We start from the raw sequence: 41964 nt of genomic DNA, 5'->3' as shown, positions 1-41964 counted from the left end.
GTATTAATCATGGGCGTTGATGAAAGCGATGTACGTGGCAAAGAATACGGTGCTGCTATAAGAACAGATGCAATGTTACTTGCAACTTTTAATAAAGATAGTAAAACTGTAAAACTTTTAAGTATTCCACGAGACACATATACTTATATCCCAATAGAAAAGAAAATGGATAAAATTACGCATGCACATGCATTTGGTTCGGCTAAAAATGGAAAAGCTGGTGGCCCGCAAGCTAGTATTGATGCGGTAGAAGATTTACTCCACGTTCCTGTTGATTACTTTGTAAAATTCAACTTTAAATCATTTATAAAAATTGTGGATGATTTAGGTGGTATTGAAGTAGACGTTCCTGTTGAATTTACTGAACAAGATAGTAACGATAATGCAGGTGCAATCCACTTGAAAAAAGGCGTTCAAAAATTAAACGGTGAAGAAGCTCTTGCTCTTGCTAGAACACGCCATATTGATAGTGATGCAATGCGTGGTCAACGTCAACAACTTGTTATCGAAGCCATTCTGAAAAAACTAACAAACATTGATTCTGTAACAAAAGTAGGAAATATTATTGATCACATTAATGGACAATTCGTTACAAACTTAACATTTGATGATATGTTATCATTCTATAAATACGGTTCAGATTCTTCACTTGAAAAATTACAAATTAATGGTGAAGATTGTTATATGGAAGCCGGTGATGATACATGCGGTCGTCCTAACGGCAAACGTACTTATTACTATATGCCAGTAGAAAAAGATTTAGAAGATTTAACAAAACAACTTCGTACTCATCTTGGACTACCTGAGTATAAGAAAGTTGATTCTGATGATAAAGAGAACAAGAAAAAAACAAGCTCTGAGAAAACAAAAGATACGAAACAAGATAACGATAATCGTCAAAATTCTACTAACCAAAAAAGTAACAATAACGATGAAAACGTARAGACCAAAACAACATCGAATGAGAAAACAAAAGATACAAATCACGATAACGATAATCGTCAAAATTCTACTAACAAAAAAAATAACAATAACGATGAAGACACAGAGACAACATCGAATAAAAATTAATAAAAAACCCAGCTCTATAGAGATAGAGCTGGGTTTTTTATACATCCTAATATAATTTTGAAAACAACAAAAATTCTAACTTTTTTAACTATCAATTTCAATATCTTTAAATTATAATAAAAGGTAGAGTTATATTCTAATTAACAGGAGGCACAAACATATGAAAGCCGCAGTAAAGCATAATGTTTCAGACTTTAAAGATTATCTACAATCCAATGAAATACATATGGAAGAAAACATAGATGAGAATGATGGCTCTGTATTTTTTTCAGTGAACTTAGACACAGAGAGTGGTGCAAAAGTTCGTCTTATCGCTGCCTTTCATAACGAGCATCCTACTGTCGATATATATTGCTTCAATGTCGCTCAAGTTCCTGATTCAGCTAAGAAAAGCGAAATATTGCATGTAATCAACGAACTAAATACAGCATATAGATTCGCAAAATTCACAATTAGTAACAGCGACTCCATTGATATTTCAACTTCCCTTGTATTTACAGAACCATACTTTAATCCTGCCCTTGTATTTGAGCATACTAGACTATTATATAAAGCTGCAAATGATGAATATGAAAGATTAATGAAACTTATTTGGGCTTAATAACTTGAACGCCACTGGAGAATCAGTGGCGTTCATACTTTCTATACTAGCCTTCTTCTTAAAGTATCTATATACTACTCTGTAATATCAGATAACAACCTTCCAACGAATCATATTACAATGCGATATCCATCCAAATTTTAATAGATGTTGAAACAATCAAAATCGCTAATATCCACTGCAATACTTTTTGATTTAATCTCTTCCCTACACTTGCCCCAAGTGGTGAAGCGATTAAACTTGCAATAGCAATCATTATAGACGGCAGTACCACTACTTGTCCTGTAGTTACTTTTCCGGCCGTAATACCGATAGATGAAATAAAGGTAATTGCTAATGAAGTTGCAATTGTCATATGTGTAGGAAGTTTGAGAATGACAAGCATAATGGGCACAAGAATAAATGCCCCTCCTGCTCCAACAATACCAGAAGAAGCACCGACAATAAATGCTAACATACTAGCTAATCCTTTATTATACGTCAGTTCTTCTAAAGGAAGCTCGCTGCGATTTTTTTTCGGAATAAACATCATAATAGCTGCTATCGTAGCTAAAATAGCATATACAATATTAACTTGCCCTGCATCTAATACTCTTGAACCTAGACTCCCGACAAAACTTCCCACTAAAATACTCGTTCCCATATATAATACCAATGTTTTATTTATATAACCGCTTTTCCGATAAACCCATATACCTGCAAATGTTGCGAAAAACACTTGAATAGCTGTAATACCACTTACTTCATGTGCCGTATAACCAGTAAACCCTAATAGCACCGGAATATATAAAATCATCGGATAATTAATAATGGCACCGCCAATACCAACCATCCCTGAAATAAATGAACCAACAAAGCCAATAAGAAAGATTACAATCATAAAACTGAAGCTCATCTTTATTTTTCCCCCTTCTAAAAAGAAGGCATTCTTTAATTACCTTTAAATAAATAGATTCACATTTCCATCAGAAGCATCTGCTAAATAAGCTGCCACACCAGCGAATTCAACATCTTTCATAATCTCTTCTTCTTTTAGCCCTAATAAATCAACTGTCATTTGACAAGCTACAAGCTTAACACCTTGCTCTTTTGCCATATCAATTAAATCTGGAAGTGGCATAGCATTGTGCTTTTTCATAACATGCTTAATCATTTGAGGGCCCATACCGGCAAAATTCATTTTAGATAAGCCCATCTTATTTGCACCGCTAGGCATCATCTTTCCAAACATTTTCTCTAAGAAGTTTTTCTTTACTTTTACATATTCATCTTTTCGAAGTGCATTTAACCCCCAAAACGTATGGAAAATAGTCACCTCTTGATCATACGCCGCTGCACCATTGGCAATAATATAAGCTGCCATCACCTTATCGTAATCTCCACTAAACAAAACAATCGTTGTTTTTTTCTTTTTCTCCATGTTAACTCCCTACCTCGATATACCCATACGGGTATTTTGTGAAATATACAAAATCCTTTATTTATAAAAGAACTCTGCGTCGTACTCCATATTATTCTATTTTACCTTCCCAATCTAACATACCACCAGTCATATTTATAACCCCAAAACCATAGCTTTCTAAAAACTGAACAGCTCGTGAACTTCTCCCACCAGAGCGACACACCATAATATATTCTTTGTTTTTATCTAATTCATGCATGCGAAATTCCAACAGACCAAGTGGAATATGAATAGCTCCCGGAATTTTTCCTTCCATCACCTCTTCCACTTCACGAACATCAATAACGTGTAATACTTCATGATTCATCAATTTATTTTCTAATTCTTTTGCTGTCATTTCTTTCATTTTTCATTTCCTCCTTAATTCCAAGCATTCATACCACCTGAGACATTCGTAATATGTTGAAAGTCTAATTTTTTTAACATTTTTGTTGCTTGTTTACTTCTCATTCCACTTTGACAAATTACAATTACTTCTTTGTTTTTATCTAAATGACTCGCTTTTTGTGCTAACTCATTTAATGGGATATTCTGAAACCCTTGAATATGATTCCCTCTAAATTCACCGGGTGTACGAACATCAATAAATTGTTTGTTTTTTTTATTCATCTCCGTCTTTAGTTCTTTCCCGTTTATATTTTTAACTCCCTTAACCGGTAAAAAGCGAGAAATGATAAACCAAGCAACAAGTATAGTTAAAACAATATTGAATACTACATTTGCACTCATACACCATCTCCTCCAATCTTTCTCTATACAATTCGTATCCGTAGAGCAGACCTTTTTGTTTTACGCCTTTTTAATCCAGAACTTCAGCACACCATTTTCCTCCATATTTTGCAATACTTCGTGTCCACCTGTTTTTGACCACGCTGGAATATCCTTTATCGCGCCTTTATCTGTTAAGTGAACCTCTAGCACTTCTCCAGATTGTAAAGCTTCCATAGCTTTTTTCGTTCTTACGATTGGCATTGGACATGCTAATCCTTTTACATCTAATACTTGTTTTACGTTCATATTCTATACCTCCAAAATATTTTTTAATTTATACTTAATCATGTACCGCACAGCGATTTGGACCAATTTCCATTTCGCGCTCTTCTTCTACACTTGGATTGATTTTCCCCATATTCGTTTGACGAATATCTTGATATGCATTCGGCTGGGGCGGTAGATTTTCTGTAACTGTTTTTCGAAACTCCAACTCATCTTCAATATTTAATCCTGCATTTCGTTTAAATAGATCTTTCAGTTTTGCACGAACCCGCCCTTGCTCATTCATCTCACTTACTTTCGAATAATGTGCTGGTAAAACAATTAAATCTTGAGATAATGTTTTATAACGTGTATATAAAGTGTTACGTAAATCACTTACCCAGTCTTCCGCCTTACCTGCAAGGTCTGGGCGTCCAATGGAATCTACGAATAAAATATCACCTGATAGAAGGTAAGCATCGTCTACAATGAATGATGTACTTCCAATTGTATGTCCTGGTGAATAGATTGCCTCAATATCAATTTTCGTCTCTCCTACTGTAATTACTGTTCCTTCTACAAGGGATTCATAAGAAAAGACAACTTCCTCAGCATCTTTTGGTGGCAACCAATACGTACCTTTCACCTTTTCTGCTAACTTACGACCACCAGAAATATGATCGGCATGTAAATGTGTATCCATAACGTTTGTAATCATAGCACCTTGTTCTTTTGCAAACTCCTCATATGCTTCAATTGTTCGCATAGAATCAATGACTACAGCTTCCCCATTTGAAATAACCATATAGGACAAACATCCTTTTCCAAGACGGTTAAATTGATACACGCTGCCACCATCTTTTAAATCCCCTACTTTAATCGGCTTCACATATTCACTCCAAGCTTTCATACCACCAGCTAAATAATAAACATTTTTCAAACCAGCCTCTATAAGTTGCTCAGCAACAAACTTGGAAGATCCTTCTTTCGCACATACAACAAGAATATCTTTTTCCTTTGGCAACTCTTCCAAGATGCTTTCTACGCCTTCTAACAAATCAAAGTATGGTTTATTAATGGAAAAAACTTGTTTCCCTTCCATTCTCCAATCCATATAATCCGCTTCATTACGAACATCTAAAATAAATAATTCTTCAAATAAAACTTTCTCAGCAACATCTTTCGCTTGYAATCCTATAGCATCCACTACCTTACCCCCTATGGTATAAATTTTGTTAAAAAAATTAAAAGTTAACTGCCCTACTCAAATTTTTTCTTATTCTTTTTCTGTATTAGCTTACTATTGTAGCGCTCAATATACATATACCTGTACGGGTATATTAAAATGTTTTTTAAAATCTGTCAACACATTCGTTTGACAGATTATCTGCTTTTTACAAGCAGTTGTACAGCCTCTTTAATTAAATCTTCATTTGATGTATCGCCTTTTTCAAATTGTTCTCGCAAACAGTTTTCCAAGTTCGTTCCTACAATTAATCCAATTGTGCGATCCATAGCAGAGCGTGATGCTGTTAATTGTGTAATAACCTCTTTACAATCTTTTTCTTCTTCAATCATTCGAAGTACACCGCGAATTTGTCCTTCAATTCGCTTTAACCTATTTTTAATATCTTGATTATATTCCAACGTACTATCACCTCAATACTTTAATAAACATGCTTTATCTAAAAAAATGTCTACTGCACCAGATTGTAATAAAATTCTTATTTGAATTTACAACCTCATCATATACCCTTTAGGGTATTTTGTAAAGCCCTATTTTCATTTCGCCTTATCATAATCAATAGGGCTTTACTTTAAACCTATTTATATACAATCCGGTCTGGCAAAGCAGTTGCATACAATTTAAAACCACCATCTACATTCTTCACCTTATATCCTTTTTCCATTAACATACGTGCAGCAACATAGCCTCTCATACCTAGCTGGCATGTAATATATATTTCTTCATTTACTGGAATTTCATCCAATCTTTCACGTAATTCATCTAATGGAATATTAACTGATCCCTTAATCATCCCTTGTTTCAATTCATTCGGTTCACGAACATCCATTAAATATCCACCTTTTGGGGCAATATGATTAATTTCATGCCACTGCACTGTATCTACAAGCCCTTCAATCATATTACTTGCAGCATACCCCACCATGTTTACTGGGTCTTTTGCAGAAGAATACGGCGGTGCGTATGCTAATTCTAAATCTGGTAAATCCATTACCTTTAGCTTAGCTTTCATTGCCGTCGCAATTACATCAATTCGTTTATCTACACCGTCACGCCCAACAGCTTGTGCACCATAGATTTCTCCTGATTCTTTATTAAAAAGCAATTTTAATAAAATTGGATATGCATTTGGGTAATAACCCGCATGAGAATTCGCCTGTACATGCACTACCTCATAGGGTATATTTAAACGCTGCAATACCTTTTCATTTACTCCTGTTGAAGCAACCGTTAATTCAAATACTTTTGCAATTGATGTTCCCATCGTCCCTTTGTATACAGACTCTGTATGCCCATGAATGATATCCGCTAATAGACGACCTTGTCGATTTGCTGGCCATGCTAACGGAATCATTGTCTCTGTTTCTGTTACAAAATCTTTTACTTCAATCGCATCACCAATGGCATAAATAGATGAATCAGACGTTTGTAGTTTTTCATTTACTTTAATTGTCCCGCGTACTCCAAGTTCTAGTCCTGCTTCTTTTGCCAAGCTACTCTCTGGCTGGACACCGATAGACAGAATTACCATATCAGTATTGATTTTCGAACCACTTTTTAAGCGTACGACTGCTCCGCCTTCTTCAAAAACATCTACTCCATCTTCCAAAATGAGCTGAACACCATGCTTTTTCATATGTTCGTGTACATATGCTGCCATTTCATAATCAATTGGCGGCATTACTTGATTTGCCATCTCAACAAGCGTCACATCAATTCCTTTTTCTCTCAAGTTTTCTGCCATTTCAACACCAATAAATCCTCCCCCGATGACAGTAGCATGACGTGGTTTCTGCTCATCAATATACCCTTTAATACGATCTGTATCTGGTACATTTCGTAATGTAAACAACGCTTTTGCTGTTTCAATTCCTGGAATAGGCGGTACAATTGGCTTAGATCCTGGTGAAAGAATTAAAATATCATAAGACTCTTCGTATGTTTCATTTGTCATTACATTTTTCACAATAATTGTTTTTTCTTCTTTATTAATTTTTATCACTTCACTTAAAACACGAATATCTAAATGAAATCGCTTTGACATCTTTTCAACAGTTTGCACTAACAACTTCTGTCTCTCTTGAATCACACCACCAATGTAATATGGTAACCCACAGTTTGCAAACGAAATATATTCGCCTCGCTCAAACATAATAATTTCATCCTCTTCACTTAAACGACGAAGACGTGCTGCCACTGATGCTCCTCCCGCAACTCCACCAACTACAACAATTTTTTTGCTCATCTTTTCATAACCTCCACGATTATTTTTACTTTTCTTCTTTTTACTTACTACATATAAATATACCGGATGGTAAATTACATATACCCGTATAGGTATATAATAAACACAAAAAAATATAATGACAATATATAAAGCTCAAACTTTATGCTTGTTCACAAAATTGAAACAAACTTGGTATGAAAAAAGCCACTGGTTTCAGCGGCTTCACACATACTTCCGATGTACCATCTTCCCATCATATGAGAAGACAACACCTTTATTCTCAACATTAGATTCCATATGCACCGTTCTTCCCCATAACTGATGAATGTATGGCAATACTTTTTCTAAGTATTTTAAATCTAGCTCGATTCCTTCGTAACTATGTTTAATATACAGTTCCCCATTCTTTAAGTAGTCACCATCTTCTACTACTAAATACGGGAAACCTCCATTTGTTCTCATATTAACAAGCTGATCACGAACATGTTCCCACTCTTTATCAATTACCTTATACTCTTTTCCTTGGCGCTGGAATAAGTACATATCTTCTCTCATAACCAATTCTTTATTTAAGTAATTCCTTAAGAAGGATACGTCCCATTCAATTTCCCGTACTTCAAAGATTTTGTCACGGCCTGATCCAGGTTTTACACCACGACGTTTCATTTCTTCAGTTGGATTATTATAACGTTCTTCAATATCTTCGAACATTTTAATGCCAAGGTAGTATGGATTAATACTTGTTTTTGATGGTTGAACTACACCCGCGTTAAGCTTCGCAAATTCGATTGCTTCAGAAGATGTTAAGTCCATTTCCCGGAGTATACGTTGATGCCAGTACGAAGCCCAGCCTTCGTTCATGATTTTTGTTTCTAGTTGCGGCCAGAAATATAACATTTCTTCTCGCATCATCGTTAAAATATCACGTTGCCATTCATCTAGTTCCCTACTATATTCTTCAATAAAGAGCAGCAAATCTTTCTCTGGCTGCGGCGGGATTTTCTTTTTCTTCCGCATATTTGGTCGTTCTCGTTTTTTATTTCTATCATCTAAATTCCACAAATCATCATACTGTGAAACTCGTTTCTTTTCTACTTCTTCCTCTTCTAAGTCATCTATGCTCCAAGCTAGCTTCGGCCGCATAAGCGATGGATCAATATGTTCTTGAATGGCCAAAACAGCATCTAAAAACGTTTCTACCTCTTCTTTTCCATATTTATGTTCATATGCTTTAATTCGTTCTGCCGTCGCTGCCATACTTTCAACCATATCGCGCTTTGTATTTGAGAAGCGGATATTATTTTTAAAGAAATCGCAGTGTGCTAATACGTGTGCTACAATCAACTTATTTTGAATCAATGCATTTGTATCGAGTAAAAATGCATAACATGGGTCAGAGTTGATGACAAGCTCATATATTTTACTAAGTCCCAAATCATAATGTAGCTTCATTTTGAAGAATTGTTTCCCAAAACTCCAATGTGAAAACCGCGTCGGCATGCCATACGCACCAAATGTATAAATAATTTCCGCTGGGCACACTTCATAGCGCATCGGATAAAAATCAAGTCCAAACCCTGTTGCAATTTCAGTAATTTCAGCGATTGCATATTGTAGTGCTTTATCATCACTAGTTCTCATTATTTTCCCTCCTTACACTTTCCCTTAAGAAAGTGTATGAGGGGAAACGAGCTTTCATGAGAAATGATGAAAAATAGATACTCTACCCTTTACTTTAACCAGTAGTCCTCTTCATAATCATATGACAGATACTGCTCTTCATAACAGCGTTGGCACATATTATAAGGGTAATCCCCTGGCATATATTTTTGACAATACTTGTACCTTTTACGATGGTTTAGCAAGTGTTTGCTTACATACTCATCAATTACTGCAATATAAAAAAGTACTAGAAAAGCACAAAAAAGCCGGATACAAATTTCACATCATTTGCATCCAGCTTTCCACCTTTATCTATTACCCCTCAATAACTTCAAGCCTCTCCATAATCGGCGTGCGCTCTTTTCCTTCTGGCTTCTTATCGAAATAACCAATATGAAGGATTCCAACAATGCGTTGTCCTTTTGTTAATCCAATTCCATCTATAAATAAAGGATTATAATTCAATCCGCCTGATTTCCAAACACATCCTAGTCCGCGCTCCCAAGCGAGTAACTGAAAGTTTTGTATAAATGCACATACTGCTGCGTAGTCTTCGTCGCGCTGGATTTGACGTGGATCTTCATCCATATACACAACGATTTGAGCTGGTGTACTTAGAAAACGATCGGATAAAACTTTACCTCGTTTTGCTCTGTCTTCTTCTGTAAAAGAATTTAATACAGCATCTACTAATTTTTGACGGCCTTCTCCAATAAATAATTTACATTTCCATGGCTCACGATGCTGATGGTTTGGTGCCCACGTTGCATCATTTAATAGTTCAATTAATAATTCTTTTTCTACTGTTTTATCTGTAAATGTACGAATGGAGCGTCTTTCTTTAATGATATTTGCAATGGAAGTATATGTAGTCATATGTTTCTCTCCCTTATCCTCATCTATATGTATAAGTTTATTACTGATATTGATATTGATTTTCAATTTCGATTATAACTCAGTTTTCTACCATTAATCAATGTTTTATGTTGTAAAACTAAGAAAATAATTTCTCGTGAATTATGGAAAAAAACTTGTAATGTTCACAAGTTCTTCACAACTTCTCCACAACTTTGGGAAACTCTATAGATAAAGTTTCCCATTTTATTCAATTAGGAGGAATATATGTATGTACAAAAAAGTAATAGCAAGCATTTTAGCAACAGGACTTTTATGCGGAATAGTAGTCTTCCCTGCTTCTGCTGCCTCTCAAAAAGAATTCACAGCGCATCATCACAAACCAATCTCAGATGAACAACTACAATCTTTAGAAAAACAAGGTTATAAAAAACATGAAATTTGGAAAGCAGCACACATTGCAAAGATTAGCAAAAAAGATATTAAAGATGTTTTATCGTACTATAAACAAAATAAATCTTGGAAAGAAACAGCAAAGCATTTTGGCGTGGATCCAAAGAAACTGCATAAACATCATATGAGTAAAGAAATGAAGCAAGCATTGCTGCAAAAAGTAGCCGAAATGCAAAACTCCACACCAGAACAAATGAAGAAAATAATGAAAGATAATAATATTCGTTTGCATCACCTTACAGTTTTAACCATCATTGCACAAAAAAGCAATACACCATTCAATGACGTATTAAAAATGAAAAAAGATGGCATGCATATTAAACAAATCGCAGAAAAATTAAATGTGAAAAAAGAAGATATAAGAGCTGAAATGATGAAATTAATACAGTCTGTGAAAGAAAAAAAGACAAATTAAACATAAAAAGGAAGAAGTATTTATCACTCTTCCTTTTATATACAAATATTAAAAAAAGCTGTTCAAAAGACAAACATTGTCTAACTTTTGAACAGCTTTTTTGTGTTTCCTGTATAAAATTTGTTCTTCCCAAAAAAACTAACGAGAGCATTCCATATCTTAGCACTCATTTCTTTCATGTACTTTAGTGAAGGACTTTTGCAGCGTACAATTTGGGCAACCTTAACAATGCTTAAAATTATTAAAGTTTCTTTCATTCAACGATTTGAGTACATCATTATTTTTGTTTGGTTTCTCATCATTTTACCTAATCTTTGTGTAAAGATTTGGTCTTCTTGCCAATCCATGAAACGATCGTTCCATATTCCGTTTAAGTTTACATTGCCTTTTTTCATTTTCGTTGTGTATATAGCGTCTTTATTTATTATAAACAGAGAACATATTAATACATTGAACACGCTCCTATCTCGGGCTGGTCTGTATATTGTATATGTCTATATCCCTCTCCTTTTTCTATGGCATTCCATTCGCTGGCGGTTGAAAAATAAACAAAATAAAACTTCACCATAGGAAATCACTAGCGAGTTTGGTACAATTTTACTAATACAAAGGCAAAGGGGATATGCAGATGAAAAAATATCTATTCTCTCTACTTGTAATAAGCAGTCTCGTGCTTTCTGGATGTGGTGCAGCAGAAAAGAAACAATCATCTGAACCGAAAGAAGAACACGCTTCTCATTCTCAGCAAGGTGATATCCAAGAAACAACAAAAGGAATCGACACGCTACCAACGTTTCTGGACAAACTAGACCCACAAATGAAAGAAATCTATACAGTTGCAGGAAAAAATGCCGAATTATTAAATTGGATACCTTGTTACTGTGGATGCGGAGAAAGTGTGGGACATAAAAACAATAAAAACTGTTTTATTCGTGAAATTAAGAAAAATGGAGAAGTTGTTTGGGATTCTCACGCAACGACCTGTGTAAACTGTTTAGAAATTGCGGTCGAATCTGCATCTATGCATCAAAAAGGAAAATCGACTCTTGAAATTCGAAACTACATTGATAATAAATATAAAGAAGGCTACGCAAAACCAACGCCTACCCCAATGCCAAAAGCGTAAAAACGAGGAATTTCCTCGTTTTTTACTTTTTACGTAACATTTCCCTTAGCAAATTCTTTCAAGTGTTTTTCTTCTCGATTGACGTACACTATATGTAACTCCTCAGTAAGGAGGGTACACAATGCAGACATATAACGACTACGATAAAGCTCTCTATTACACGTATTGTTGTAATTGGGACAAGTTGCTTGTTTTAATGGTGCAAACTGATGATCAATTACTTTCTAAACGAATCGAGCATTTTTTACATGCTTACAAATATGGAAAAGAACTACCAGAAGTAGATAAACAACTTCAACTTCTATTCCAATATATCGACCATGCTTCACAAAAGTCGCATATAGAAGAAATAGACCAAGTACAAATGTAAATGAAGCGCTATTCTCCCTTTGAGAATAGCGCTTTTTGAATATTTTTCCATATATCTGTTCATAATACACATATCAATAGTGGACGGACGTGATGATTTGCATAAATCTTTATACTTATTTCTCTGCATGATGATACTGCTTATCGGTTGTGAAAAAACGAATAATCCTCATTCGTTTCAAGGGATAAAACAAGAGAAAGACATATGGAACATCCTACTTATCGGCAGCGATTCACGAGGTGAGCAACAAGCTCGTGCTGATACAATTATGATTGCCCAGTACAATAAAAAAGAGAATACAGCAAAGCTTGCTTCAATTATGCGGGATAGTTATGTAGAAATTCCTTCTTACGATAAAAAATATAATAAAATCAACGCTGCCTACTACTATGGCGGCCCTGAATTATTACGAAAGACGATTCAACATAATTTTGGAATCGATGTTTCTCATTACATTACGATTGATTTTGAAGCATTTGTTAAAATTGTGGATACCATTGCACCTGAAGGAATTGAAGTGAATGTTACACAAACAATAATCGATGATATGGGACTACATGTAAAGCCAGGGATACAACCTCTTCACGGGAAAGATTTACTGAAATACGCGCGTTTTCGCCATGATACTGAAAGTGACTTTGGCCGTGTGAAACGACAACAAGAAGTACTCCGGGCATTGAAACAAACCCTTACTGATAAAGTTCACTCTATAGATGGGGTACTAAATTTACCAATAATGGCACATGAACTCTCTCCATATATAAAAACAAATTTAGATATGTCAACGCTATTTACACTTGGAAATAGTATTTTATCTCAGCCCATTGATAAAATGGAAACGATGCGAATTCCAATTGATAACGAATATGAATCTGCTCTTACCAAACACGCTGGTTCCGTATTAAAAATAAATCCAGAAGCAAATAAAGAAGCCATTCAAAACTTCTTCAATGTCACAAAAGCTGTAAACCGACCGTAAAAACAAGGTTCATGGACCTTGTTTTTTTATTTCCAAGTTTCCCCCTTATAAAACTTTCCTTGATAAAAATATTTTCTCTTTATTTTCTTGTCCTTTTCATACTATAATTTAGTATGTAACTATTATAAGAGAGGTAAAAAACATGAAACGTGAGACAAAACAAGAATATGCATTGTTTACTGCTTGGGGAGCTTCTTTTATTGCTACACTTGGAAGCTTATATTTTTCTGAGATCATGAAGTTTGAGCCTTGTGTACTTTGTTGGTATCAACGCATTTTTATGTACCCATTTGTTTTATGGCTTGGTATTGCAGTTATAAAAAAAGACTACCACATTGCTACATATTCTTTACCAATTGCAAGTATTGGTGCCTGTATTTCGTTATATCATTATGCCATTCAAAAAGTTTCTGCATTCTCAGCAGCAGGAGCAGCTTGTGGACGTGTGCCTTGTACGGGGGAATATATAAACTGGTTCGGATTTGTCACAATCCCATTTTTGGCACTTATCGGATTTATCACGATCGCGATTTGCAGCTTGATTGTAATTAAAAATAAATAAGGAGATGACATAATGAAAAAAATGCTTATCTTTGGTGGTATTATTATCGTCTTATTTGCAGCGATTTTTGCTGTAGTACAGATGGAAAACAAAAATACAACGAAACAAGAAAAAAATTACTATACAAATAAAATCTCTTCTTCTGATATTCGTAAAAATAACGAGGAAAAGAAAGAACAAACCATTTACTTCTATCAAACAGGTTGTCACTACTGTGAAAAAGTCTCACCTATTGTTGTACCAATGGCTAAAGACATGAACATTGATATGAAAGTCATTGATATTTTCAACGATAACCCAACTTGGGATGATTATAAAATTGAAGGAACACCAACAATTATTCATTTCAAAGATGGAAAAGAAGTAAATCGTATTAAAGGTGAGCAATCAAAAGATGCTTTTGAAAAATGGTTTAAAGAAAACAAAAAATAATAAGAAAAGGAAACTCCTTCTATACATGAAAGCTGTGTAAAATCCCACACTAATGTATAAGGAGGGGGTTTTATGCCAGAGGTACGCTGCTCTGTTTCCAATTGTTTATTTTGGGGACAAGGGAACTTTTGTCAAGCAAATGCAATCTTTGTTCAGCCTGATGACCAAAACGCGAATCAACCAGGCGATGATTCTTATACAAATGCAGCTTTAACGGGTGAAACACTTGAAAGCTCTGCGACAACAAGCGTTGAAACATGCTGCCAAACATTTAGACCGAAATATTAACAAGCAAATCTCCACCTCCTTTTGAGGTGGGGATTTTTCTTTTATACTATGTACAAATACAATGTTTAAGAAGCAAAGCCATTTTGTTTCTTTTACAAATAAAATAAGTGCGGTAACTTGTACCAATCGCGAGCAATCGTTTCTCTCCTAACACTTAAAGATGTAGAAACATACAGCTAAAGGTATGCTTCTACATTATAACAACCCCATATTTCCATGCATCATGCATTATCGTCATATACACAATCAATATAAAAACTGTTCCAAACAATGTTATCCTGCGATAGATTCCATCTTCCCCTTCTCTCGCTTCAACAAAGGACCAAATAAAACCAACGAAAAGTAATAAATCAATATAGGGAATATACAGATTAAACATAAATGAAACATACAAATAAATAATAAATAAGCAATTCGTTAACAAAAAGATTTTAAATGCAAATTGGCTATTCCCTTTTCTCATAACACGCCCGCCCCCAATCTGTACTGTATTATATTCACAAGAACAGAATAGTTGCGATTGGACCAACTAATTACACTTTGCTATATAAATTCGCTGCTATGAAGAGTAAAAGGTGACCTCCACTCATTTCCTCTCTTTGTTTTAACATGGCATGGGGCCAAAAAAGGCTCTGACCGCTTCTATCCACGGACTGATCCTCTCTCACATCCAAAAAGAAAGGTCTTTCGCTTTTTATTTATATAACAAATAAGCTATCGCCTATTTACGATAGCTTTACTGTATATTATATTTCCTCTTATATATATTACTTAAAATGGAATAAGGCACTTGCTCATAACGAATTTTCCCGCCTGTTTCATCCATAATATACAAATTATTACCTATATAATAACTTCCATTTTTCCCTCGAGAATAAACAGCATATCGTTCATTCGGCAATACTGTTTTTACTTTCGTAAATTGACCATTTGGTTCTTGCCAATATATATTCATACGATCCACAAGTGTTAACATTCCAATTTGCTCTTCTTCTACTATACGTCCATTCCAACTTGTAACACGATATCCAAGCTTATGCGCTGCATATTCTGGAGATGTATAAAACTGAGAAATAATTACTTTTGTCCGTAACGATACTCGGTCATATAGCCATTGTATATCTCGATCATGCATGCGAATGCAACCGTTTGATTCTCTTCTTCCAATCGTCCCTTCTCGATTTGTACCATGAATTGCATATTCTTTTTCATTTAAACCGATCCATCTTGTTCCAAGTGGATTATTCGGTGCACCACCCGGAATATTTTTACGGTGATATTCTTTATTTTTATATTTATTAATGATACAAAATGTGCCTTCAGGGGTTGGTGTGTTACGCTTTCCAGTTGTAACAGGAAACGTCCTTACATATTTTCCATTTTCAAAAAAAGATAATTGATTTGTAGTAAGGTTAATAAGTATTAAATGATCTGCACTAGCAAAAGTGCTGATTGGTAGACAGAAAAAGAATATCACCATCAAACATATCTTCTTCATTCATATCCCCCCAGTACCATCATCTACGATGGTACCATTAGCTTTTACTATGCACTCAATTCTTATGAACAAAAACACAAAGATTCTTCAGATTTAACTTATCCATTCACAATTACACCACCATTTACGTGAATGATTTGTCCGGAAACATATGTGGAATCGCCTGAAGCTAAATATACATAAGCAGGTGCTAATTCATACGGCTGCCCTGGTCTTTTCATCGGTACATTACTTCCAAATTCCGATACCTTCTTCTTATCAAAACTCGCTGGAATAAGCGGTGTCCAAATCGGGCCTGGCGCAACACCATTTACACGAATTCCTTTTTGAACTAGTGATTTTGCAAGTGAACGTGTAAAAGCAACAATCGCTCCTTTTGTTGCAGAATAATCAATGAGTTGCTCGTTTCCTTCATACGCAACGATCGAAGCTGTATTTATGATTGTATCTCCCTGCTTTAAATGTGCGAGCGCAGCTTTTGTAACGTGAAAATAAGAAAAAATGTTAATGCGAAATGTTTTTTCAAGTTGCTGCGCTGTAATGTATTCTAAACTTTGCTGCGGGTATTGCTGCGCAACATTATTCACAAGAACATTTAAACCACCTAGCTTTGAAACTGCTTCCTTTACGATGTGCTGACAATGTTGTTCACTACTTAAATCACCTGGGAGTAATATGCATTTCACACCTTGCTTTTCCACAAGTCTTTTCGTCTCGTTCGCATCTTCAAGTTCATCTAAATACGCAATCGCAATATTGGCTCCCTCTTTTGCGAACGCAATTGATATCGCTCTTCCAATTCCACTATCCCCTCCTGTAATAAGCACATTTTTCCCTTTTAATTTTTCACTACCGCGATAATTAGGATCTTCGTACTCTGGGAGAGGATTCATCATCGATTCAATCCCCGGTTGTCTATTTTGATGTTGTGGTGGTAACGTTAAAAACTTTTTTTGCTCAGGCATACACATTTCAGCTCCTTCTCATTTCTCTTTCTTATGATGTACACATTTATAAAAAGTACTTATACATTAAAAGCCGAAACGTAGGAGCTGTTCTGTGATTAATATTCGAAATTAAGACATAAAATAGAAATTGTTATAAACTTTTTTGTGCGAAACTCTTGCAATAGAACCAAAAAGCGAATATTATATATAACTGTTGTGGCAATCATTCGTAAACAGAAAGGATGTTTATATGTTTAACCTTTCAAAACATAAAACTTCTATTAAAACTGAAATTATGGCAGGTATTATTACCTTCTTAACAATGGCATATATCATTGTCGTAAACCCTATCATCCTTGGGGATGCAGGTGTTCCATTTGAACAAGCATTTACAGCGACAATTATTGCCGCTGTTGTTGGAACATTATTTATGGCAATCTTTACAAATTTACCAATTGCAATCGCGCCGGGTATGGGACTTAACGCTTATTTCTCTTACTCTGTTGTAAAAGCGCATGAAGGAATGACCTTTGCAATTGCATTCTCTGCTGTATTTGTAGCAGGTATGATTTTAATTTTGTTATCATTTACATCTTTCCGTACAAAATTAATGGAAGCAATTCCTGAAAACTTAAAACATGCAATTACTGCTGGTATTGGCTTATTTATTGCTTTTATCGGTTTACGTCTGACGGGCATTGTAACAAAACATCCGTCTAACTTAGTTGGGCTTGGAGATCTTCATTCGCCTCCTGTACTACTAGCGTTAGCTGGACTTGGAATTACTCTGATTCTTATGTCCTTAAATGTAAACGGCGCATTATTCATCGGAATGCTCTTAACAGGAATTATCGCTTATTTCACAGGTCAATTAACATTTCCAAACGGTATTACATCAATGCCTGGATTACCAGAAGGAATTATTGTTTCAAATCCAATTACTGCTGTTTCTGATGTGATTCATTACGGATTATACGGCGTTGTATTCTCACTCTTCCTTGTTACACTATTCGATACAACAGGTACACTACTTGGTGTTGCTCAGCAAGGTGGATTTATAAAAGATGGTAAACTTCCAAAATCGGGACGAGCTCTTCTATCTGATTCTTTCTCAGCAACAATCGGGGCTATGTTCGGAACAACACCATCAACAGCATATATTGAATCATCTGCGGGTGTTGCAGCCGGTGGACGTACTGGTTTAACAACAGTTACAGTAGCTGCATTGTTTGCCGTTGCTGCATTCTTTGGTCCTCTAGTAGGTGCTGTTTCTGGTGTTTCAGCAATTACATCTCCATCATTAATTATTGTTGGTAGCCTAATGATGGGCGCTGTACGCCACATTGATTGGGATACATTCGACGAAGCATTCCCAGCATTCTTAGTAATCTTAAGCATGCCRCTTACATCAAGYATCKCAACAGGTATTGCACTTGGATTCATTTCGTATCCACTTATGAAAATGGCAAAAGGACAATTCCGTGCTGTGCATCCACTTGTATATGTATTTGGTATTTTGTTTGCTTATCAATTAGTTTTCTTACCGCACTAATAAAAAAGCCTTGGCTCACAAATTCTGTGAACCAAGGCTTTTTCTAATATTCCTTATTCATTTGCAATTCTTTACTATACTTTTGAATCAAAAATGAAGAAATAAACATCACCATTCCTGCGCTAAAACCAATTAGTTGATCTAATAAAAGTTCATCATGAATCAGAAAGCGTAATAGAAATACTCCACCAAAAATAAACATTGCCGTATATCCCATACGTCTAAGTCCCTTATATACATTTTCCATATGTATCATTCCTCTATACACTTTTACCCAAATTATACCACAATTAGCTCTTAATAGATTTTATATTCAGTCTATTACAAGAACAAAAACCCCTGAAAGAGGTTTTTCCATCCATTACCTTTGTAAAAACACCTGTAAATCCGCAAATTGTCTTGCTGCATCTTTATAGCCTTGTTCATATAAATTTTGCAGCTTTTGTGGATCTTTTTCCATTCGATCCACTTGAAGTGGTACTTCTGGACGAATGACAAATAGATTTCCAGCTAACTCTTCTTTTTCAATATAATGAAGTGTCTCATTGTATACTTCATAACGAGAAAGCATCGTATTGACAAGATTAGGATATTTTTTATAAGCTTTTGCTGCAATCCATCCAAATTTTGATTTTTTCTTCGCATATCCATGGTTTCTCGTTAAAATAACAATCGATTTCTCATAACCATCTTGCTGTGCTTTACGAACTGGGATTGGATCCGAAATTCCGCCATCCAATAATTGTTTACCACGATAATTTACAACTGGTGCGATAAATGGCAATGAGCTAGAAGCTTGTAATAAAGTCAATGCATCTTCATTTGTTCCTTCTTTTTCAAAATACATTGGTTCACCGGTTTCACAATCTGTCGTTCCTACTAGAAAACGCTCTGCACTATTAAAGTATGTGTCAAAATCAAATGGCACGTGCTGTTCTGGAATTTCACGAAAAATAAAGTCCATATCAAATAACTGACGTTTTTTCCATAAATTTTTGTAAGATAAATACCTCGGATGTGTTGCATAATCAATATTTACTGTTTTATTTCGATTTCTTTGTCTTGAAATATATGAAGCCGCATGACATGCTCCTGCTGAAACACCAATAATATAGGGAAAATATAAATCCTGCTCCATAAAGTATTCTAGTATTCCACCCGTATATACACCGCGCATACCGCCGCCTTCTAATACTAAACCCGTATTTTCAAGCATTGTTTTCTCTCCTCTTTATATACATAGACTCTTTAATTATTCATCTTGTTAAATATCTCTTTCTATTATATAAGAGTCTTCACAAAAACCATATTCAGAAGGCTTGGTGCGAACGAAAAATTATTCTTCTACTTCTCTAAATGGGATCCTACATCCTTTACAAACCTTTGAATCAATGATAATTCCTCTTCTGTATACTGATTTAAAAGTAACAACCACTTCTCTTCAGCTTGTTGATGCAATTTCTCATGCGCCATGTAAATTTCATTTCCGTTGTCTGTTAAACGAAAAAATATTTCCTTTTGATTATCTAACATTCTCATCTTTTCAACAAATTGTTTATTAAACAATTTTGTACAAATTTTAGAAATTGCTCCCTTTGTCATCCCCATCTCTTCAGTAATAGCTGTTACATTCATTAATCCTTTTTTTCCTATGCATTGGATCACATGTAATTCTGATAAAGACATGCCACTTACCCCTGTCTCACGAAGAAAACGCTCATCATTTCCTTTCATATGCTCTTCTTGTTTATGAAAAAGTGTACGAATATCCGAAAGTATTTCTATTTGCCTTACTGTACGGTCCAAGTCGAATCCCCTCCATGATACTTCATAAGTTTCCACAGAAACAATTTAATTATATACCATTTCAAAATAAAAATTAAATTCATTTTTATCTTTACAAGTAAGAAAATAATGTTAAAATTATTTTAGTTTCCAAGGAAACTAAAATAAGGAGGTTTTCTGATGAATCACTCATTATCTTCATCAAAATTAAAATCTATTTTGTATATCGTTTGTATTAGCGCTCTATTAGGTTCCTTTGCTCAAAACATTTACACGCCCCTCTTACCAATGATTCAAGATTCTTTTCACACCTCTCTTTATCTTGTGAATTTAACTGTCTCTATTTTTACTTTTGTTCTTGCAATTATGCAGCTTGTTTATGGACCATTAATTGATACAAAAGGACGCAAATATATTCTTCTTCCCAGTCTATTCATAGGTACAATCGGTGCAATTGGTTGTGCTTTTACAACAAACATTTATTTATTTCTTATTTTCAGAGCAATTCAAGCATCAGGGATAGCTGCGATACCTGTTGTAGCGGCTACTATTATTGGGGACTTATTCGAAGGAAAAGAACGAGGGAAAGCCATGAGTCTTTATCAAATGCTACTTTCCATTGCTCCTGCTGTAGGCCCTCTCATAGGCGGCTATCTTGGAAATATAAATGGTCACGTATCTATTTTTCTATTCTTATCTACGATTGGCATAGCCCTATTAATTGTAAATATTGCATGGCTACCAGAAACAAAACCGGTTATTCCTAAAAAAGCTACAACAACTAATAATTATTGGAGTATCTTAAAACACAGAACTGGTTCTGCTATTGCGATCATTGGATTTATGCAGTTCTGCATTTATTTTTGTTTTCTTGTTTTTTTACCAGCAATATTAGCCAATTTAGTTCATTTCAACACAAGTAAAATTGGGCTTATGTTTGTACCAATGTCTCTATGTATTATGCTAGGAAGTTATTGCTACAAGTTTTTACAAACATTACTTACAACAAAACAAGCTTTACTTCTCACCAGTTTTCTCAATATCACATGCGTTATTCTATTTTCTTTCACATATCATATAAATATCCCAATCCTTATCATTGCAACATCCCTATACGGTTTTAGCATGGGACTATCAATTCCAACCCATACAACTCTACTAACAGAAGAATTTGTAAGCGAACGAGCAACTGCCATTGGTATCTACAACTTTATCCGTTATATCGGAATGGGTACAGGACCAATCGTAGGCAGTTTTCTACTCTTTAATCAAAATTACTTTTGGATTTTCTTTGTAGAGGCAATTGTTTTTCTGATTGTGGTCTTATATTCTATGAAAAAGCTAACTTCTCATCCTGTAAGAAAAGCTAGAATTCAAAAAGCTAAATAAACATTTATGTATATTACAAACAAAAAAGAGAATGTCCGAAAACAGCTATTTTACTGCATTTGGACATTCTCTTTTTTATACTCTCTGATCTGCCACAATATGAATATCAATATGCTTCGTCTGCCTCATAATTTCATTTACAATGGATCCTTTTCGAATTTCTTCCCATCTTGTTCTTGCTGATTGACCAAGTAAAATTTGGGTGACCTGTAATCGTTTTGCCACTTCAATAATGACATCAGCTGGCTTTCTTCCTTTCGCTTCTTCCAATACGAAAGTAGCATGAAATTGATTGGTTAACGATTGCCACTCCTCAATTGTTTGCCTTTTGCTTGCCGATATTAATTCTATATTTTCTCTTTCAACATTTAATACATACAATTCAGCGTTTAATCGATCTGCCATACGCCAACCACGCCGTATTAATTTCTCTGCTGTTGAACTATATTGCACACAAACGAGAATTTTTTCTTTTACACCTATTGGTTCTGTCACTGACTGACTAATCTTCTCGTCCATATCGTCGGCAACTTCACGAAGTGATAACTCTCGTAAAGCTCCTAAATTATTAACCGTAAAAAAATTTTGTAAGCTTTGCTGAATTTTTCCTTCTTTATATATCTTTCCATCTGTCAATCGTTTCCTCAAAACTTCAGGGGTTACATCAACAAGTTGAATTTCATTTGCTTTTTGTAAAATAAAATCAGGAATACGCTCTCGTACTTTTACATTCGTGATTTGTTCCACAATATCATGAACGCTTTCTAAGTGTTGAATATTAAACGCTGATAATACTGATATCCCAGCGTCCAATAATTCTTCTACATCCATATAACGTTTTTTATGTTTTAATCCAGGTATATTACTATGTGCCAATTCATCCACAACAACTACTTGCGGTGCTCGCTTTATAATCCCCTCTACATCGAGCTCATAAAATACTTTTCCTTTATAGTTTATTTCTTTTAACGGTATTCTTTCTAAATCAGCAATTGCTTCTTCTGTTTCTTTTCTTCCATGCGTTTCAATTAAACCTATTACAATATCAATATTCTCTTTTTTCATTTCTTGCGCATCAAACAACATTTTATAACTTTTCCCTACTCCTGGAGCAGCACCTACATACAGCTTTAATTTCCCGCGATTTTGCTGGCGTATATATTCTAAATATTCTTCCGGCGTTCGTCTTTGAAACGTCGGTTTATAATCATCTGCATACATTACGCGCACAACCTTTCCTAGTAAACAACGCTACCTCAATCGATTGGATTGAGGTAGCAACAATACTATTTCATTATTTTCTGTAATTCCAGATTTAATTTCAAAACGTTCACACGATCCTCTCCAAATAATCCTAGTGCAGCACCTTCTGTTTGAGACTTAATCATTTGATTTATTTTTTCTTTCGGAATATTCGTTAATTTCGAGATGCGATCAACTTGTACGTAAGCTGCCTTTGGACTAATATCAGGATCTAATCCAGAACCTGAATTCGTCACTAAATCCATCGGTACTTCCGTAACTGAAACAGTCGGATTTTTATCCTTCCAATTTGCTACACTTTCTTCTACACGTTTTACTAAATCAGGATTAGATGGTGCATAGTTATTTGATCCTGACGCTTCTGCTTTATATTCTATACTAGAGACGCGTCCATGAAAATAACGTGGGTCTGTAAAGTTTTGACCGATTAACTTTGAGCCAATCACTTCATTTTTTTCATTATATATAAGACTTCCATCCGCATTATCCTTCATCACTGCTTGCGCAATTCCAGTTACAAGCAGCGGGTATAAAAGCCCACAAAGAACAAGAAATGTAAAGGTAACACGAATGACCGGTGAAAGTATATTTTGTTTTTTAGCCATTTTCTTTTCCCCTCTTCCTTATATGAACAATCCTACAATTAGATCAATTACCTTAATCCCAATGAAAGGAACAATGACTCCTCCAAGTCCGTAAATTAATAAGTTGCGACCAAGCAATGCATTGGAACTCATCGGTTTATACGCAATCCCCTTCATTGCTAATGGAATGAGTAATGGAATGATAATCGCATTAAATATTAATGCTGATAAAATAGCTGAAAGTGGCGAAGTTAATTTCATTATGTTCAGTGCTTCCATTTGCGGAATTGCTAATGTAAACATCGCTGGAATAATCGCAAAGTATTTTGCTATATCATTCGCGATACTGAACGTTGTTAATGCACCACGCGTCATTAGCAGCTGTTTACCAATACCTACAACCTCAATAATTTTTGTTGGATTGGAATCTAGATCAATCATATTAGCCGCTTCTTTCGCAGCTGTTGTTCCACTATTCATCGCTAATCCAACATCCGCTTGCGCTAACGCTGGTGCGTCATTCGTACCATCGCCAGTCATTGCCACAAGTTTTCCTTTATCTTGTTCTGTTTTAATAACTGCAATTTTATCTTCTGGCTTACATTCTGCAACAAATTCATCTACACCTGCTTCTTTCGCAATTGTTGCTGCTGTTAATGGGTTATCACCTGTACACATGACCGTTTTGATTCCCATTTGGCGAAGTTGTTCAAAACGTTCGCGCATACCAGGTTTTACAGTATCCTTTAAATAGATTAAGCCATAAATACGATCATCCACTGCAACTACAAGTGGTGTCCCACCTTCTTTTGAAATTAAATCTGCCTTTTGATTCACATCTTTTGGAATCGTACCACCTTGCRCTTGTACCCACTCAATAACAGCACCAACTGCACCTTTTCTTACTTTTGTACCATCAAGTAAGTCTACACCACTCATTCTTGTTTCTGCTTTAAACGGAACAAACTCTCCTTGCTCAGCAAGCTCACTGTTATATGATAAAGCTTTTGATTTTACATATTCAATTACAGAACGACCTTCTGGTGTTTCATCTAAAACTGATCCTAATGCAGCCCATTTTGCTAATTGTTCAATTGTTTCGTTTCCTACAGGAAGTAATGTATGTGCCATCCGGTTTCCAAAAGTAATAGTACCYGTTTTATCTAAAATAATTGTATTAATATCACCCGCAGCCTCTACAGCTTTACCTGACATTGCTAATACATTAAATTTCGTAACACGGTCCATTCCGGCAATCCCAATCGCGGATAATAATCCTCCAATTGTTGTTGGAATTAAGCAAACAAGAAGTGCAACAAGTACGGCTGTATCAATCTTAAACCCTAAATAATTTGTGAAAATTGGTAGTGTTACAACTACAATTAAGAAAATAAGAGTTAAACTTGTCAGTACTGTATTCAAAGCTATCTCATTCGGTGTTTTTTGACGAGCAGCCCCTTCTACTAAAGAGATCATTTTATCTATAAATGACTCACCTGGATTGCTTGTAATCGAAATTGTAATCTCATCACTAACAACCATTGTACCGCCTGTTACCGAACAAAAATCACCACCTGCTTCTTTAATAACAGGAGCAGATTCACCTGTTATTGCTGATTCATCCACCGATGCCAAACCTTTAATGACTTCACCATCACTTGGAATCATTTCCCCTTGCTTTACAATTACAATGTCACCTTTTCTCAGCTCAGTCGCTGAAACTTGAACGATTTTCCCATTCTCTTTTATGACATTTGCAAATACATCTTTCTTCGATTGTTTCAAAGAATCTGCTTGCGCTTTCCCACGCCCTTCAGCTAATGCTTCTGCAAAATTCGCAAATAACACTGTAAATAATAGAATGAGAGAAACTGTTATATTAAACCAACCTGGTATACTACTAGATTCATTGGGAAGGAATGATAAAATCAAAGTAATAATAAATCCAATTTCCACTACGAACATAATTGGGTTTTTCACCATTACTTTCGGATTCAGCTTCGCAACTGATTGTTTCATTGCATGTGTAACAATATCACGATCCATCGTTTTCGCTTGTCTAACCTCATCTTCTACAACATGTACCCGTGATTGATTCGCTTGTTTTTCTTTTACCACTACAGGTCTCATCATTTACCCTCCATTACTTCAATGTAAGAAATTCTGCAATTGGGCCTAATACTAACATTGGGAAGAATGTTAACGCACCGACAATTACAATTGTCCCAATGAAAATTCCACCAAATAAACTATTATCTGTTCGGAATGTTCCGACTGTTTCTGGTACTACCGTCTTCTCTTTCAATGAAGCTGCAACAGCTAACATCGTAATTAAACTGAAATAACGTCCTAAAAACATAACTAAACCAGTTGTAATATTCCAAAATGGTGTATTATCTCCTAATCCCTCAAATCCAGATCCATTGTTGGCAGCAGAAGATGTATACTCATATACAACTTGCGTTAAACCATGAAAACCTGAATGAGAAATCGCATCCGTCCCTAAATGAGTTGAAAGGGCCAATGCTGAAAATCCTAAAATAAGCAATGGATGAAATAATATTGTTACCGCAATTAATTTCATTTCTTTTCCTTCAATTTTCTTACCTAAAAATTCTGGTGTCCGTCCAACCATCAATCCAGATATAAAGACTGCAATAATTGCGTACATAATGATATTGACAAAACCTGCTCCAACACCACCAAACACTGTATTTAACATCATGTTTACAAGTGGTACCAATCCACCAATCGGTGTTAACGTATCATGCATTGTATCAACTGCACCTGTTTCGGCTGCTGTTGTTACTGTCGCATACAGTGAAGAAAAGACTGTTCCAAATCGTACTTCTTTTCCTTCTGTACTGCCTTGCACATGTTCCATACCCATTTGATTTAATACTGGATTCCCATGTAATTCAGATGAAACAATCGTTACAAACCCAATTAAAAACACCATAAATAGGGAAACGAAAAGGATACGTCCTTGTTTCTTATTGCCAACCATTCGTCCATACGTAAACGGTAAAGCTGTTGGCAGTAACATCATGAGCATCATTTGTAAGATGTTAGTGATTTGTCCTGGATTCTCAAATGGATGTGTGGAGTTTGCTCCGAAGAATCCGCCACCATTGTTACCAAGTTCCTTAATTGAAACAAATGAAGCTACAGGACCACGCAAAATACTTTGTTTCACACCTTCAATTGTTTGTGCTGTAACTGCTCCGTCTAAAGTTTGCGGTACACCAAGCGCAACAAAAATAAGTGCTGCAACAAATGCAATGGGAAGAAAGACCCTTGTTAAAGCTCGAGTAAAATCAACGAAAAAGTTCCCCAGTTCCTTGCCTGCTAATCCTCTTATAAAAGCCATAACAAGTGCTAATGTCGTTGCCGGTGCAGCAAACATTAAAAATGTGATCCCAATTAATTGTGATAAATAAGATAATCCGTTTTCGCCGCTATAATGCTGTAAGTTTGTATCCGCCATAAAGCTGATTGCTGTATTAAAAGCAAGCGTTGGCTCCATCCCTTCAATATGAGCTGGATTTAATGGAAGCACGCCTTGTAAGCGAAAGATGAAGTATACAACAACGATCATAAAACCATTGAGTGCAACTAATGATAGTGCATACTGTTTCCAAGTTTGATTGTACGACTTAACACCCGCAATTTTGAAAATAAGCTTTTCAAAAGGGCCAAATACTTTATCTAATTTTCTACTACCTTGAAAAGCTTTCTCTAAATAAATCCCCGTTGGCTTTGCAACAAGAATAAACAATAACATTGTGATGACAACTGCAACCCAAATCATAATGAATGATTCCCCCTAATTAAAACTTTTCTGGATTTAATAACGCATAAACTAAATACACAGTAATCGCTGCAACAATAACCGATAAGGCAATCATCATGATTGCTTCCCTTCTTTCACAACTTTATCTGACCAGCTCGCTAGCCCTATCATAGATGCTACCAATACAACACAGATTCCGATCATCACAACATCAAGCATTATAATCCCTCACTTTAAAATGTTAAATTTTACCATCTACCCATCAAAAAAAGAACACTGAGGCTCTACTCAGTGTTCAAAAATGAACAACACAAAAGTAAACCTCCTCTCCAAACGCTTACGAGGTTAGCTGTCGGATTCGGGCCTAAAGAATATACTCCTCTATATTTAACTTGTAAAGAGTAAAATTACCTAAAATAAGAAAATATTTCATCATTTAAACGCTTACATTGGTTAAGATTAATATTTTATCATCTGTTTCCTTGTCTTTTCTTTCTTTTTCATTGAAATCAACTTTTAATATAAAATAAAAAAGAGCGAATTATGTTAAGTACTTCTTTTAGCACTTAACACTCGCTCTCTTCCTCATACTAATTTTATCCCGCTATTTGCGGGCAGTAAGCCCCCCACAGAAACGAAGAAGTTTCACTTTATTCTCTACGCAAAAATGAACGTAAATTTCTCCCGCGAACAAAGACTTGTGTCAGCTCCACATGCATTTTTTCATACTCAATGATATCCGTTTCTAAATATAAACTATCTTCTGACGGCAATATCATATACGGCTTTGGAAACATAGGATCCATTGCTAATTCTTGAACTCGCTCTACTGATACTGCCCAACGATTCGCTATATCCTCGCGTAATAACACCTTCATCATCACTTCCCCCGCCCTATTCAAAAAATAAAAAAGAAATGTTATCACAATTTGTAAACACTACAAATGTAGCTCCAATTGTTTGATAGAGCCTTACTGGATATCTTTTATTTCTTGTGACAACTGTAATAGGTGCTTGAAAAGAAAATCGAATACGCTCGGTAAAAAAGCTAACTGTTGGAAGCTCATCTCCTAGCAGGATTACTTTTTTAATCCTCTTGCCAATATTAGTTACATTCTGCTCACCATTGCAACAATAAGTTGATTCAAATCCACACGCTCGCACTTCAGCCGCTACATGTTCAGTTGCGGTAAAAATAATCATATCTTGTTGAAAAGGCACTAATTCTCGTAAACTGTTTACTTTTTCCTCTTCCCCTACACAAATGAGCGTTACCTCTTTTTCCCCATCCATGTACATCATCCTCCTTAGCATAAAAGAATTCAAATATAGATTGATATTCTCCTATACTAATCAGACCGATGAAGTGATGTATCCATCCATGCACCATCCTCTCTCAAGACGCTTACGAAGTTAGCTGTCGGATTCGGACTTTGAGAGTAGCCCTACTTTCATCATGAAAGATTCACCCCTAGTGACCATGCACAATTTGGTTCCTCCGCTCCAAATGAATCGGACTCAGCGTTACAAAAACAGATTCTGGCTGATATAATACTCCTAAATATGGAAAAAGTAAACAATAAAAAAAGCCAGTTATAAAACTGACTTCCCCATCAAGACTTGAATATTTACGCACGAGTTTCTTGACGTTTACCCCGCATTAATAGGCAGTAAGATCCCCATCTCAAAATGCAGCGAAAGCAAAAACTACTAGATGGGGGACCAACTTCCTGTAAAAGCCCGATTGGTTCAACTAATAATCAATGGGGGATGAAACTCCCCACTGATTAAAGTTTCACTTTATATGCAAAATGATTCGTTGGGCCATGACCACTTCCAATATTCAATTGCTGTTCAATTGCTATGCTAATAAACTTTTTCGCTTCTCGAACCGCTTCTTCGATTGGATACCCATTTGCAAGTCCTGCCGTTACAGCAGACGCAAATGTACAACCACTACCATGCGTTTGTTTGGAGTCTATTCGTTCACTTTTATACTCAATAAATTGTTCACCATCAAATAAGAAATCAATAACTTCATTTCCTTGATAAGCGGCATGTCCACCTTTCATAAGAACGTACTTAGCTCCTAATCTATGCAATTCCTTCGCAGCTTCTTTACTATCTTGGATGTTATGAATCTCCATCCCTGTTAATACTTCTGCTTCCGGTACATTCGGAGTCACAACTGTTGCAATTGGCAATAAATGTTCTTTCAATGCTTGCACTGCTTCTTGCTGTAATAACGATGCACCACCTTTTGCAATCATAACAGGATCTAGTACAATATTATTCCAGCCAAACTTTTTAATATTTTCTGCAACGACCTTAATAATTTCACTACTAAATAGCATGCCGAGCTTAACAGCATCTGGTGTTAAATCAGCACCAATTGAATTTAATTGCTCCTGAATCCCTTCAAGGGTAACAGGATATACTCCTTGCACACCAAGTGTGTTTTGAGCTGTAATAGCTGTAATAGCTGTCATTCCATATACACCAAGCTCTTGAAATGTTTTTAAATCTGCTTGAATACCTGCACCACCGCCGCTATCTGATCCAGCAATTGTTAAAGCTTTATTCACTTTCATCTCACTCATCCTTTTCTATCCAAAATAGCGATGATAAATCGTTTTTGCTTCTACTATATCTTTTGTTCCATGCACAAGTACGCGTCCATCTTGAAAGGCAACTAGTCGCTTCCCTTCAACTGAAAATGATAATAAATAGGGATTTACCATTAAATCTGCTACGCGATCGCGCAGCAGCTCTTTATATCGTTTAAAATCTAATTGTTCTTTATAAGGAGGTCTGATTTGAACTGTATTTCTTCCGCATAAAACTGCAGTTTTCGATGTATTCTCTTTACTTAAATATGGGTAGAGTGCTTCCCCACCACATGATGGACAATTCGGCTTTCGAAGCTTTTGCACATTCATACATGAATATTCGTTTTTCCATACATCAAACGACACAAGTCCATCACGAAGTGCTTCATAATCCTCTACTAAAATTTTAATCGTTTCCGTTACTTGATAAGAAACAACGAGAGATACAGCAGGTGAAATAATACCTGCTGTATCACATGTTGCTCCGCCAAGCGGAATAGATTGTAATAAACAAGATAAACATGGCGTTTTTCCTGGTAAAATCGTATAAGAAAGGCCGTAACTTCCTACACACGCCCCATAAACCCACGGAATTGAATTTTTTTGTGATATATCATTTACGATAAAACGTGTTTCAAAATTATCAGTCGCATCAATTATTACATCGACATTTGTAACAAGCTGTTCTAATTCCTCTGCTGTCACATCTTGAACATATGCTTCTACAATTACATTGCTATTAATCGCTTGCAAACGTCTTTGTGCTGCTACAGCCTTCGGAAGATTACTTTCTACATCCTCCTCACAATATAGCTGCTGACGTTGTAAATTGCTCCAATCAATATAATCGCGATCCACAATCGTTACATGGCCGACGCCAGCTCTTACAAGCATCTCTGCATTCGCGCTACCAAGTGCCCCAGCACCAATGATTAACACATGCTTTCCGCCTATTCTTTGCTGCCCTTTTTCACCAATTGGAGAAAATAACTCTTGGCGAGAATATCGATTATTCAACTACGCTCATTCCTTCTAACGGGCTACTTGCTGTCGCGCAACGCTTACGTGCAATACGTCCTGCTTCAAATCCTAAACGTCCTGCATGAATACCTAATTTCATTGCTTCTGCCATTTTAATAGGATCCTTCGCTCCAGATACAGCTGTATTTAATAGCACACCATCCGCTCCTAATTCCATCGCAAATGCTGCATCAGCTGGACTACCAACACCTGCATCCACAATTACCGGTACTTTTGCTTGTTCAATAATAAAGCTTAAGCTTAATGGATTTACAATTCCAAGTCCTGAGCCAATTGGTGATGCACCAGGCATAATCGCATGAACACCAAGTTCCTGTAATTTACGTGCTAATACAACATCATCAGATGTATAAGGAAGAACAATAAATCCTTCTTCTAACAACATTTCAGAGGCTTTTAAAGTCTCCACTGGATCAGGTAATAACGTTCTGTCATCACCAATAACCTCTACTTTTACCATGTCACAAAGCCCTGAAGCTTTTGCTAATTTCGCAATACGAACTGCTTCTTCAGCATTTTTTGCCCCTGCTGTGTTTGGGAGTAATATATATTTTTTTACATCAATTTTTTCTAATAAATTGGGTTGGTCTGCATCAAATATATCCATACGACGTACTGCAAATGTTAAAATTTCTGCCTCTGATACTTCAATTGCTTTTCTTTGTACATCAAAATCAGAAAATTTCCCTGTTCCTAATAAAAGTCTAGAATGAAATGTAAATGGTCCAATGTTTAACATAATCAACCGCCTCCTACGAAAGTTACAATCTCAATTTGGTCTCCATCAAAAACAGATGTATCTCGATGGTCTTCTTTTTGCAAAATATCTTGGTTACATTCCACCACAACAATTTTTGTATCCAATCCTAAATGTGTAAGCAATTCTGCTACTGTCTTAACACTCCCAGGTACCTCTACTTTCTTACCATTAATTTTCAAATTCAAACTTCCATCCCCTTTCTATATAAACCTTTCTTGTTAGGTGGGAGAGAGCATCCGAACATGCATAGAAGCGGTCAGATCCTTTTCCTGCCCCATGCCAAGTAAAAACAAAGAAAAAAAAACGAGTGTAGTTCAGCCTTTATTCTTTGTCACATTGACTTACATGTTAAAAAATCAAAATACATTTATATAAAGTGAAACCTTAATCAACATGTGTTCTTTTTATCCTCCATCAATCAGGCGCTTACTGCCAGTTAATGCAGGATAAGTTGATTTAGAAACCAATGAATCTAGCAAATAATTCCCTTGCTTTCCTTCTATTAAATTTGCCATATATTGACCAGAAACGGGACTTAATAAAATACCGTTTCTGTAATGACCGGTACAAGCATATAATCCTTTTATTTCCTCATGTGCCCCCATATAAGGAACCTCGTGATTAGATTGCGGGCGTAATCCCGCCCACGTACTTTCCCATTCAGCTTCTTTCAAAGCCGGCAAGATTGTATAAGCACGTTCTAATATCGAAGTAATACTTTCTGGTTGTACAGACTTATTAAACGTATGAGGCTTCATCGTTGCTCCAATTACATAGCGTCCACCACGTTTTGGCGCGATATAAAACCGCTCTTGGAAAATAGGAGATTGCAGCAATGGTTTACGGCTCTTTACGGCAACAACTTCTCCTTTTACAGGATATGTACCCCACTCACTATGAAAATGATGAAGTAGTTTTGTACTCCACGAACCACCAGCAATTACTACCTTTTCACATGTAATCATACCTTCATTCGTAACAATTCCTACTACTCGGTTGTTTTCTATTTTGATATCAAATACTTCTGTTTGTTCATATATATCAGCACCAGAAATGGCCGCAGAGTGTGCAAATGCCTTTGTAAGTTCCGGTGCAATAACATGACCATCTTTTGGATAATATACAGCCCCAATGATCGATGAAGAGAGGAATGGCTCTTTTTTATAAAGCTCATCTCCTGTCAGAAAATATGATTCTTCACCTGTTTTCTGTTGCCAGTCCATAATATCTAGTATTCTTGTCTTCTCATCTTCATTTTGAGCTATACGATATATGCCTTTCTCTTCATATCCAATATCAATACCCGTTTTTTCACGTAAAGCTACTGCAAGTTGTGGAAATATTGTACGGCTTTCTCTAGCAAGCTCAAATAGTGGATCGTACGCATCCCACTCCGCCTGTACACCAAGTAAACCTGCCGCTGCTTTAGAAGCTTCAGACGCAATCCTTTGTTTCTCAACAATTGCAACTTGGTATCCTCTTTCCGCTAGAAAATGTGCAACTGAACTCCCAATCACACCGCCGCCAATAATGGCTACATCATACTTCTTACTCATGATTTTTCGCCCACTTTCTTATTTTCTCCTTGTACAACCTTGCCTGCTCATACGGATTACTATCACTTACAATCCCAGACATAACAGCAATACCACTCACGCCAGCTCCAAGAACCTCTCCTATATTTTTAGGTGTTATCCCTCCAATAGCTGTAATCGGTATCGTTAACCGCCTTGCTATATCTGAAATCTCTTCCAACCCTCTTGCCGGAACATCTTTCTTACAACTCGTTGAAAATACATGACCATAAACAAGTGAATCTGCTCCATTTTTGAACGCTACTATCGCTTCCTCTAAAGAATGCACAGAATAACCAACATGCAAATAAGAAAACTTTTCCTTTACAGACCTGACATCAGCACTTCGATATCCCAATTGTACGCGAGGAATATTTAATAGAATTGCAATATCGATTCGATCATTAATCACAAGCTTAGATGCCGGAAAGCCTCCTTTTAGGAGACCTTCCACACCTTCATATAACTCTTTCGTACTTTTCTCTCGCTCACGAATATGCAAATAATCAATCTCACTCTCAATTTGCATCGCTACATTCGCTAACTCTTCGAATGCCATCTGGCCATTTGAGATAACGTGGAGCTCATCTTTCATATTCACTCGCCTACTTTAAAATATTTTCGAATAATTCATTGGCAGGAACAATCTCTTTTGTCATGCCTTTTTCTTTCAACCATTTATTTTGTTTTTCCCATGACTCTTTCGTATCTGATAAAAATGGCTCATCTTTCGTTTCCATTTTCTCTAACAAAATTTTCATACTTTCTTTTTCAACTTCTGGAACAAGTGGGAAATTTTCCTTTTCTTGATGATTTAATAAAATACCCAGTGCTTCGTCCGGATTCTTTTTCATAAATTCATATCCTTTTTTCGCACCTCGTAAAAAGGCTTGCAACGCTTCTTTATCTTTTTTCAACGTTTTATCACCTGTTACAAAAACAAGTTCATGATAATTTGGTACACCATAGTCAGCTGGGTTGAAGTACGCTGGTTCATGGCCTTCATGACGCATAACAGGAACTTCATGGTTAATATAAGCACCTGTGACAGCATCTACTTTTTTCGTAATTAACGCTGGTACTAAATCAAATCCAACATCTACTACTTTTACAGTATCCGGATTGCCACCAGCTTCTTTTACCATCGTTTTTAAATACGCTTCACTTAAAGGTGTTCCAGAATAACCAACTGTCTTTCCTTCTAAATCTTTTGGTGAATTGATTCCCTCTGATTTTAATGATACGACGTGATTTAATGGTGAACGGACCACAGCTCCGATTGATTTCACTGGAATTTGTTCATTTGCTTTTGCAATGACAACATCTGGCTGATAATATAAACCAACTGTTACTTTCCCCGCTGCTGCCAACGTTAATGGATCGGTTGGATTAGAAGGGAATTTAATATTTACTTTCACGCCTTCTTCTTTAAAATATCCTTTTTCAATCGCCGCATAGATAAAACTATGGACTGCATTTGGATACCAGTCGAGCATAACTGTTACTTCTTTTTCAGCCTTTTTCTTTTCTGATGATGAATTGCTGGAACACCCTGCAATCATTGCAACTAATAATGTAAACACAAAGATGCGTTTGAATAATTTCATGAATGTTTCCTCCAACTAATGAATTTCTTTTCTAATATAGAAACAACTAAAACAAATAAAATAGCTAGTAATGATAGAAGCACAATCGGTGCAAACACACCAGCTCCGTCTAACTGTGTCATCATTCGTTTACTAAAGTATCCTAAACCAGCTTGCGCACCAAGCCACTCACCAATTGCTGCTCCAATGACACTAAGCGGAACAGCAATTTTTAAAGCAGAGAAAAAGTACGGAAGTGCAGATGGCAACTTTAACTTTAGAAAAATATCTTTTTTCGTTGCGCCATATGTCACTAAAAGCTCCTCCCATTCCTTTTTCGTGCTGCGCAATCCATCATACGTATTTACCGCAATGGGGAAAAAGGTAATCAAAACTGTCACAACGACTTTGCTCCAAATTGAATAGCCAAACCATAAAACAAATAATGGTGCTAAAGCAGTAATTGGAATCGTTTGTGAAGCAACTAGTAACGGATAAAAAGCTCTTGCTACCCATTTACTCGCATTCATAGACATCGCCAGTCCAACACCAAGTACAATAGAAATAACTACGCCGATTAAGACTACATATAAGGTTGCTGGCAAATGAACTGTAAGTAATATGTCACGCAGTGCCCACATTTTAGCTAGAATTGCAGTAGGAGATGGCAAAATATACATCTCATCTACAATTCTAGCCCCCACTTCCCAAGCTATGAGTAGTATGCCACTTAAAATCAGTGCAGGTAGTAACTCTGTCACACGTTTCATACGAGCACCTGCCTTTGCAGCATACCGAGTAACTCATCTTTTAGCCCTAGTATCTCAGGCCTATGCAAATCTTTTCTTGAGCGCTCCGTTCCAAGTGGTACAACACGCTCCGTTAAAGTTGTTATAGGTTGCTCTGTCACTATTAAAATCTGATTAGAAAGAAAAAGTGCTTCTTCTACATCGTGTGTAATAAATAAAATGGTTTTTTGCCACTGTTTCCATTGCTCAAACAACCATTCTTGCAACGTTGCTTTCGTTAATGCATCTAATGCGCTAAACGGCTCATCTAACAATAAAATGTCCCCGCCTGTTAATAAAGTTCGAATAAAGGACACTCGCTGCCGCATACCACCTGATAAATCTTTCGGATATTTGTTCTCGTATCCTTGTAAACCAAATTGTTCTAACAGCTCTTTTGCCTTTACATGTGCTTCTTTTTTCTTTATCCCCTGGCACTCTAACGGCAATGCCGCATTTTCAATAATCGTTCTCCACGGCAGGAGCATATCTTTTTGTGGCATATACCCTACAGGATGACTCGAGGTTTCTGTAAGTTGAATCGTTCCAGCCGCTACATCTTCTAATCCTGTAATTAAACGAAATAATGTACTTTTGCCACAGCCACTCGGTCCAATGATGCTAACAAACTCTTTTTCTTGTACAGAAGCATCCAGACCCTGTATAATTGGCTTTTCATCATAATGAAAGGAAACATTATGAAACTGTAGTATGCTCTTGCTCCTCAAAGCCCCACATCTCCTTACGATACGCCATATCCCAGAATAAATACTCAAAGCGGCTGGAATATAAGAAAATCTCTTCTAATTTGTCTAACTCTTGTTCAGACTTTCCTTCAGCTAGTTCATTTAATAACTCCATTAGCCAAATGCAAAGGCTTCCATACTCTTCTGAGCTATATCCTTGAATCCACTCACCAAAAAATTCATGATCTCTCGCTCCTGGAATATCATTTAAACGTTTTCCAATCTCCCAGTAGCTCCACATACATGGAAGCAGAGCCGCAATTAACTCTGCAAGCGTACCATTTTGAGATACTGACATCATATAGTTTGTATACGCTAAATTTTTAGCAGATGGTTTTGCCTCTTCCATCTCTTGTACAGAAATACCAAGGCGTTTTGCATACTGTTTATGGATCGTCATTTCTCCATTTAAAATGCCGTCTATTTGTTCTGCAAATTTTGCCATAACTTGCGGATTAGTCGCTTTCACAACCCCAATTGCATAAACCTTCGCATAATCTAGTAAATATAAATAATCTTGTATGATGTAATATTGGAATTTATCTTTTTCTAATGTACCGTCCCCCATCCCAGTTACAAATGGGTGATTATGACTTTTCTCCCAAACCGGCTGCACAGTCTCAAATAACCTCTCACAAAATCTCATTTATATTTCCCCTTCTTTCATATCTATTTATCTAAATAAAAAAGCCACTTCTCTATATAAGAAGTGGCTACAGCAAATAAAAATACATTTATTCGTTGTTCCACTTCCCTACGCTAGCATAATCTAGATCAGGTCTATAAGGGTTAAGGATTATTCCTCTCTCAGCACATAAAGCACCCCTAGTGGTTTTCACTATAAAATTGTCAAATAAAAAAGCCCTGTTTCTTTACGCAAAGAAACAGGGACTGATTGTTAATGTCCGAATCGCTTCCCTACGCTAGCATAATCTAGATCAGGTAATAAAAGGATCAAAGACTCTCGGCCTTACTCTCAGCTGGGAACACCAGCTCTCCTAGCATAATATGAAATTACCATAGTCAGTATAACACTGTCATGGATCATCAGCAACTGTTTTAACTTATTCCAATCCTATTTACGAGCCATGAATCCAATACAAAGTAAGAATTCTTTCCATCAAAGTTCTACCTATATAAAATATGAAAAATAAATATATATATCCATTTTGATTTTCCAACATATAAGTCGCGGCTATGAAGAATAAAAGGTGACCTGTATTCATTTTTTCTTTTTGTTTAACTTGGTACGGGGTAGGAAAAGGATCTAACCGCTTCTATGCATGGCCGGATGCTCTCTCCCGCCTAAAAAGAAAGCTTTTCTGTCAGCTTTTCAATTCGGATTTATATATCTATTCAGAAAATACCAATTATCTTTAATCCATATTATAATGATTATTAATCTATTATTCTTTTAATATATTTCGATTCCATTAAAAAATTGTTATTTTTCTCATTTCGTATTACAGTTATGTGAATAGTGCACAAAATATTATATCTTTATACTATAATAGGGGATGTATTAACACATCTATGGGGGGCTAATATTAGATGAAACAGAAAGCTACAGCTTTAACGGCAACTACTGTCGCAGTCGCATCTCTACTTCCATCCATAACTCAAGTAGATACATGTACTGTAGCAGCTCAAGAATTGCCTACACAAAACACTCAATATATAAAACCGAATCTAAAAATATTATATTCGAATAATAAAATAAAAGCAAGGAATAATGCTAGCTCCGTAAAAAATACAAATATTTCTACATCTACTAAACGGAAAAACAGTTATATTGTAACTGTTGATGATCAAGTTCAGACTAGGGAATTGTTAGGACATATGGGAAATACAAGCCATTCATTTGGGCAGCACCTCCATTTTGAATTACATAATGGTAAATGGAATTTTGAAAAAACAAACGCGGTAAATCCACTGCAGTATTTAGTTCGGTAATATTATATGCCACGTAATATTACCTTAATAATTGAGTATTTGGCTTTTCTCGGTTTAATTTGTTGTTTAGTAATTTACAATACTAACATTGTTTTTTTAAGTATTGTTATCTTATTTGTTACTATCGAATCTTTGATGGAAGCATTCAAAATCCGACTAAAGAAACACATTTCTCATATATATACTGCATTTGTTATTATCGGCGGTTTAATAACAAATATTATTTATAGTGGTTTTCACCTGGCTGCTATATTCCCTGTATTTTTTATAGGGGTACTACTCATTATTTCCCAATATATTCACATTCCTGATCACCGTAAGAAACAACAAGAAGCTTAGAATGGACGTATGTCTACTTCTCATTTACGAATAAATAAAAAAAGAGTCTCACTTTGAAGTGTGAGACTCTTTTTTTATTTATTCATTATATAGAGTGAACAAGGGAAAGCACAAAACTTTTCTTTATCCACACGCATATCGTTCATAAATAAAACTTAAATTATATTTCTTCTCTAAGCCCACTCGTTGTTCCTCATCACACCAGTAAAATAAAATATCATGAATCGTTGCATAACGCTTATTCTTTAGAAATTGTTTAATAAATGACGGTAAACAATCATGTAATTGTATAAATATATAATTCCGCAAAAGTTCTTCCTTATGTTCAATTCCYTTACAAAYATACAKYAAYTCTTCACAATAATATGCATGYTGYGGAACTTGRATCATTTCRAAAAATGGTACATATGATARTAGYTTTCCAATRAAATGCTCATATCGAGTCATAAATTCAAACGACATGTGCTCCATCATTTCTTTCATTACATAAAGATAATCATCCACATGCGTGGTTTTTAACGGATTAAGACGATCAGAAATTTGAGCAATTACAGCCCTTTGACATGCAACAACAGAACGACTCGGTCCATAATATGTTAAAAAATCCGTACACTTACGATATTTTTTTAATAAGTCATATATGTATAAGTCATAAACGTATGTATTGCAGTATATTGCTAAATTCATCATCTCTTGATCTAATTCTTCTTTAGACAATAGTTTTGCCTGTTTGCAAATATAAAAGAATGTAAGTTCCATTACTTCCTTATGAGATAATAGCTTCTCACATTTTTCAATACACTCTGTATTAAATTTAATTCTTTCCCATATCATTACATCATCATTTTCTAATTTACCAATTCGATATTTTACAATTAAGTAGTTCCAAGCCACAACTTGAGTTAAAATATCCCACGTTTCATATTCCATAGATGTATGTACAAATTCATCTAATCTTTGGTTCACCATAAATGTATACGCTTCCTTATACCAACCGATTTTCTGGCATAAACGAACAATACGAATTAAAGTTGGTATTTCATCCTTATGGAACTGTGGCAAGTCCTGCACCTTATTCATTCCATATAAAATAAACGGAGCCAAGTTTTCTTGTTTATAAAATTCTTTTTCTTTCCAGGCTAAAATTGTCCGTTCTTTTCCTTCGCCTTTTGGATGATTTGGTACAAGTAAAGAAAATAAATCCGCAAAATTATTGGGTTCTACATAAACATCTGTAACCAAATTCCAATTTGGATTACTTTGTACATCCCTCATATCATTTCCCCTCCATTTCTATTTATATATAAAATCTTTGATAGATTAGTAGATAAACATAACATTATAAATATTAATATATTCAAAATAAATTATAAAACTTATATTTATTATTATATCATTTTTTAACATAACAAAAATTAGCAATAGGAATTTTTAACCAAAAATTCAAATGAAATTAACATATATCATTCTTCATATATACTTAGTTAAGCATCTTTACACCTTATATACATCTATGCCTAACATTTTGGATACGTTTTAATAACAATATAATTTTGCTTACAGTATTAATAAAGTGAAACTTCCATCAGTAGGCATTTTCTTCATCCACCACTGATGGAAAGTCCTCACCAATCGGGCTTTTACAGGCAGTTATCCCCCACCTATCTTCCTTGCTTCTCTCTAAACCTTGAGGTGGGGGGTCTTACTGCCCGTTAATGCGGAATAAAACGTATCCAATCTTACCTATTCTCTAGCATCTAAATACACTGTATTTTCTACCCTAAAAATAATCTGCATCTACTCGTTATTCTGTATGCTCGGAAATCTCACTTAAAGCAAATCCAGCTTGATCATCAGCTTTCTCTGCTATTGCTAAATCACCTAGCGCTAACATCCCAACAAGCTCGCCATTCTCAACTACAGGTAGTCTTCTGATTTGATGCTGCGCCATTAACTCTGTAGCATTTTCGATAGGGTCATCAGGAGATACGGAAACAATTTCTGTTGTCATGACATTTGTAATTTTATTAGACCCAGGGTGTTTCTCAGCAATTCCACGAACAACTAAATCACGATCTGTGACAAGACCAACCACTTGATTGTTCTCTACAATTGGAATCATCCCAATGGCCTCTTCTTTCATTTTCACAGCAGCTTCATATACATTATCTAGCGGTGTACATTGCACAATATCGGTACTCATAAATTCTCTAACTATTGTCATGTAGCTCTATTCCCTCCTTTTTATACATACTATAGTTTTTCCAAAATCCCTCTATTTATTTCATAATAAATAGAGGGATTTTGGATTGACGATATCGTATATTAGAAAAGAACGTAGCTTCACATTATATTTTTCACAAGAAAAAAAGAGCCAGCAAATTGCTGACTCTTTTGTATGACCCGTACGGGATTCGAACCCGTGTTACCGCCGTGAAAGGGCGGTGTCTTAACCACTTGACCAACGGGCCATGGCTCCGCAGGTAGGACTCGAACCTACGACCGATCGGTTAACAGCCGATAGCTCTACCACTGAGCTACTGCGGAATATGGTGGGCCTAAATGGACTCGAACCATCGACCTCACGCTTATCAGGCGTGCGCTCTAACCAGCTGAGCTATAGGCCCATATTTCTTACAGGGGCAGTAGGAATCGAACCCACACCGGAGGTTTTGGAGACCTCTGTTCTACCTTTAAACTATGCCCCTAAGTGGTGCCGGCTAGAGGACTTGAACCCCCAACCTACTGATTACAAGTCAGTTGCTCTACCAATTGAGCTAAGCCGGCTTGTCAAAAAAAAAAAGATGGCTCGGGACGGAATCGAACCGCCGACACGAGGATTTTCAGTCCTCTGCTCTACCGACTGAGCTACCGAGCCTTTATGTAAATGGCGGTCCCGACCGGGGTCGAACCGGCGATCTCCTGCGTGACAGGCAGGCATGTTAACCACTACACCACGGGACCATTTGGTTGCGGGGACAGGATTTGAACCTGCGACCTTCGGGTTATGAGCCCGACGAGCTACCGAACTGC

General features: G+C 35.9%; 49 protein-coding genes, 7 tRNA genes, 1 pseudogene and 3 riboswitches. Of the genes and pseudogenes, 14 read left to right on the top strand and 43 right to left on the bottom strand.

Going from position 1 to position 41964, the window contains the following annotated elements:
• Both AC1DIT_RS15765 and AC1DIT_RS15760 read left to right on the top strand, forming a co-directional pair.
• A partial coding sequence (locus AC1DIT_RS15765) for an LCP family protein (RefSeq protein ID WP_476998277.1) occupies nucleotides 1-1071 on the top strand: 1071 nt, incomplete at its 5' end.
• A 160-nt stretch (nucleotides 1072-1231) separates the two neighbouring features.
• Nucleotides 1232-1672, top strand: coding sequence for a hypothetical protein (locus AC1DIT_RS15760; protein ID WP_016113211.1), 441 nt, complete (start codon nucleotides 1232-1234; stop codon nucleotides 1670-1672).
• A 115-nt stretch (nucleotides 1673-1787) separates the two neighbouring features.
• Here AC1DIT_RS15760 and AC1DIT_RS15755 read toward each other — a convergent pair whose 3' ends face one another.
• The 10 genes from AC1DIT_RS15755 to AC1DIT_RS15710 form a co-directional block, all read right to left on the bottom strand.
• On the bottom strand, nucleotides 1788-2567 hold the full coding sequence (locus AC1DIT_RS15755; RefSeq protein ID WP_016113210.1) for a sulfite exporter TauE/SafE family protein: 780 nt from the start codon (nucleotides 2565-2567) through the stop codon (nucleotides 1788-1790).
• A gap of 45 nt (nucleotides 2568-2612) precedes the next feature.
• Nucleotides 2613-3092 carry a DsrE/DsrF/DrsH-like family protein gene (locus AC1DIT_RS15750; protein WP_016113209.1) on the bottom strand — a complete coding sequence of 160 codons (480 nt, stop codon included), beginning with the start codon at nucleotides 3090-3092 and terminating at the stop codon, nucleotides 2613-2615.
• A 91-nt stretch (nucleotides 3093-3183) separates the two neighbouring features.
• A complete protein-coding gene (locus AC1DIT_RS15745) occupies nucleotides 3184-3480 on the bottom strand; it encodes a rhodanese-like domain-containing protein (RefSeq protein WP_006093617.1) in 297 nt (98 codons plus the stop codon).
• Nucleotides 3481-3494: 14 nt separating this feature from the next.
• Nucleotides 3495-3863, bottom strand: a complete 369-nt coding sequence (locus tag AC1DIT_RS15740; RefSeq protein WP_016113208.1) for a rhodanese-like domain-containing protein — start codon at nucleotides 3861-3863, stop codon at nucleotides 3495-3497.
• A 60-nt stretch (nucleotides 3864-3923) separates the two neighbouring features.
• Nucleotides 3924-4151 (bottom strand): sulfurtransferase TusA family protein, encoded by a 228-nt coding sequence (locus AC1DIT_RS15735; protein ID WP_016113207.1) that lies wholly within the window; start codon nucleotides 4149-4151, stop codon nucleotides 3924-3926.
• Between the two features lie 34 nt (nucleotides 4152-4185).
• Complete coding sequence (locus tag AC1DIT_RS15730) at nucleotides 4186-5316, bottom strand: MBL fold metallo-hydrolase (protein WP_016113206.1); 1131 nt, start codon at nucleotides 5314-5316, stop codon at nucleotides 4186-4188.
• A 176-nt stretch (nucleotides 5317-5492) separates the two neighbouring features.
• Nucleotides 5493-5756, bottom strand: coding sequence for a metal-sensitive transcriptional regulator (locus AC1DIT_RS15725; RefSeq protein ID WP_003195373.1), 264 nt, complete (start codon nucleotides 5754-5756; stop codon nucleotides 5493-5495).
• 176 nt (nucleotides 5757-5932) lie between these two features.
• Nucleotides 5933-7600, bottom strand: coding sequence for a CoA-disulfide reductase (gene cdr / locus AC1DIT_RS15720; protein ID WP_016113205.1), 1668 nt, complete (start codon nucleotides 7598-7600; stop codon nucleotides 5933-5935).
• Between the two features lie 204 nt (nucleotides 7601-7804).
• Nucleotides 7805-9223, bottom strand: a complete 1419-nt coding sequence (spoVR, locus tag AC1DIT_RS15715; protein ID WP_016113204.1) for a stage V sporulation protein SpoVR — start codon at nucleotides 9221-9223, stop codon at nucleotides 7805-7807.
• Between the two features lie 336 nt (nucleotides 9224-9559).
• Nucleotides 9560-10120 carry a nitroreductase family protein gene (locus AC1DIT_RS15710; protein WP_016113203.1) on the bottom strand — a complete coding sequence of 187 codons (561 nt, stop codon included), beginning with the start codon at nucleotides 10118-10120 and terminating at the stop codon, nucleotides 9560-9562.
• Between the two features lie 250 nt (nucleotides 10121-10370).
• On the opposite strand from AC1DIT_RS15710, the gene AC1DIT_RS15705 reads away from it, so the two are divergent.
• From AC1DIT_RS15705 to AC1DIT_RS15670, 8 genes and pseudogenes are all read left to right on the top strand, one after another.
• Nucleotides 10371-10967: a hypothetical protein gene (locus AC1DIT_RS15705; RefSeq protein ID WP_016113202.1), complete on the top strand. Its 597-nt coding sequence runs from the start codon at nucleotides 10371-10373 to the stop codon at nucleotides 10965-10967.
• Nucleotides 10968-11126: 159 nt separating this feature from the next.
• Nucleotides 11127-11537: pseudogene (locus AC1DIT_RS15700) on the top strand (GerAB/ArcD/ProY family transporter); the annotation flags it as partial.
• Between the two features lie 58 nt (nucleotides 11538-11595).
• Nucleotides 11596-12093, top strand: a complete 498-nt coding sequence (locus tag AC1DIT_RS15695; protein WP_016113201.1) for a PCYCGC motif-containing (lipo)protein — start codon at nucleotides 11596-11598, stop codon at nucleotides 12091-12093.
• A 121-nt stretch (nucleotides 12094-12214) separates the two neighbouring features.
• Nucleotides 12215-12463, top strand: coding sequence for a YhdB family protein (locus tag AC1DIT_RS15690; protein WP_016113200.1), 249 nt, complete (start codon nucleotides 12215-12217; stop codon nucleotides 12461-12463).
• A 97-nt stretch (nucleotides 12464-12560) separates the two neighbouring features.
• Nucleotides 12561-13442 carry an LCP family protein gene (locus tag AC1DIT_RS15685; protein ID WP_016131196.1) on the top strand — a complete coding sequence of 294 codons (882 nt, stop codon included), beginning with the start codon at nucleotides 12561-12563 and terminating at the stop codon, nucleotides 13440-13442.
• A 142-nt stretch (nucleotides 13443-13584) separates the two neighbouring features.
• Nucleotides 13585-14004 carry a disulfide formation protein C gene (locus AC1DIT_RS15680; RefSeq protein ID WP_016113198.1) on the top strand — a complete coding sequence of 140 codons (420 nt, stop codon included), beginning with the start codon at nucleotides 13585-13587 and terminating at the stop codon, nucleotides 14002-14004.
• Between the two features lie 12 nt (nucleotides 14005-14016).
• Complete coding sequence (locus tag AC1DIT_RS15675) at nucleotides 14017-14436, top strand: thioredoxin family protein (protein WP_016113197.1); 420 nt, start codon at nucleotides 14017-14019, stop codon at nucleotides 14434-14436.
• Between the two features lie 72 nt (nucleotides 14437-14508).
• Complete coding sequence (locus tag AC1DIT_RS15670; RefSeq protein WP_016132545.1) at nucleotides 14509-14724, top strand: DUF1540 domain-containing protein; 216 nt, start codon at nucleotides 14509-14511, stop codon at nucleotides 14722-14724.
• A 190-nt stretch (nucleotides 14725-14914) separates the two neighbouring features.
• Here AC1DIT_RS15670 and AC1DIT_RS15665 read toward each other — a convergent pair whose 3' ends face one another.
• The 3 genes from AC1DIT_RS15665 to AC1DIT_RS15655 form a co-directional block, all read right to left on the bottom strand.
• Nucleotides 14915-15187 (bottom strand): hypothetical protein, encoded by a 273-nt coding sequence (locus tag AC1DIT_RS15665; protein WP_016113195.1) that lies wholly within the window; start codon nucleotides 15185-15187, stop codon nucleotides 14915-14917.
• 273 nt (nucleotides 15188-15460) lie between these two features.
• Nucleotides 15461-16222 (bottom strand): L,D-transpeptidase, encoded by a 762-nt coding sequence (locus AC1DIT_RS15660; protein ID WP_016113194.1) that lies wholly within the window; start codon nucleotides 16220-16222, stop codon nucleotides 15461-15463.
• A gap of 98 nt (nucleotides 16223-16320) precedes the next feature.
• Complete coding sequence (locus AC1DIT_RS15655) at nucleotides 16321-17187, bottom strand: SDR family oxidoreductase (RefSeq protein ID WP_077295519.1); 867 nt, start codon at nucleotides 17185-17187, stop codon at nucleotides 16321-16323.
• A 232-nt stretch (nucleotides 17188-17419) separates the two neighbouring features.
• Here AC1DIT_RS15655 and AC1DIT_RS15650 point away from each other — a divergent pair, with 232 nt between their 5' ends.
• Nucleotides 17420-18721: an NCS2 family permease gene (locus AC1DIT_RS15650; RefSeq protein ID WP_476998276.1), complete on the top strand. Its 1302-nt coding sequence runs from the start codon at nucleotides 17420-17422 to the stop codon at nucleotides 18719-18721.
• 43 nt (nucleotides 18722-18764) lie between these two features.
• Here the strand turns inward: AC1DIT_RS15650 and AC1DIT_RS15645 are convergent, their stop codons facing one another.
• From AC1DIT_RS15645 to AC1DIT_RS15635, 3 genes are all read right to left on the bottom strand, one after another.
• Entirely contained in the window at nucleotides 18765-18968 is a 204-nt protein-coding gene (locus AC1DIT_RS15645; protein ID WP_016113191.1) for a hypothetical protein, read from the bottom strand.
• 114 nt (nucleotides 18969-19082) lie between these two features.
• A complete protein-coding gene (locus tag AC1DIT_RS15640) occupies nucleotides 19083-19937 on the bottom strand; it encodes a patatin-like phospholipase family protein (protein ID WP_016113190.1) in 855 nt (284 codons plus the stop codon).
• Between the two features lie 128 nt (nucleotides 19938-20065).
• Entirely contained in the window at nucleotides 20066-20527 is a 462-nt protein-coding gene (locus AC1DIT_RS15635) for a MarR family transcriptional regulator (protein WP_016113189.1), read from the bottom strand.
• Between the two features lie 159 nt (nucleotides 20528-20686).
• Here AC1DIT_RS15635 and AC1DIT_RS15630 point away from each other — a divergent pair, with 159 nt between their 5' ends.
• Nucleotides 20687-21895: an MFS transporter gene (locus AC1DIT_RS15630; RefSeq protein ID WP_016113188.1), complete on the top strand. Its 1209-nt coding sequence runs from the start codon at nucleotides 20687-20689 to the stop codon at nucleotides 21893-21895.
• Nucleotides 21896-21970: 75 nt separating this feature from the next.
• Here AC1DIT_RS15630 and kdpDN read toward each other — a convergent pair whose 3' ends face one another.
• The 18 genes from kdpDN to tenA form a co-directional block, all read right to left on the bottom strand.
• Complete coding sequence (kdpDN, locus tag AC1DIT_RS15625) at nucleotides 21971-23116, bottom strand: KdpD-like non-kinase potassium sensor (protein ID WP_016113187.1); 1146 nt, start codon at nucleotides 23114-23116, stop codon at nucleotides 21971-21973.
• A gap of 65 nt (nucleotides 23117-23181) precedes the next feature.
• Nucleotides 23182-23763: a K(+)-transporting ATPase subunit C gene (kdpC, locus tag AC1DIT_RS15620; protein ID WP_016113186.1), complete on the bottom strand. Its 582-nt coding sequence runs from the start codon at nucleotides 23761-23763 to the stop codon at nucleotides 23182-23184.
• 18 nt (nucleotides 23764-23781) lie between these two features.
• The gene (gene kdpB, locus AC1DIT_RS15615) at nucleotides 23782-25872 is read right to left on the bottom strand and encodes a potassium-transporting ATPase subunit KdpB (protein WP_476998275.1); all 2091 of its coding nucleotides are present in this window, start codon (nucleotides 25870-25872) and stop codon (nucleotides 23782-23784) included.
• A 13-nt stretch (nucleotides 25873-25885) separates the two neighbouring features.
• Nucleotides 25886-27553 (bottom strand): potassium-transporting ATPase subunit KdpA, encoded by a 1668-nt coding sequence (kdpA, locus tag AC1DIT_RS15610; protein ID WP_016113184.1) that lies wholly within the window; start codon nucleotides 27551-27553, stop codon nucleotides 25886-25888.
• A 19-nt stretch (nucleotides 27554-27572) separates the two neighbouring features.
• Nucleotides 27573-27653, bottom strand: a complete 81-nt coding sequence (gene kdpF / locus AC1DIT_RS15605) for a K(+)-transporting ATPase subunit F (protein ID WP_000972378.1) — start codon at nucleotides 27651-27653, stop codon at nucleotides 27573-27575.
• Nucleotides 27650-27754, bottom strand: a complete 105-nt coding sequence (locus AC1DIT_RS15600; protein ID WP_016113183.1) for a hypothetical protein — start codon at nucleotides 27752-27754, stop codon at nucleotides 27650-27652. Before AC1DIT_RS15600 ends, kdpF begins: the two co-directional genes overlap by 4 nt.
• Before the next feature lie 431 nt (nucleotides 27755-28185).
• Complete coding sequence (locus AC1DIT_RS15595) at nucleotides 28186-28413, bottom strand: hypothetical protein (protein ID WP_033671008.1); 228 nt, start codon at nucleotides 28411-28413, stop codon at nucleotides 28186-28188.
• A gap of 16 nt (nucleotides 28414-28429) precedes the next feature.
• Nucleotides 28430-28828 carry a hypothetical protein gene (locus AC1DIT_RS15590; RefSeq protein WP_016113181.1) on the bottom strand — a complete coding sequence of 133 codons (399 nt, stop codon included), beginning with the start codon at nucleotides 28826-28828 and terminating at the stop codon, nucleotides 28430-28432.
• 93 nt (nucleotides 28829-28921) lie between these two features.
• Nucleotides 28922-29069: riboswitch (cyclic di-AMP (ydaO/yuaA leader) on the bottom strand.
• A 253-nt stretch (nucleotides 29070-29322) separates the two neighbouring features.
• The gene (gene thiD / locus AC1DIT_RS15585) at nucleotides 29323-30135 is read right to left on the bottom strand and encodes a bifunctional hydroxymethylpyrimidine kinase/phosphomethylpyrimidine kinase (protein WP_098116788.1); all 813 of its coding nucleotides are present in this window, start codon (nucleotides 30133-30135) and stop codon (nucleotides 29323-29325) included.
• 6 nt (nucleotides 30136-30141) lie between these two features.
• Nucleotides 30142-31161, bottom strand: coding sequence for a thiazole biosynthesis adenylyltransferase ThiF (locus AC1DIT_RS15580; RefSeq protein ID WP_016113179.1), 1020 nt, complete (start codon nucleotides 31159-31161; stop codon nucleotides 30142-30144).
• Nucleotides 31154-31924 carry a thiazole synthase gene (locus AC1DIT_RS15575; RefSeq protein WP_016113178.1) on the bottom strand — a complete coding sequence of 257 codons (771 nt, stop codon included), beginning with the start codon at nucleotides 31922-31924 and terminating at the stop codon, nucleotides 31154-31156. The genes AC1DIT_RS15580 and AC1DIT_RS15575 overlap by 8 nt, the downstream gene beginning before the upstream one ends.
• Nucleotides 31925-31926: 2 nt before the next feature.
• On the bottom strand, nucleotides 31927-32130 hold the full coding sequence (gene thiS / locus AC1DIT_RS15570) for a sulfur carrier protein ThiS (protein WP_016113177.1): 204 nt from the start codon (nucleotides 32128-32130) through the stop codon (nucleotides 31927-31929).
• Between the two features lie 219 nt (nucleotides 32131-32349).
• Nucleotides 32350-33501 (bottom strand): glycine oxidase ThiO, encoded by a 1152-nt coding sequence (thiO, locus tag AC1DIT_RS15565; RefSeq protein WP_016113176.1) that lies wholly within the window; start codon nucleotides 33499-33501, stop codon nucleotides 32350-32352.
• Nucleotides 33494-34114, bottom strand: a complete 621-nt coding sequence (gene tenI, locus AC1DIT_RS15560) for a thiazole tautomerase TenI (RefSeq protein ID WP_016132544.1) — start codon at nucleotides 34112-34114, stop codon at nucleotides 33494-33496. Before tenI ends, thiO begins: the two co-directional genes overlap by 8 nt.
• Before the next feature lie 10 nt (nucleotides 34115-34124).
• Nucleotides 34125-35126 (bottom strand): ABC transporter substrate-binding protein, encoded by a 1002-nt coding sequence (locus tag AC1DIT_RS15555; RefSeq protein ID WP_016113174.1) that lies wholly within the window; start codon nucleotides 35124-35126, stop codon nucleotides 34125-34127.
• Nucleotides 35123-35875, bottom strand: a complete 753-nt coding sequence (locus AC1DIT_RS15550; RefSeq protein ID WP_016113173.1) for an ABC transporter permease — start codon at nucleotides 35873-35875, stop codon at nucleotides 35123-35125. Before AC1DIT_RS15550 ends, AC1DIT_RS15555 begins: the two co-directional genes overlap by 4 nt.
• Nucleotides 35872-36621: an ABC transporter ATP-binding protein gene (locus AC1DIT_RS15545; protein ID WP_016132543.1), complete on the bottom strand. Its 750-nt coding sequence runs from the start codon at nucleotides 36619-36621 to the stop codon at nucleotides 35872-35874. The genes AC1DIT_RS15550 and AC1DIT_RS15545 overlap by 4 nt, the downstream gene beginning before the upstream one ends.
• Complete coding sequence (gene tenA / locus AC1DIT_RS15540) at nucleotides 36590-37285, bottom strand: thiaminase II (RefSeq protein WP_016113171.1); 696 nt, start codon at nucleotides 37283-37285, stop codon at nucleotides 36590-36592. The genes AC1DIT_RS15545 and tenA overlap by 32 nt, the downstream gene beginning before the upstream one ends.
• A gap of 88 nt (nucleotides 37286-37373) precedes the next feature.
• Nucleotides 37374-37476, bottom strand: a riboswitch (TPP riboswitch).
• 61 nt (nucleotides 37477-37537) lie between these two features.
• Nucleotides 37538-37649, bottom strand: a riboswitch (TPP riboswitch).
• 541 nt (nucleotides 37650-38190) lie between these two features.
• Between tenA and AC1DIT_RS15535 the strand changes: the two genes are divergently transcribed.
• Together AC1DIT_RS15535 and AC1DIT_RS15530 are read left to right on the top strand one after the other, a co-directional pair.
• Nucleotides 38191-38592, top strand: a complete 402-nt coding sequence (locus AC1DIT_RS15535) for a M23 family metallopeptidase (RefSeq protein ID WP_016113170.1) — start codon at nucleotides 38191-38193, stop codon at nucleotides 38590-38592.
• 6 nt (nucleotides 38593-38598) lie between these two features.
• Nucleotides 38599-38931, top strand: a complete 333-nt coding sequence (locus tag AC1DIT_RS15530) for a hypothetical protein (protein WP_016113169.1) — start codon at nucleotides 38599-38601, stop codon at nucleotides 38929-38931.
• A 123-nt stretch (nucleotides 38932-39054) separates the two neighbouring features.
• Here AC1DIT_RS15530 and AC1DIT_RS15525 read toward each other — a convergent pair whose 3' ends face one another.
• The 9 genes from AC1DIT_RS15525 to AC1DIT_RS15485 form a co-directional block, all read right to left on the bottom strand.
• Nucleotides 39055-40206: a DUF3965 domain-containing protein gene (locus AC1DIT_RS15525; RefSeq protein WP_476998274.1), complete on the bottom strand. Its 1152-nt coding sequence runs from the start codon at nucleotides 40204-40206 to the stop codon at nucleotides 39055-39057.
• A 529-nt stretch (nucleotides 40207-40735) separates the two neighbouring features.
• Nucleotides 40736-41155 carry a CBS domain-containing protein gene (locus AC1DIT_RS15520; RefSeq protein WP_016113167.1) on the bottom strand — a complete coding sequence of 140 codons (420 nt, stop codon included), beginning with the start codon at nucleotides 41153-41155 and terminating at the stop codon, nucleotides 40736-40738.
• 175 nt (nucleotides 41156-41330) lie between these two features.
• Nucleotides 41331-41402, bottom strand: a tRNA-Glu gene (locus tag AC1DIT_RS15515).
• Nucleotide 41403: 1 nt separating this feature from the next.
• Nucleotides 41404-41478, bottom strand: a tRNA-Asn gene (locus AC1DIT_RS15510).
• A 3-nt stretch (nucleotides 41479-41481) separates the two neighbouring features.
• A tRNA-Ile gene (locus tag AC1DIT_RS15505) sits at nucleotides 41482-41558 on the bottom strand.
• Between the two features lie 10 nt (nucleotides 41559-41568).
• Nucleotides 41569-41639, bottom strand: a tRNA-Trp gene (locus AC1DIT_RS15500).
• 3 nt (nucleotides 41640-41642) lie between these two features.
• Nucleotides 41643-41718 (bottom strand) — tRNA-Thr (locus tag AC1DIT_RS15495).
• A gap of 18 nt (nucleotides 41719-41736) precedes the next feature.
• Nucleotides 41737-41809, bottom strand: a tRNA-Phe gene (locus tag AC1DIT_RS15490).
• A 10-nt stretch (nucleotides 41810-41819) separates the two neighbouring features.
• Nucleotides 41820-41895, bottom strand: a tRNA-Asp gene (locus AC1DIT_RS15485).
• Nucleotides 41896-41964: the final 69 nt, after the last annotated feature.

Source organism: Bacillus sp. 05T22, from assembly GCF_056396765.1.
The sequence above is the reverse complement of the archived record's forward strand: the minus strand, read 5'-3'. Positions and strand labels throughout refer to the sequence as shown.

Bases quoted from the DNA above. Each gene is read 5' to 3' on its own strand.
- AC1DIT_RS15755 (WP_016113210.1), bottom strand. From the start codon at position 2,567: ATGAGCTTCAGTTTTATGATTGTAATCTTTCTTATTGGCTTTGTTGGT.
- AC1DIT_RS15695 (WP_016113201.1), top strand. From the start codon at position 11,596: ATGAAAAAATATCTATTCTCTCTACTTGTAATAAGCAGTCTCGTGCTT.
- AC1DIT_RS15535 (WP_016113170.1), top strand. From the start codon at position 38,191: ATGAAACAGAAAGCTACAGCTTTAACGGCAACTACTGTCGCAGTCGCA.
- kdpA (WP_016113184.1), bottom strand. From the start codon at position 27,553: ATGATTTGGGTTGCAGTTGTCATCACAATGTTATTGTTTATTCTTGTT.
- spoVR (WP_016113204.1), bottom strand. From the start codon at position 9,223: ATGAGAACTAGTGATGATAAAGCACTACAATATGCAATCGCTGAAATT.
- AC1DIT_RS15655 (WP_077295519.1), bottom strand. From the start codon at position 17,187: ATGCCTGAGCAAAAAAAGTTTTTAACGTTACCACCACAACATCAAAAT.
- AC1DIT_RS15745 (WP_006093617.1), bottom strand. From the start codon at position 3,480: ATGAAAGAAATGACAGCAAAAGAATTAGAAAATAAATTGATGAATCAT.
- AC1DIT_RS15710 (WP_016113203.1), bottom strand. From the start codon at position 10,120: ATGACTACATATACTTCCATTGCAAATATCATTAAAGAAAGACGCTCC.
- AC1DIT_RS15645 (WP_016113191.1), bottom strand. From the start codon at position 18,968: ATGGAAAATGTATATAAGGGACTTAGACGTATGGGATATACGGCAATG.
- AC1DIT_RS15550 (WP_016113173.1), bottom strand. From the start codon at position 35,875: ATGAAACGTGTGACAGAGTTACTACCTGCACTGATTTTAAGTGGCATA.
- AC1DIT_RS15660 (WP_016113194.1), bottom strand. From the start codon at position 16,222: ATGAAGAAGATATGTTTGATGGTGATATTCTTTTTCTGTCTACCAATC.
- AC1DIT_RS15670 (WP_016132545.1), top strand. From the start codon at position 14,509: ATGCCAGAGGTACGCTGCTCTGTTTCCAATTGTTTATTTTGGGGACAA.
- kdpC (WP_016113186.1), bottom strand. From the start codon at position 23,763: ATGGCTAAAAAACAAAATATACTTTCACCGGTCATTCGTGTTACCTTT.
- cdr (WP_016113205.1), bottom strand. From the start codon at position 7,600: ATGAGCAAAAAAATTGTTGTAGTTGGTGGAGTTGCGGGAGGAGCATCA.
- AC1DIT_RS15640 (WP_016113190.1), bottom strand. From the start codon at position 19,937: ATGCTTGAAAATACGGGTTTAGTATTAGAAGGCGGCGGTATGCGCGGT.
- thiD (WP_098116788.1), bottom strand. From the start codon at position 30,135: ATGAGTGAGATGAAAGTGAATAAAGCTTTAACAATTGCTGGATCAGAT.
- tenA (WP_016113171.1), bottom strand. From the start codon at position 37,285: ATGAGATTTTGTGAGAGGTTATTTGAGACTGTGCAGCCGGTTTGGGAG.
- AC1DIT_RS15740 (WP_016113208.1), bottom strand. From the start codon at position 3,863: ATGAGTGCAAATGTAGTATTCAATATTGTTTTAACTATACTTGTTGCT.
- AC1DIT_RS15630 (WP_016113188.1), top strand. From the start codon at position 20,687: ATGAATCACTCATTATCTTCATCAAAATTAAAATCTATTTTGTATATC.
- tenI (WP_016132544.1), bottom strand. From the start codon at position 34,114: ATGAAAGATGAGCTCCACGTTATCTCAAATGGCCAGATGGCATTCGAA.
- AC1DIT_RS15590 (WP_016113181.1), bottom strand. From the start codon at position 28,828: ATGGATGGGGAAAAAGAGGTAACGCTCATTTGTGTAGGGGAAGAGGAA.
- AC1DIT_RS15530 (WP_016113169.1), top strand. From the start codon at position 38,599: ATGCCACGTAATATTACCTTAATAATTGAGTATTTGGCTTTTCTCGGT.
- AC1DIT_RS15600 (WP_016113183.1), bottom strand. From the start codon at position 27,754: ATGCTTGATGTTGTGATGATCGGAATCTGTGTTGTATTGGTAGCATCT.
- AC1DIT_RS15750 (WP_016113209.1), bottom strand. From the start codon at position 3,092: ATGGAGAAAAAGAAAAAAACAACGATTGTTTTGTTTAGTGGAGATTAC.
- AC1DIT_RS15735 (WP_016113207.1), bottom strand. From the start codon at position 4,151: ATGAACGTAAAACAAGTATTAGATGTAAAAGGATTAGCATGTCCAATG.
- AC1DIT_RS15760 (WP_016113211.1), top strand. From the start codon at position 1,232: ATGAAAGCCGCAGTAAAGCATAATGTTTCAGACTTTAAAGATTATCTA.
- AC1DIT_RS15675 (WP_016113197.1), top strand. From the start codon at position 14,017: ATGAAAAAAATGCTTATCTTTGGTGGTATTATTATCGTCTTATTTGCA.
- AC1DIT_RS15705 (WP_016113202.1), top strand. From the start codon at position 10,371: ATGTACAAAAAAGTAATAGCAAGCATTTTAGCAACAGGACTTTTATGC.
- AC1DIT_RS15555 (WP_016113174.1), bottom strand. From the start codon at position 35,126: ATGAAATTATTCAAACGCATCTTTGTGTTTACATTATTAGTTGCAATG.
- AC1DIT_RS15665 (WP_016113195.1), bottom strand. From the start codon at position 15,187: ATGAGAAAAGGGAATAGCCAATTTGCATTTAAAATCTTTTTGTTAACG.
- kdpDN (WP_016113187.1), bottom strand. From the start codon at position 23,116: ATGTATGCAGATGATTATAAACCGACGTTTCAAAGACGAACGCCGGAA.
- AC1DIT_RS15520 (WP_016113167.1), bottom strand. From the start codon at position 41,155: ATGACAATAGTTAGAGAATTTATGAGTACCGATATTGTGCAATGTACA.
- AC1DIT_RS15575 (WP_016113178.1), bottom strand. From the start codon at position 31,924: ATGTTAAACATTGGACCATTTACATTTCATTCTAGACTTTTATTAGGA.
- thiO (WP_016113176.1), bottom strand. From the start codon at position 33,501: ATGAGTAAGAAGTATGATGTAGCCATTATTGGCGGCGGTGTGATTGGG.
- kdpF (WP_000972378.1), bottom strand. From the start codon at position 27,653: ATGATGATTGCCTTATCGGTTATTGTTGCAGCGATTACTGTGTATTTA.
- AC1DIT_RS15595 (WP_033671008.1), bottom strand. From the start codon at position 28,413: ATGAAGGTGTTATTACGCGAGGATATAGCGAATCGTTGGGCAGTATCA.
- AC1DIT_RS15680 (WP_016113198.1), top strand. From the start codon at position 13,585: ATGAAACGTGAGACAAAACAAGAATATGCATTGTTTACTGCTTGGGGA.
- AC1DIT_RS15690 (WP_016113200.1), top strand. From the start codon at position 12,215: ATGCAGACATATAACGACTACGATAAAGCTCTCTATTACACGTATTGT.